Raw genomic sequence first — 55,335 nt, 5'->3', positions numbered from 1 at the left:
CCCGTCGTCGAACGCCAGCGTGCCGGTCAGCTGGGCGAGCATGATCGACGGGCCGGCGTTCGAGGTCACCGTGAGGGATACGGCCTGGTCTGGACCGTAGGCGGCGTGCGCGGGAGTGACGGGCACCAGGATTGCCGCGAGTGTTGCGATGGCGACGGCGACAGAGCTGGCCGCACGACGTGCTTTGGAACGTGTCAATTCCAACCTCATCTCTCGCATGATGTCGGCGGAGCGCGCACGGAGACTATTTTCGGGGCCTCCAGGTGTCCAGAGAGACGATCGGGAGCCACTGATTCGGCCGGCATTAACTTGCGTCATGGCGGCTCTCGCGAGAGTGAACCAGGCGTGCCACCAGGTCGGGGATTAGCCTGCGGAGCCGTAATACCGACGTGACGAGTGAAAGTTTCATTCCACCGAGACGCGGTCGGAGACGGCTGGACCGGTGTGATCGTTACTCGCTGAGCGTGCCGGTGGACTGGTCCGGCGCAGGACAATTAGGGCGATGAGGGCGGCGGCGACCAGGAGTGCGGCGCTGAGCGTCAGGCCGAGCGCGTATCCGTTGTTGAGGGCGATGGGCGTGACAGCCTGGCCGGTGCGGTTGTGCGCGACGGTGCCGAGGGCGGCCAGTCCGAGTGAGGAGCCGATCTGGCGTGAGCTGTTGAGCAGGCCCGAGGCGGCGCCCGTCTCGTGGGGTGCGACACCTGCGGTGGCGATGGAGACGATCGGTCCGAGGCAGAGCCCGAATCCGACGCTGGCGACGATCGACGGGCCCAGGACGTCGGTGATGAAGGTGCCGTCGGGGCTGATCAGGCCGAACCAGGCGAACCCGGCCGCGGTCAGCAGTCCGCCGCTGATCAGGAGGGTCCGCGGTGCGAGACGGTAGCCGAGTTTGATGGCGAGTATCGAGCCGGCGACCACGCCGAGGGCGAACGGCAGGAACTCGAGCCCGCTCAGAGCCGGCCCGGTGCCGAGCACGAGCTGAAGGTACAGCGACATGAAATAGAACGCCGAGGCCATGGCCCCGCCGACGAGGAGGTTGTAGGCGTTCGCGCCGGCGACCGAGCGGTTGGCGAACAGGCCGAGCCGGATCAGCGGGTCGCGGGTGGTGGTCCGCTCGACGTAGACGAAGGCGGCCAGCAGCGCGGCGGCGCCCGCCAGAGTCGTCAGGGTGATCGGGGAGGTCCACGGATACTGGTCGGTGCGGACGACGCCGAGCACCAGCAGGGCTATGCCCGCCGTGGCCAGGATGGCGCCCAACACGTCCGGGCGGCCGTTGCGAATCGGGGGCGGGTCGGCGGCGACAGCCCGCCAGGCCAGGGCCAGCGCGCCGGCCGCCATGGGGACGCTGACGAACATCACCCAGCGCCAGCTGGCGTACTGGGTGAGTACGCCGCCGATCAGGACACCGAGGGCGCCACCTGCGGCGTTCACCGCGGACCATACGCCGAAAGCCCGGACGCGGGCCTTGCCCGTGGGAAACGTGGAGGTCAGCAGCGCCAGCGCGGCCGGAGCTACTGCGGCGGCCCCGATGCCCTGGACGGCACGAGCGGCGACAAGCTGGCCGGGGTCCTGGGCGAAGCCACCGACGAGCGAGGCGAGGCCGAACACGGCGAGCCCGAGCAGCAGGACACGCTTGCGACCGTAGCGGTCGGCGGCCTTGCCGCCCAGCAGGAGCAGCCCGCCGAAGGTGAGCGCGTAGGCGTGGATCACCCAGGTCAGGCCCACTGCGCTGAAGCCGAGTCCGGCAGCGATCTGCGGGAGTCCGACGTTCACGACCGACAGGTCCAGCGACACCATGAACTGCACGACGGCCACCGCGGCCAGGGTGAGCCCCGGCCGGCCGCCCGGGTTGCCGGCGACCCGCTCGTGCCGGGGCTTCAGCGCGAGGGGTGACGTCTCATTGTCCGTTGTCACAGGCATCCGCACTCCTTGGGAAGCGTTCTATTGACCTCAGGTCATTACTACTGACCCGAGGTCAATATGTCAACGGCCAGCAATGGCGGGTGGCAAACGCAAAGCGCATGATGCGAGCGCGGCTACGCGCGCATGACTCGCTGCCCCACGGACGGATCCGCGAGGCTTATGGGTGCCTGTTGTTACTGCTCGCTCGGCGGTCGCGCGAGCCAGCGGCGGGTGAGGTCATGTACGACCGCCAACCAGCGTTGTGGCTGCTCTCCGGCGGCGATCGCGTCCGCGGCGCTGTGGAGGACGGTGAACAGGATCGTGGCCGCGACATGCGGGTCTATCGGGCGGAATGCGCCCTCGTCCATGCCTCGGTGCAACGCCTTGGCGATGGCGGCGATGGTGGCCTGCTGCCCTTCGTTCATGGGTCCGAGCGCTGAGTTGGTGTGGAAGACCGCGGTATGGAGCCCACCCTGCCGGGCGATGGACTCGACGGCCGCCGCGCATTCGGCGTCGAGGGTAGCCCACCAGTCGATCGGCTCAGTGGATTCGGCGAGCCCTTGGAACCGGTCCACGTAGTCCTGCAGCACGCGGTTGCGTACCGCGACGAGCATCTCCTCCCAGGAGGAGAAGTAGACGTAGAACGTACCCTTCGCGGCGTCGGCTTCGGCGGTGACGGCTTGCACCCAATTGGTCACGTCCTGGCCGGAGTTCAGGAGCCGGATGGCGGCATCGATGAGTTCACCGCGCCTGGCCTCGGGAGAGAGGCGGCGCCGACTCCTGGAGGTGACCATCGCACCAGGGTAACCGACCGTCAGGGGCGCATCAGATGCCCACTTCCGGCCGCGAGCAGGGGTCGCGCCCACGAATATGCCCCAAGCCCAGCGGGTCGGGTACGCCGACCTGTCTCCCACGATCCTTGACATATTGACCTGGGGTCACTATTAATGACCCGAAGTCAATAGCAACCACGCCAAGGAGTGCAGATGCCCATGGCAACGGACAATGAGACGTCCGGCCTCCATCTGGTCAGCAAGCTTTTCGACCCCGCGTCGAGGGCCGACCCGTACCCGATCTACGCCGAGTTCCGCGCCCGTGGGCCGGTATGGATCGAGGAGATGTCCGCGTTGGTGGTGACGAGCTACCGCGACTGCGAGACGCTGCTGCGCGACCCACGGCTCAGCGCCGAACGTCGGCGCTTCTTTCAGCCCGATCAGGCAGCCGACCCGTATCCCCCGGACGCTCCGTCCTCGGTCCGGCGGCCATGGTTCCTCTCCTTGGACCCTCCCGACCACACCCGGCTGCGGCGTCTGGTCAGCAGCGCGTTCACCGCCCGGACCATCGCCCGGATGGAGGACTCCATCGCGCGACTGGTCGACGAGTGCCTCGACCGCGCGGCCGAGCGGGAGACGTTCGACGTGGTGTCGGGCCTCGCCTACTCCCTGCCGATGACGGTCATCTGCCGCATGCTCGGTGTCCCGCTGGCCGACGAGCGGCTGTTCCACCAGTGGTCCGCCCATCTCACCCGGCTGGTCGACGGCTTCCCCACCCCCGACGACCAGAACGGCGAGACCCCTGAGTGGGTCCATGGCATGGTCGACATGCACCGCTACGTCAACGAGCTCGTCGCCGACCGGCGACGGAGCCCGCGACAGGATGACCTGATCTCCGAGTTGCTCGCCGCAGAGGACGGCGGTGACGTGCTGAGCCATGACGAGCTGGTCTCCACGATCGTGCTGCTGCTGGTGGCGGGGCACGAGACGACGGTCAACCTGATCGCCAACGGCGTGCTCGCCCTGCTGCGGCACCCCGACCACCTCGCCACCCTGCGTGCCGACCCCGGCACGGCGTCCGCGGTCGTCGAGGAGATCGTGCGCTATGACCCGCCCGTTCAGCTCACCGCCAGGGTCGCCGGCCAGGACCTAAGCGTCGGGCAGGCGAAGCTGCCCGCGGGCGGCCTGGTCATCCTCCTGCTGGCTGCGGCGCACCGGGACCCGGAGGCGAACCCGAACCCGGACCGGTTCGACCCGGCTCGCGAGCAGGTGCGGCATCTGGGCTTCAGCTTGGGCCCGCACTTCTGCCTCGGCGCGCCGCTGGCCAGACTCGAAGGCCGGCTGGCGCTGACCGCGTTCGCCCGGCGTGTCCGGGAGCCCGGGCTCCTCGTCGACCCGCCGCCCTATCGGGATCACATCAACCTCCGCGGCGTCAGTGAGCTTCTCATCTCCCACGCGGGGGTGACGAGGTGAGGACCGCGCCTTAGGGGAGGCCGAGCCATCTCCGGCCAAGGTCCACGTGGTGCCACCCAAGCGCTGGTGCAAGCCGCAAGAAGCGGCGGTGACCCAGGCTCCGCGCCGTCAAGAACTTCCTGGAGCTCGGCGAGTGTCCGCCGCCGCGTCGGCCTGGTCGGTCGGGTGCGCCGGCTCGGCGGCCTCCCCGCCGTCCTGCTCGTACGAGCCGTCCTGCTCGTACGAGGCCGGCACCACGATCTCTTCGGTGTCCTTGTTACGAGTCACCCAGAGATAGACCAGCGCCCCGAGGAACAGCACGATCGACGTCCACTGGTTGATCCGCAGCCCCAGGAACGTCACCGCGTGGTCCACCCCCCCAACCGGGTCGATCCGCAGCCCCTCGATCCAGAACCGCCCCAACGTGTAGCCGGCGACGTAGAGGGCGAACAGGCGGCCATGGCGGAGTGTGAACCGTCTGCCGGCCAGGATCAGCCCGAAGCCGAGCGCCACGTCCCACAGCGACTCGTACAGGAATGTCGGGTGGTAGAGCACGCCCGGCCGGCCGCCGTGCGCCTGGTCGATCTCCAGGCCCCACGGCAACGTGGTCGGACTGCCGTACAGCTCCTGGTTGAACCAGTTGCCCCAGCGGGCGATCGCCTGCCCGAACGCGATGCCGGGCGCGATCGTGTCGCCCACGGCGCCGAGGGACAGCCCCCGGCGGCGGCAGGCCAGCCACACGCCCACGCCTCCCAGAGCGACCGCGCCCCAGATGCCCAGCCCGCCTTCCCAGATGAACAGCGCCTGGTAGGGCTCTTTGATCGCGCGCGGGCCGAAGTAGATCTGCCAGTCGACGATGACGTGGTAGAGGCGACCGCCGATCAGGCCGAAGATCACCGCAGGAACCGCGATATCGCTGATCGTGCCTTTCTCGCCGCCCCGGGCACGCCAGCGGCGCTCGCTCAGCCAGACGCCGACGGCGATTCCGACAATGAAGCACAATGCGTAGGCCCGGATCGGAATGAATCCAAGATGCCAGACCCCTTGAGAAGGGCTGGGAATCAAGGCGAGAGGCATGCCAGTGACGCTAGCCGATTTGAGGTAACTCCCGCACCCGCTTGGCTACCGCGCACACCCAGCGCAGCTAACGAACGGCGGATCCCGTACCGGGGCCTTCCGTCGATTCCACTTGGCCTCAAGCTATTGACCTGCGGTTTCAGGCCCGAACGCACTCTGGATCATGAATTAGCCGCGGAACGCGGGTTGGACTATTAGCATGCGTGATCTACGAAAGGAGCAGTCGTTGTCTCTTTCTCCCGTGGACGCGGAGTCCCTCACCCGATGCGAGGAACTCCTCCTGCAAAGCATTGAGGAGCTCAGGAACTCCGCCTTAATCTCGGTCTCGAAAGACGAGGTCGATGTGGAGAGCAACGGCGATCCCTCATTCCGCTTCAGTCGGCTGTCCAGCCACTGGTACGGGACGGGCGAAGCGGAAGGGCTGGGCGGGGAGTTCCGGATACCCCAGCTCTACCGCGCCATCGCGAAACCGCCTCCTCTGCTGGCCTGGGACGGCGCGCCCGACGACGAGCGCGAACTCATCCACGAGTCCCGGGAGATCGACGGCACTCCACGTTCAGGTACGGGGGTAGTGGTCACGGTGCGGCTCAGCACCTCGCTGGAAATCTGGCTGTGGTACCGGGGACAGCCCATGCAGATGGACGTGGACTATCTGGGCTACCTAAAGGCCCTGGCCCTCACCAAAGGGACGCACGGCTGGCAGTACCTGTTCACCGACCTCAATTTCGCCGACCCTGACCTCTACTGGACCGCCGGAGATATGAAGGCTATGCTGCATCACCTTCCTGGGCTATTCCCGCAATATGACTACACGTCGTTGCGCGAACGCCTCGACGACCGTCTTTAGGAAGGGCCTCCGCTTCGCTCCGAGCTGTTCTTCCTGGGCACCCTTACCCGGCCAGGTCTCAGCAGAGACGAGAGCGTTGCACGGCACCTTCCACACTCTGACCAGGGCTCCTCAGACCCGGCAGTAGAGGGCCGTCGCATCGTCGAAGGTCTTGCCGCGTGGCCAGCGGGTGCCGTTCGGGTCGGACTGCTCCGCCCTGCGAACCTCGCGGATGAGGTCAGCAGGTCCCCGCTGGTCGAGGACATCTACGGCTTGCCGCCAGGTGGCCAGATTGAAACGGTCGACAAGGCGGGTCGCGCCGTCGCTGAGTTGAGCTGCCGCCCGGATGCGGCTTGTGGGAGTGGTTCCGATCAGGGCCTGTTCGGCCGCTAGTGGACCGGTCGCCGCGACCCAGAACCCGCCGTCGCGGTTGCGATGGTGGCGCATCGCCTCGACGTAGACGCGGTGTGCCGCAGTGTGTTCGGGGCTTCCGGAGTCGAGGGCATCCATAGCAGCTCGGTAGCGAGCGCCTACGTGCGGTTCCCGGTCATCGGTGATCACCATGGGTTCCGCCGCGCCGACGTCGAACACGAGCGTGGAGTCGGCCAAGACGAGCCACTCAAGAGCGTCAGTCGCACAGCGGAGCATGATCACCGTGGCGGAAGGGGTACCCGGCTGAGCCAAGTCGCATGAGCTGTCATGCAGTGAGGTGACGGTCTTGATCCCGTCCGCGAGCATGTCCGTCAAGGAGTTGGTGCTCTAGGTCATGGACGCGATCAACGTGGAGCCAAGAGCCCGCGAGTACCAGGCCACGCCATGCGTACAGCCTGACTCGGAGCCTGGCGGAGTTCCCGCCCCATCCAGCAGAACAGCGCCGCTGGGCGCGGCGGCGACGTAGTCCTCGTTGTCGCGTCCCGGAGCCGGTTCCGTGGCGAAGGCGATGCGCACGTCTACTCCTCTTCGTGGCGATATAGCGGGCTGGCCAGTTCGGAACTGACAGGTTCTCCGGTTGCGGGCTCGTAGCCAACCTACGAAGTGCCGACTAGGTCAACTTCTCCTAAAGCCCAATCAATGAATAATCTCTGGAGGTGGCCGTCGACGGGCAGTGGAGGGAATTCAGCTTTACCATCACCGGTGCCCCGATAGCGGAGGTAAGGGTAGAAATCGGCTAGCGGACCAAGACGGTTGGGTTCAAGGCCTTTCGGCAAGTCCGAAGATTCCGCAAACACTGCTGCGATGAATGCTGCTGGCCCATACATTTCAGGTGGACATTTATAGTGCTCAGAAATGAATCTCTTGTCCTGTAGCCATCCTAGAGTGCTCGAAACAGGTGGTTTTATTTGCGGCGTATCGGTGCGCACTTGGAGCCGGTTGCCGATAAGATCTAGAACCTCTTTAACATAAGCATCTTCTATCGCGGATGGGCCCCGAATGATGGTCTCTAGGCAGCTCCAGGCGATACTTACCCAACCGATATTCCGCACGACGGAACCTGGAGAGAAGAAAATAAATTCTAAGCTCTCGCCATGGATGGCGAAAAGCTCTTGTCCTTCAATTAGTTTCCTATGCCAAGCAGCTACGCCAAGATCTGGAACGTGGATGTGGGCAGCCACTTCCGCTTTATATCGCGTGCTTATCTCGTCCTGCCAGTCGTTCCAGAACTTGCCACTGTTTTGCCCGCGGCTCATGGAGCGGGCCATAAACATGAGCCGAAACATATTGACGCGCTGCTCTTCGTTAGGTGAATCGATAGTCGCCGCGATTCTATTCCCTATCTCCGTTGCTACGTCGGTGCTTGTCGAGTCGGCACTCTCTAGCAACCATCGCAAAGGCTCCGTCTTTTCCATAGAGCACAGGTCTGGCACGGAATGGTCGAGGATTCTGCTTGTCAGCGTGCGAACGAGACTCGGCGGTGGATCGGTGAAGGACAAACACCGTGCGAGGAAACCCAGCACGTTGCCTCGGCCTTTCTCGGCACGATGACGACGCTCATTGAGCAGCGTCTCCATTATCCGTTCGGCACCACGATTGGCGTTCCGGTCCTTGATCTGTATCGCGAGCTGGCCTAGCATGTCCCATTCTTCTCGAGCTATGTGTGGGGCGAGTCGCTTCGCAAGAGATGTCGGCGTATCGCAGTCCGCAGCTAGGTACGCCGCCGCGAAATACTCCATGAACGTTCGATGCGTAAAGGTATATAGATCTTCACCCTGAGCAGTTGTGCCGGCATCGCTGAATACCCATCCGCGCCCACGACAGAAATCTACGAACTGCTCTGCTGCTGCTCTGGCTTCGTCCGGGTCCTCGAAACGGCGTCCACCCATGAATGATGCTGTCTCTGCGATGAGTTCACGCTTCGTTACTGTAGAGTTGACAGTATTCCTGGTCAGAAGCCAGTAAGCCAGGTGACGCAGAGCTGGCTCGATCAGATGCTTAGCCCGCAGCTCTACATGGATTTTTCGACGCTCGTCCCATTTAGTAAAAAGTAGCCTGGAGCACTCCTCATATACTTCAGGCCGGTTGCGCGGAATGGCTCCTTCTCCGCGATACAAAATGCACATAAGAGCCAGCATTAATGGGTTGGCGCGCAGGTCCGGTACGTTGGCACTCTCAGCCATGAAGGCCTCGGCTATCGCACCTGCTCGCAGCGATGATGTGCCTTCTTCCTGGCCGAACCATCGCAGCACATAGTCTTGCACCTGGTCTTCGTCGAACTCGGCGGCCTGGTACTCGGTGAAGTTGCGCACATCGAGTTTTGCCTGGTCATATCCAACCATGCGCGATGTTACAAGTACGCGAGTGAGTGGGTACTCTACACAGAACAATTCCACGATAGATGCGACCTCGCTGCGACGCGTAGTGTCCACGAGTTCATCCAGCCCGTCGAACACAACTATGGCTGCGCCATCAAGTAGCAGTCTATCGATCAGGCCATTCGGCGGACGACACTGATAAAATGTCTCTAGCCGCTGTTCTATGAATCTGATGACGGATCGGCGGGGAGGATCTTCAGCAGCGAAGTCCCGAAGCGTGACCAAGAATGGTATTTTGGAATGCTCATCGCAGGCGTGCCTGTGTATTAAGAATTGGGCGCAAGTGGTCTTGCCGCCCCCGGGGTCGCCGAGAAGTACGGTCCGATCTATCTCCTCATCGAATTCCCAAACACTCAGCTCACGCACTAGTCCAGCGCTACTTTGATCCGCCGTAAGAATCTTCGGCGGCACGTAAAGGTTTTGGAGCGGGACCCGTCGACGGCGCTGAAAGTCGGGGGGTTCCATTTTTCCGTGGTGCTCTCGAGCTTGCCGGCGGTAGCGAGCGACAAAGCGCCTGGCCTCTCCTGGGTCATCTCTCTTAGCGAGAACTGCCGTGTGGCGTTCGATGACTGAGAGGGTGGCGTTTACCCTGGACAGAAATGCCTCCTGTCGAAGCTGAGCCAATGCACTGCCTTTGTCTGTGGATAGACGGCCGACGAGCGTACATATGTGGTGGTCAAGAGCGGCAAAGACGCTGCTTGCCGCATTTCCACAACTCTCGGCAGTGAGCACATCGCAGAGCGCGGCCTCTAGGCGCTCAACTTCCATTTCAGGAGCATCGGTCAATCGAACTGCAAGTAACTCATGAATGATCGCATGCACGGCCGAATTCTGGAGAGCATCCGCGACTGCTTGGGCGGAAGATTCATTTATTTCTACCTTAGGGCTTGATTCGGTCAGCTGATAAGTATCAAACCATCGGGCGATCTCGAAATCTGCCTTCCCAGAGTGCCCGGCTTTTCTCGCGGCTATCATCAAGCGTCGCCCTGTCAAGGCAAACGCCTCCACAATTAGGCCGCTTATGATTCCCTCAAGTAGCGACATATGGTGACCTTTCTCCAGCTTCGCCGAGTGCAATCAAATCCGAAACTCTCCGACTAGTTGTGTGTCTCGGGTTCTTCAAAGCTACCGGACCTGAGAGCGACTTGTAGGATAACGGCTAGAGATCCGTTTTGCTCCATATGTACAAGTCTGAGTCTATGTATGCCTTTTGGTGCTGGTGGTGCAACGACCACAAAGGCGTCTGTTGTTGATCCTTTATTTGCACAGGTAACGCCATAACGATCGCCTATCCGTGGCTCACGGTCAGAGGTGGCCGGGGCGATCGACGGGCCATGATTTCGTTCCTCAGCCATGGCCCACCGGACACCAAGCATGAGAGCTGTGCGAGGAGGGCATCGAGGCACGGCCACTGTTCCAAGCCACTATGAACGGCGGCTGTCCGATACTGCGGTCAGGGGCCGGGAACTGCTCATCCACTTGCGGGTCCACCGCTTCTTCTGCCGCACTGACACATGCGCGAAGACGACGTTCGCCGAGCAGATTTCGGGACTGACCGTCCGATACGGCCGACGCAGCATCCAAGCGGCGAGGGCGTTGCAGGCCATCGCGCTGGCGCTGGGCGGCCGCGCCGGAGCCTGGCTCGCCGGTCGGCTGGCCGCCTCGGTGAGCTGGATGACGCTAATCAGGCAGATCCGCGCCCTGCCGGACCCGGCCCCTCATGGCGGGCCCGCAGGTGCTCGGCGTCGACGACTTCGCCCTGCGGCGGGGTCACTCCTACGGCACGATCCTGATCGACATGTCCACCAGCACCGTGGTGGACGTGCTGGCCGACCGGACGGCCGACACCCTGGCGGCCTGGCGGCGTGCGCATCCTGGTGTCGAGATCGTCTGCCGTGATCGAACCTGCGCCTATGCCGAGGGCATCGCCTGGGGCACGCCGCACGGACCCAAGTCGCGGACAGGTGGCACCTCTGGCGGAACCTCGGCGAGGCTGTCGAACGCGCCGTCATCTGGCACCGCCACCACCTCCAAGCTCTGGCCAACGAGCCGAGTACCCGTACCGACGCGTCTCCACCTGCGGCGCCGTCCGCCCTGCCCCGCTCGTCCGCGAAGCGTTAGGACCGCATCGCCACGCGGACCCGCGACCGGCATGCCGCCGTTCACGCCCTGCTCGAGCAAGGTCAAGGGCTGCGGGAGATCGCCCACCTGCTGTCCTTGGGCGCAACACCGTGCGGCGCTTCGCCCGCGCGGCCCTTCCGACGACCTGCTCGTTCATGCCGGTACGGGACGACGGCCCAAGAACCTGGAAGCCTACGACTCCTACCTGCGCGAACGCTGGGCCGAGAGATGCGCCAACGCCGAAGTCCTCTACCGGGAACTGCAGGCTTTGGGGTATCGCGGCAGCGGCACCACCCTCCGCCAGTACGTCCGCCCCTGGCGAGCGGCAACATCTCCCGCGCCGACGTCACCTCGGCCGCCCACGGTCCGGCAGGCCACGGGCTGGTTCCTGCGCAATCCCGCCAAGCTCGACGCCGACGACCACCACGGGCTCCAAGCACTCACCACCGCATGCCCCCACCTGGGGGTGCTTCGGCTACGTGTTCGCCAGTTCGCCGAGATGATGATGCACCGTCACGGCCAAAATTTGGAGACCTGGATGAACACGGAACCTTTTTCAGGCTCCTTGGCGGGCGCCCTGGTCACAGCATGATCGCGATGCCGGTGTTCGGCCGGTGACATGAAGAAGCTCCTGGTAGACGGGTTGATCACCACAACCCACACCGTCGCAACCAGGAGCTTCAGGTGCTGTTCTACCGTGCCGCCGTCGATTTGTCGCATCGGACCCTGAACTACGTCGCCGGGGTGATCCGGCGCCACCGTAAGTCCATGAGGTCGCTCTGGCGCCGGCTCAACCCCGGTCGGCAGGCACTGCTGGTGCTGGTCTACCTGCGTAAGAGCGAGACGTTCACCGAGCTCGGAGCGGGGTTTGGCGTGTCAACGGCGACCGCATGGCGGTATGTGGAGGAGACGGTCGCGCTGCTGTCGGCCCGCTCGCCCAAGCTCACGGTGGCGTTGCGCAAGGCGAAGCGGGACGGGCTGCACTACCTGGTCCTGGACGGCACGCTGATCCACACCGACCGGGTCAAGGCCGACCGGCCCTACTTCTCCGGCAAGCACCGCGTGCACGGGATGAACGTGCAGGTCATCGCGTCCCCGGATGGGACCATCCTGTGGACCTCCGGCGCGCTGCCCGGCAAGGCTCACGATCTGAGCGCCGCCCGGATCTGGGGCATCCTGCGGGCGCTGGAGCAGGCCGGGATCATCACCCTGGCCGACAAGGCGTATCAAGGAGCCGAGGGCCCGGTCCGCATCCCGTACAAGGCAAGAACAAACCGGAGTCCCAGAAGCAGGCCAACCGCGCCCACGCCAAGCTCCGCGGACCCGGCGAACGAGCGAACGCCCAGCTGAAGAGCTGGAAGATCCTCCGCAAGCTACGCTGCAGCCCGTCCAAGGCCGGCCACCTCTGCAAGGCCATCGCCGTCCTTCAGAATCACCACGTCGCCCAGACGGCCTGAGGATGAAAAAGGGTCACGGTCTTGGACGACGACCTGCCTGAGCTGCACTCCTTCGCCACCGGGCTACGCCGTGACCAAGACGCCGTCACCGTCGGGCTCACCCTGCCCCACAGCTCCGGCCTGTCGAAGGGCATGTCAACCAGACCAAGATGCTCAAGCGACAGATGTATGGCCGTGCCAACCCCGATCTCCTGCGCAAACGCATGCTCCTGGCCGACTGACCAGGGTTCGATCACGGAATGTGTGCCTGATCCAGTATTCACGCGTCGTCGACAGCAAGTACGGGATCGGGCGCAAGGACTACCCCGCCCGCCTTTATCGAGGGCTATCGCCACCACTTGGGTTCACCGGTCTACACAGGATCGTTACAGGGAATCCCTTATCTCGCCAACGCCACCCTCTTACTCTTTTCCCTGCTATATCCTCCCAAGCAAGGACACTGATGAAGCTCTTATTCGCAGGCCTCGTGGCAACGGCAGCGACCGTGTGCGCGGTGGCCGCACCCGCTCAGGCGGCATCCGTCGCATCCGTGCAGGCCGCTCCAGTGGACCCGGTGAAAGCCCTGAAGGCCCAGCTGGCCCCGGGCAAGGGCGTAAAAATCACCGAATCAAGCAGCATTACCGTTGATTTCACCACCAACGACCAGGCTATGCAGGTACGGGTGAACACCCGCACGGCCGGCACCCTGGCTTTCGGCAAGGGCAATGTAGCGGCTGCCGACCTCCGTGTCCGTATGTCCTCACGCCAGCAAGGGCCCAACCCTCCCTACCGGGTCATCGCTGAGGGCAGAAACGCCTACGTGACCAACGCCGGCATCGCCAAGGCGCTGCCTTCCGGCCGTTCCTGGATCCAGTCGAAGGCCAGCGGGCAGGAAAATTCCGTCCTCGGCATGGGCGTCACCTCAGCAGAACTTCAGTACATGGTGAAAAACGCATCAGAAGTGGCGACCGGCGAATATCAGGGCACCGCCAAACTCACTGACTTCCGGCACGACAAGTCCGCCGGGGAAGGCAACGTCGAGTTCCACCTGTACTTCGATCAACACAACCTGCTCACCCGCACGGTCGTCGACACGACGGCCTACCCGGACGACGACAGCACGGCCTACGACCAGATGGTCTTCCACACCGATACCAAGTATTCGGGCTGGGGCGCCAAGGTGAAGATCACCGCACCGGCGGCCGGCAAGGTCATCAGCGAGAAGAAGCTCAACACGAAGACCCGCAAGGCCGCCATAAAGGCTGGCTATCCAGAGAGCGGTCCCTTCTAAATCAGCGCCGTAACTAGCGCCGTAACTAGCGCCGTTCGAGCGTGAGCAGCGGCTCAGCGAACACCGGTGCTGGTGCGTCGGGATTCGCGGCAACCGCCTCCTCCAGGCGGCGGAAGCCGGCCTCCAGCTCGTCCGGACTGAGTTGAGCGAAGAACGAAAGGGTGCGCAGGCGCAGCCGTTGAAGCATGTCACCGAGGGTGCCGACGGACGGCTCGGTAACCGTGCCGAAGCTGGCAACGCGCCAGCCGTCCGACGTGAACATCTCGATGACCTCGTGCAGCGGCTGAAACAGCGCGGCGTCCGCCGCGAAGCCGCAGGGGAAGTGCTCCAGCCACCACGGCCTGGGATGGTGGTCGCTGAAATTCGCGCGCAGTAGCAGCCGCCCGCCCGGCCTGAGCACCCTGGCCAGTTCCCGGGCCGCCTGCGGTTTGTCCTGGACGTGATGCCAGGACAAGAACATGAGAACGTAGTCGGCACTGGCGGACGGCACCGGCATGTCCTCGGCGGAGCCCGCCAGATATCGCACGTCGGGATGCGGAGACTGCGCCTGTGCTATCTCGCGCATGCGGACCGACGGCTCGACGCCAGTGACCGGCCCGAACGCTCGCGCCAGCGCGGGGGTGAACCTGCCGGTCCCCGCGCCGACGTCCAGCCCCACCAGCGGACGCCCCTCGGGCAGCACCGCTGCGAAGGCACTGATCCATGTCTGCTGCTGCCGCTCGGTAAGCGCACGGCCACGCGCGTAGTCCTGGTACTGCTCGGTGTCGTAGTCGATCCGCCTCATCGCCGCTCCCGCGTCAGCCGGGCCACGGCAAACCATCGACCCGATATATCGAGTGGATACATCGGCACGATATGCGGTGTCGCGTCATGCCACAAGTGGGGGCATGACGGTCAGGCACAGGCTTCGCCCGGCGAAGCCGGCTGGGATGTGGACTGTTCTCGACCGGGGACTAACCCGAGCCTGTCCCGCCTGCCAGTTCCGTGAGCCGGCGTTCGAGGAAGCGCCGTTCGGCGCCGTCATCGGTGAGTTGTCTCGCACGTCGATAGGCGTCACGCGCCTCGTCGGTACGCCCGAGGCGTCGCAAGAGTTCGGCCCTGGTCGAGTGCAGGTAGCGGAAGTCGTCGAGCCCCAGTTGGTCGACGACGCGCAGACCGGCCTCGGGGCCTTCGGTCTCGGCGACGGCGATGGCGCGGTTGAGCTCCACGATGGGCGAGCCGGTCAGGCGGGCGAGCCGGCCGTACAGGGCCGCGATCTGCGCCCAGTCGCACGGCGTCTCGGCGTGCAACGAGGCGATGGCGGCCTGCAGGACATAGGGCCCGCGGCCGCGTAGGGCGAGCGCCCGGTCGAGCTCGGCGCGTCCAGCGGCGAGCTGCTCGATGTTCCACCGTGACCGGTCCTGATCGCCGAGCAGTACGAGCTCGCCGTCGCGGAACCGCGCCTCGCGACGGGAGTCGTGCAAGAGCATCATCGCCAGCAGCCCGTGAACCTCGGGGTCGTCCGGAAGCAGTTCGGCCAGCGCGCGCCCCAACCAGATCGCCTCCGCCGCGAGCTCGTCGCGGCCACCATAGCCCTCGTTGAAGACCAGGTAGACGACGGCGAGAACGGCGTCGAGACGCTCGCGGAGCAGGTGAACCGGTGGCACGCGAAACGGGATCCCCGCTGCTTTGATTTTGCGTTTGGCCCGCACCAGCCGCTGCGCCATGGTGCGCTCCGGTACGAGGAAGGCGCGGGCGATCTCGTCGGTGGTGAGCCCGCCGAGGGTGCGCAGGGTGAGCGCTACCTGCGCCTCGATGGCGAGCGCCGGGTGACAGCAGGTGAAGATGAGTTCCAGGCGCTCGTCGGGAAACGTCGTGGCGTCCATCGGCATCTCCGCACGATCGCCGGCGACGAGCAGGCCGAATTTGGTGGTGAGGGCCCGGTCACGGCGGATGCGGTCCGTCGCTCGGTTCCGAGCCGTCGTCATCAGCCAGGCGCGCGGGTTGCTGGGGACGCCGTCGCGTGGCCACCGGTCGGCGGCGACGGCGAACGCCTCCTGCGCGGCCTCCTCGGCGATGTCGAAGTCGCCGAGAAAGCCGATCAAGGTGGCCAGGACGCGGCCCCACTCCTCGCGGAAGACCTGTTCGAGCGTGGCTACCAATACACCTCCGAGGGGCGGATCTCGATGGCGCCACCGTAGCGCGCTGCGGGGTGGCGGGCGGCCACCTCGATAGCCGCGTCGAGGTTGTCGGCCTCCAGGATGAACCAGCCGCCGACGGCCTCCTTCATCCCGACGAACGGGCCGTCCGTTGTCAGAGGCTTGCCGCCTTCGACCCGCACGGTGGTCGCGTTCTCGGGCAGGCCCATCGGCACCCCGGGGGTGACGCCCGGCGTCCGATTGAACCCTTGGTAGTCGGCGTAGACCTGCTTCTGCTCCTCCTCGGACAACGCGGCCTGTCCCTCAAGCGCGGTGCCCTGAAAGATCAGCATGACGTACTTCATCGTTTCCTCCTCGTTGCTACCAGGTTGGTCGCGCAGTAAGACGAACGGCGAGTCACGAAATCGACAGGTCGGCACTGGAAATCTGACGCGACCGTGATCAGGCGTCGGGGTCAGGGAGTGGTGAGGTGGGCGCGGATGGCGGCGGCGCCGGATTCGGAGAGCCGGTCGGTGAGGGTACGCAGTCCGGGGTGGATGACGCGCAGCGACTCGATGTCGGCGGGCCATCGGTGACCGGTGTGCCAGTGTTTCCTGATCTCGGCGATGCACGGCACCGGCACCATGCCGTGGCTGATCGCCGGGGCGCGGGCGCTGGCCGATCTCCTGCCCACCGCGACCCCGCGCGCCGTACCGGGCGAGAACCACGGCATGGACCGCCGACCATGGGCGCAGTGCTGTGGCTCGAGCTTTTAACTTTCTGCACAAAGAGGATTTGAACAATACCGCAGCCCATTCGCCGCAGGCAGGGTGTCATATCCGCACTTCGCACAAGGATAGGAGCCGCTCGGCAATGCGTAGTTTTGCCGAGAAGAGAGCATATTGCTCGCCTGCGGGAGAGCGTAAGCCGGGCCCTCGAACTCTCGCTCTTGCCTAATTTCCCGTGTGACGTTCCCTTCCCGATACGTCTCGACACGGACCTCCCTGAGCTTCACAGTGGTCGACTCGTAGCGCACCGCATGAGTCCAGGGTCCCCGCGCAATGTCCGCTGGAACCTGGTGAACGTACTGATCTTGCGCATGCGCCCCGTGGACCGCCCTCACGATCATCATAATGATCACACTGGCCACTAGAATGATCATTGCGATGAGAAGAGAAGCCATGAGCGGATGACGGGTGGCGATGCTCGTGATAGTTGACCAGACCCCAGACATAACACTCCCCCCTGGGGTGTCGTTGTCCCACATGGGACAACGAAAAGTAATTACCACGCAAACTTGGTTCCATGCGTGGCGATCACTCACGAATTGATAACCTCGCCTTCAGTCGATTTCGACCAATTTGTCCTATTCACATGCTAGTTGTAATGAGTGGGTCTCGATAATCCGATGGATCATTACAACGCGCAGCACTCCGTCAGCGTGGCAGGCGTGATCATCGACGACCATGGCCGCGCACTTCTTACCCAGCGCAGAGACAACGGCCGCTGGGAAGCACCCGGCGGAGTCCTGGAGCGCGACGAGGATGTCACCAGTGGCCTGCTCCGGGAGATCTATGAAGAGACTGGCCTGCGGGTCGAGCCTGTAACCCTGACCGGCGTCTACAAGAACATGACGCGTGGCATCGTCGCCCTGGTCTTTCGCTGCAAGGTCATCGGCGGCCGGCTCACCGAGACGGACGAGACCCGCGCCTTCCGCTGGGTCACCGCGGACGAGGTTCAAGAACTCGCATCCGAGGCATTCGCCATCCGCGTTCTCGACGCCATGCGTCACGACCAAGCGCCGGCTATCCGCAGCCATGACGGTGTTCACCTACTGGGGGCGTCGCAGCCTCATGAGTGACTTGCCGAATTGCGTAGTCCCCGCAGTCGCAATGGACTCGGCCGATCACTTCGGCTCTTCATGGCCGCTCTCACCTGCTATCGCCGGCCAATGGCGCGGACAATGTCTGCGATCAAGTGCCCTGAAAAGACCGATCGTTAAGCGCTTCGCCAGGCGTCGGAGATACAGGATTCCTCTCGGGTATCGGCAGGACCCGAACTGTGCAATTGCCCGACGCTTCTACCCGCTCACAGGACCAGTGACGACCGTCGTCGTCGGTGATGAAGCGCACCACGTCGCCCTCGGCGAGCTCGTCCTGCAGGAATGGGATGTTCGCAAAATCACCGAACCCTTGAAGGAGGCAGTTTTTCCGTGGGTGGATTCAGCGAGTTTCTGGCTGCTCGATCGAGTCTCAGGCCGCGCGAGCATGTGGTGCCCGGCACGCTGAGGCTGAGCGAAGAAGACCTTGCTCAACTGGGTAGGCGCACGCGGCCTGGGTGAGCGCGCGCATCGCCCGGCGCGTTTGCTGCCTCCCGGACGAACCGTTCCGAAGGTCAGAGTCGCCAGTAGACGGCGGTGGCGTCGTCGTGTGCCTTGCCGCGTGGCCAGCGGGCGCCGTGGGGGTCGGTGCGTTCGGCCGTACGGACCTGGTTGATGAGTCCGGCGGGACCGTCGTCTTCCAGGATGTTCAGGAGGCGTCGCCAGCTGGCGAGCTCGAAGCAGTCGACCAGGCGCGATGCCCCATCGCTGAGCAGCGCGGCAGCTCGTACCGCGTCCGTGGGAACGCTGCCGGTGAGAGAGTGTTCGGCGGCCAGGGGGTCGGTGGAGGCGACCCAGTAGCCTCCGTCCCGGTTGCGGTGCTGGAGCTGGGCTTCCACCGAACCAAGGCGTGCCTGCTCGTGCTCCGTGGAGCCGGTGGGCAGGGTGTCCAGGTGCGTTCGCAGGGTCGCCGTGACATCAGCCAGACGATCATCGCTGACCACCATGGGTTCCGCGGTGGCGTTCAGGTCCAGGACGAGGATGGAGTCCGCCAGCACCAGCCAGTCCAGGGACTCCGTTGTCCGGCGGAGTAAGAGCACGGTTGCCGCGGGTGATCCGGGATGGGCGAGGTCGCAGGTCGAGGAGTGCAGAGAGGAGACGGTCTCGATGCCGTTGGCCAACACCTCGGCCAACGGGCGGTCGTCGGACGTCAGCGTGGAGAGCGTCGTCAGCGTGGAGAGTAAGGACGAGCCGAGCATGCGCGTGTACCAGGCCACGGTGTGGACGCATCCGGTCGGCAGGCGTGCGGGATAGCCGGCGCCGTCCAGAACGACCACCGCGTCAGGGGTCGCGCCGACGAAGTCTTCGTTCTCCCGGTTGAGACCACCCACCTCAGTGGCGAAGGCCAGGCTCACGCTGGTCAGCTCTCCTCATGTCGGTGCGGCGGACTTGCCGACTCAGCGTACGGCGACGACAGCAGGTGCCGCTCGCGCGTCGCGAGCGGCACCTGCTCCGTTACGGCTTGCTCAGACGGCTATGGCCTGCTTCAGACGGCGCGGCCCCCGTCGGAAGCGCCGTCAAGAGCTCCCCGTCAGACGGTCCCCTCCCGGCCGATCCCCTCCCGGCCGAACTCCAGAGTGATCCGTGAGTTGATCTCCTGGGCCTTGGGGGAGTAAGCGGGGTAGAACTCCTTTCCGCACGCCAGGTCCTTCAGTGCCGCCTTGATCTCCTTGTCCAGGGACGGCTTGGCCTCCTCCGGCTTGAGCTTCGGCTTCAGGACGAGGGTCTTGCCCTTGGGCACCTTCGGCAGCGGGTCCTTCCAGGTCTTCTTGGCGAACTCCGTGACCTGCTGCCAGTACGTCCTGCGGCCCAGACCGTTCAGTGCGGTCGGCCTGGCCTCGCTGACTCCCAGGCACTTGGCGAACTGCTTGCCCAGCTGCGCGAGCCGCGTGTCCTTGTCGAGGACGCTCAGCTCCTTCTTCAGCGTGGCTTCGAGCTGATTCCAGTAGTCGTCCTGGGAGGTGACGGTCTTGCCCAGCACCTCCTTGGCCGCCTCGGAGAAGCAGGCGTCGTCGGCGGCGCGCCACTTCTTCAGCCCGTCGGCCGAGAGCGACATCATCGTCTTGTTGTTCGGGTTGTCGGGGAAGGTGGGGTTGACCACCTCGTCCTTCGGGAAGGCGTTCTCGGCCCAGACGCCGAAGCCGTATTTGGCCCGATACGTCCGCAGCGCCTTGAGGTCACCCTGAAGCCGCTCCCACTCCCCGGGCTGCCACTTGTGCCTGGGCATCGGGATGGCCAGGTAGTCGAAGCCCTTCTCCGTCATGCAGGCGACACGCTTCGCCTCCACTTTGGTCTGCAGCTCGTACGCGGCATCGGCCCTCGAAGGCGGTGATGTGAGCGTGCCGAACGAGCCGACGAGCACGGTGGCCGCGATGGCCTTGGCGATGAGCACGGGTTGTTCTCCTTGCTTGATATGAGGACATGCGAAACAGAACTTCCGGCCGAAAAGGCCGGATCGGGGGGAAAGTCTCAGCAGGGGATCTTCATGTGGGACGCCTTCGGCGACACCTCGGGCAGCCCGCGTACGAGATCGGCGGCGAGCACGGCGGTGCCTTGCGTCGCGCCCTTCCTTTCGGTGATCTCGTCGGTGGGCACCTTTCTGTCCCTGGTGTTGACCGTGCGTTCGCCCAGGTAGCTATAGGTTTCCCGGTCGAAGATCAGCTCGAACCGGGTGCCGTTGCCCTCGTCCATGGCGACGGCCAGGCCGGGGCGGCCGGCGGCGTCCACGGCGTCGCCGATGAGCACGATGCCGCCCAGTCCAGCGGCGACCTGGTACAGCGCGGCGCCCAGGCTGGGCCGTACCACGGACTCGCGGACCAACTCCTGGAGGGAGCGCCAGATGCGCAGCGGCTCCTCGCCAGTGTCGGCCACGATCTTCGCGCGTACCTGGGCGGGGTCCGTCGGCCAGGTGCCCAGCCGTGCGTACTCCGGCTGGCCGGGACAGGCCCCTGGCTCGTACACGATGTCCGTGACGCCGTGGTCCCAGTAATTCCGGGGCGCCGGACCCGTGGCCGACAGGCCCTGCGTACGGCTCAGCCAGGGCTTGCCCACGTCGGCCGCCTCCCAGCGCTCCTCGTTGACCAGCACCTTGGTGTACTGCGTCTTCCCCGATCGGTCCTTGGTGTACAGGCTGCGCTGGGCCAGGATCTTGGTGTGGACGTACTGGCCGCGGGGCGGCAGCATGTCAGGCTGGTCGGCGGCGGCCCGCGCGGCCAGGTTGAGCAGCGCCTTGGCGTCGGCGGGTGGCGCCGCGACCAGAGACCCCGCGACCCCTCGACCGGAACCCGATAGCGGGTCCGGTGCTCGCGGGCGAGCTGATCTACCTTGTGACGCCCGAAGGCGAGGTGAGCGCCCACGACGTGCGCACCGGTGAGCCGCGCTGGCGTCACGAGCTCGGCAGCTCCGTTGTCTCGGCCGTCCGAACGGACGATGAGGATATGTTCACCGAGGAGATCAGCCCCATTCTGCCCGGCGACGGGGTGCTCTACGTACGCCCGGGCACTCCATCGTGGCGCTCTCCAAGGAGTACTCATGAGACAAAACGCGCGCATTCCGTTGCCCGACGGCGACTCACTGGCGGCGACGGTGGCGCTGCCCGAGGGGACCGCGCCCGTGGCCGGATGGCCGGGGGTGGTGGTCGTGCACGAAATCTACGGTGTCGAACCGGACATGCTTGAGGTGGTGGACCTGTTCGCCGAGCGTGGGTACGCGGCGGTCCTGCCTGATCTGTACAGCCACGGGACCAGGGTCGGGTGCCTGGCGCGGGCTATGCACCAGCTCGCGACCGGTAAGCCCGGTCGGCCGACGGCCGACATTGACGCGACCCGGCGGTGGCTGGCCGGTCGTGAAGACGTCGACGGTGCTCGGCTGGGTGTGATCGGGTTCTGCATGGGGGGCGGGTTCGCTCTGGCGTATGCGGCGGGCGCGCCGCCCGGTGTGCGGGCCGCATCGGTGAATTATGGGGCGGTTCCCCGGCATCAGGAGGAGCTGCGGTCGGTGTGTCCGGTCGTGGGGTCCTACGGTGGCCGCGACCAAGGGTTTCGGTCGCACGGCAGGCGGCTGCAGGAGCATATGGCGGCGCTCGGCATCAAGCACGACGTCGAGATCCATCCGGCCGCCGGGCATTCCTTCATGACCGACGGTCATCATCCCATCGCGAAACTCGCGCTGTTTCCATTGCGTCATGGTCTCGTCCGCTCAGCGGCGGACGACGCGTGGCAGCGTACGTTCGACTTCTTCAACCAACACGTGGCTGGCGAATAGCTCGAAATCGCTAAAGAAGAGAAGCGCCCGGTTGGCACCATTTGACGGCAAAGGCCACCACCCATGAGTGGGTGGTGGCCTTCGAGGTCGTGCTTCTTTATCGCACTGTTCTAAGGGCTAATCGCAGTGCTCGAAGCCGCTGGTGTACGAGCTGCTGCCGACCGAGCCGCCCCACTTGACGCACTTTCCGGGCGCGCTGCGTTTGACCGGTCCCGCGTAATAGTCGTAGCTGCCCGAGTCGGTCGTCCGGCTTTCCCCTTCCGGTTCCAGGAAGGCCGACACCGCCGACGCCGTGCCGAGGCTCGTCGTCTTCAACGTCGCGACGCAGTTGTAGCCGTTACCTGAGTTGTAGAGCAGGTAGGTGCGACCGCCAGTGAGAGCGGCGGAGTCGATGACCGAGTAGCCGCTGCCGCAGACCTCCTCGGCGGTGTAGGGGTTGCCACCGCAGGCGTTGGTGCTCGTGACGGCCTTCTTCTGGCCCAAGGACACGGTCACGCCGTCCACGGTCGGGCTGGTGTCCATCGCGCCGCTGGAGGTTCGCTGTTCATAGTGCAGGTGGGGAGCGTTGGCGCCGCCCGTCGAGCCGACGGTCCCGATCGTGGTGCCCTGGCCGACGCTCAGTGAGCTGCCGGCCGCCTTCACCATGGTCGCGAGGTGGGCGTACCGGGTTCTGGTGCCGTCACTGTGCTGGATCTCTATCCACTTGCCATAACTCGTGCTTCCCGCGTCGTAGAAGTACGCGGTGCCCGCGGCGGTGGCGCGTACGGTCTCACCGTTGATGTCGTCGCCGCCGTAGTCCTGCCAGTCGATGGAGCCCGATGGGTTGTGGGTGGGGGTCCAGTTGTTGGCGTAGAAGGTCTTCCCACAGTTGAACGGGCTCTTGTGGGACACGGCCATGACACTGCTGTCCTGCGCTGAGGCGGCTTGGGGAATCAGCGCTGTCGCGAGAGTGAGCGTCAGGGCGGTGATCGTGGTTCTGAGGGTCTTGGGCCAGGTCGGCTTGCCAGTTGTGGGCATGCTTGCCTCTCTGAACGAGTCGTATGGGGGGATACGGTTAGGCGCCCAGGTCCTGATGTCGGTGAGCCTCGTGGTGACAGAGCTGCGTCGGGAGGGTCGATCATGAAGATAACTCTGAAAGTTCTTTTCATCAATCTCTGCGACATGAAATTTTGCGGCTGTTCCGCTTGAGGTGGCGCATTCGATTTAGGCGACGCAGCCGCCCCCGGGTAGCGTCGAGGCCATGCGGCTTCATGTGGGATGCGCGATGTGGACGCACGTGTCCTGGCAGGGGCGCTTCCTGCCTCACCCGCTTCCTCCGGGCGAACGCCTGCGGGCCTACGCCACTTGGTGCAACGCGGTGGAGGGCAACACGACGTTCTACGCGACACCGGCGCGCACCACCGTTGAGTCATGGGCCCGGCAGACCGACCCCGACTTCCGCTTCGTGGTCAAGCTGCCCAAGTCGATCACGCACGAGCGCCGCCTTACCGGCCCAGGCGCCGACGAGGAGTTGCGCGCGTTTCTGACGGCGATCGAGCCGCTCGAATCGCGGGCCCACGCCCTCTGGGTCCAATTGCCGGGGTCATTCGCACCCACCGACCTGGGCACCCTGGCGGGCTTTCTCCGTGGCCTGCCTCCTTCGTACAGATACGCCGTCGAAGTGCGTCACCGGGCGTTCTTCGATGACGCGCGGTCAGTACGGCTGCTCGAAGGCGTGCTCGCCCGCGCCGGTGCCGAATGGGTGCCATTCGACACCACCACCCTTTTCCACAGCCCTCCGACCAGCGACGCCGAACGAGACGCCTGGACGAAGAAGCCGCGCGTGCCGCGCCGGTCGACGGCTCTCACCGACCGTCCGATCGTGCGTTACCTCGGCCGGGATGCCACCGAACGTACGGTCGAGGGCTGGCAGGAGTGGGTCGCCACGGTCGCCGAATGGCTGCGGGAAGGCCGCTCGCCGACGGTGTTCGTGCACACCCCCGACAACGCCGACGCGCTGACTCTCGCCCGCCGGTTTCACGACGAGGTACGGGCCAGGGTGCCCGAGGTCGAGCCGCTCCCCGAACCCATGCCGAGCGAGCCACTGACCCTGTTCTGAGCGCGACCCCATCTGTCCCGATGGCAAACCTATATGGATTTCACCCACGAACGAGCCTTGGCCATGGGCATCGCGAGCTCGTCCTGCACGAGACGTACCGCTTCGTCCTCGTCGCCACGCACCTTGAGCTGGCGCACGCGACCAGTGATGTCCATGGCCCTCATCGGGTCTGTGTACTTGTGTATGCGCCGCTGCCGCATGACCTTGACCAGCTGCAAGACCCAATAGATGAGGAAGCTGAGAAAGAGTCCGGCGAAGATGAGAGAAATCACCGTTTCTAGCACGGATTGATCTTAGGATGCGGCCGCCGCCTCCCACGGAGTCCACACGGGGGGTTCGCCCAGCTCGCACGTAAGCTTTGCCTTTTGACGGGGCAGCACAGCGGGCGGCCGACCTGCCGACTCCCCGCTCTCGACCGCCGGAGTCCTGACCCCTCGACCGTGGTCGTCTACGAGGTTCACCACGCGGACGCCTCGCTGCCCCCGATGGGAGACGCATCCGTCATTTCGGCATGTCGACATGGTCGCGAGACGCTTTCAGGGAAGGACGCCCGCCCATGACGATCTCTCTCACCGGCCGCCCCACAACCGGCCGCTACACAGTCGGCATGGCCACGAGCGCTGCCGACGTACAGGCCGCGCAACGGCTTCGCCACGAGGTCTTCGTCGAGGAGATGGGGGCGCGGCTCGACAGCCCGATCTCCGGTCTCGACGCGGACAGGTTCGATGCGTACTGCGACCACCTCCTGGTCCGCTACGACGACAAAGTGGTCGGCACCTACCGGTTGCTCCCTCCGGGACGTACGGACCGGCTGTACTCCGACGCCGAATTCGATCTCCGCAACCTGGCCGTCCTCAGGCGGGACCTGGTCGAAGCGGGCCGCACCTGCGTACATCCCGATCACCGCGCCGGCACGGTGATCGGCCTGATGTGGGCGGGCATCGCGCGCTACATGGTGAACGGCGGCCACAGGTGGCTGGCGGGTTGCTGCTCGGTACCTCTCGACGACGGGGGCGCGGTCGCGGCCGGTGTCGTCGAGCGGGTGCCGCTGGGCCCGGCGGAGTACCGCGTAACGCCGCGCGACCCGTGGCGGATCAAGGGCGCCGCCCGTTCCGACCGGTTCGTACCGCCTGCGCTGCTCCGCGGCTACCTGCGGCTGGGCTCCTGGGTATGCGGGGCGCCCGCGCATGACCGTGACTTCGGCACCGCCGACTTCTTCGTCCTGCTCTCGATGACCAACGTCAACGCCCGCTACTTGCGGCACTTCCTGGGAGAGCCGCAGTGACCATCAGCGCGGCCGGCCCGGTGGAGATCAACCCGTGGCTCCGCATGGGCCCGTGCACTCCCGACGCCTGTGTGGAGCCCCCGGCCGCGCTCGCCGGTCCCGTCCATCGCGTGGCGCGGCTCCTCGCGGCCGTCCTCGTGCTGCTCGCGGGCCTTTCGATCGCCCTGGCGACTCGCCGAGCCGGTACGGCCTGGCGGGCGGAGATCACGAAGACGTGGGCGCGACTGCTGCTGCGGGCGCTCGGCATCAGAGTCAGAACCATGGTCGGCGTCGCCTTCTACACCGAACCACAGCCCACGCCGACCACGCCAACCACACCAAGCGCGCCGACCGCGCCGACCGCATCAAGCGCGCCGACCACGCCGACCGCACCAAGCGCGCCGACCGTCATGGGCGAGGGGGGCGCGCTTCTCGTGGCCAACCATGTCTCCTGGCTCGACCCGCTGGTCATGGCGGCCACGGTGCCGTCACGGCCGCTGGCGAAGCGGGAGATCGGCCAATGGCCGCTCATCCGTACACTGGCCGCGGGCTCGGGCGCGCTGTTCATCGACAGGGAACGGCTCTCCGCCCTGCCATCGGCCGTCGCCACGGTCGCGAACGCCCTCAGAGCGGGCGACACCGTGATCGCGTTCCCCGAGGGCACGACGTGGTGCGGGCGTGGGATGGGGGAGTTCCGGCCGGCCGTGTTCCAGGCGGCGATCGACGCGGGCTCCGCCGTACGCCCGGCCACACTGCGCTACCGCGAGGGAGACTCGACGTCGACCCGCGGCTGCTTCGTCGGAGACGACTCGCTTCTAGCCTCCCTCCTGCGGGTGACCGCGACCCGCCACCTGGTCGCCGAGGTCACCCTCTTCGCTCCCATACGGCTCGCTCACACCGGGCAGCGGCGGCACGAGGCGCGCGCCACGCTGGCGAGGATCGCCGAGGCCCAGGTACGCGTCGGCGTCGTCGAGCAGCCATGAAGCCAGAGTTGCCCGTCGTCACAGGACGACGGGCAACCCGGAGCGTCCTATCGAGCCAGAGACATGAGCGTGTCCGGCTTGTTGGTGATGATGCCGTCCACTTCATAGCCGATCAGCCGACGCATGACGTCGGGGTCGTCCACCGTCCAGGCGAAGACCGCCATCCCCAGGCTGTGGACGCGCCGCACGTACTGCTCGGTGATGTTGCCGTACGGCGGGTTGATGTGGGTGGCGTACGCCGCCACCTTCGGCAGGTCCGCCATGGCCGGCGTGCCGAGCAGGCCGATGGGCACCTGGGGCATGGCGCGGTGGAACGTACGCATCGAGGCCCAGTTGAACGACTGCACGACCAGCCGGCCGGAGCTCAGCCACGAGGCGTCGCCCCGCAGCTCGTCGGCCACTCGCTTCTCGATGCCCGGGTAGAGCTCCGGCGCCTTGATCTCCAGGAGCAGACTGAGACCGCTGCCGTCCATCTCGCTCAGGGTCTCTCCGAGGGTCGGTACGGGCTCGCCGTCGTACTTGGCGGCGAACCACGAGCCCGCGTCCAGCCGCTTGATCTCCGCGAGCGTGAAGTCGCCGACCCGCCAGGGCGCCCGGTCGGGGAAGACCTTCTCGACGTCCGTGGTGCGGGACAGTGTCGTGTCGTGCATCAGGATGAGCTTGTGGTCCTTGGTCTCCTGTACGTCGAGCTCGAACGCGTCTGCGCCCAGCTTGTCGGCCAGCTGGAACGCGGTGATGGTGTTCTCGGGCGCGTCCGCGGAGGCTCCGCGATGCGCGACGACCGTGACCTGGGGGGCTTCGAAGTAGATCGCCGATGACGGGGTGGCGGTCGCTGTGGGGGCTACGGTGGCGAGGGCGGCGAGGGACGTGGCGATGATGGCTCCGAGTCGGGGGAACATGGGGGCTCCTCTGGCTTGGGAAGGCAGCCGACAAACCGAACTTGACAACCACGTGTGACGCGGAGTTGAGGGGAGAGCAACCCACTGATGCCAGGCAGATGAGCATTGAGGGCACCGGCTGTCCGGTCAGCCGCCCCCGCCCACGACGCGTTCCTGACGCTCCGCTGATCGCCCTATGTCATCGGTCGAGCACGTGTCGTAACGAAGCGTTCCCCATTAAACGGCCCGCCACGCGCGGCCGTCCTATCCCCGAGCCGGTGCGGATCTTCGGTGTAGATCACGACCTGAAACCCATATGGCCTGTTGCGATCGTAAGTAGAGTTCTCGCAGGGTCCCACGGGAGATTCAGGATCGAGCGATGAACGAGCAGTGGCGGGAAATCGGCGACCGGGTCTATGTCCGGCGCCATGAGTCCTTCGACATGAACGTCGGCCTGATCGTCGGTGACGACCACTGCCTGGTGCTCGACACCCGCGTGTCCCACCGGGAGGCCGCCGACCTGATCGAGGCGATCAGGCGGATAACCACCAGCCCGTGGACGGTCGTCAACACCCACTCCCACTTCGACCACTACTTCGGCAACGCGCTGTTCCTGCCGGGCGAGATCTGGGGTCACTCCAGGTGCGCCGAGGAGATCGAGCTGTACGGCGAGCAGCAGCGGGCCAAGTGGATCGAGCGCCTGCCCGACGACCGGCGGGCGGAGCTGGAAGAGGTGGAGATCGTGGCGCCCGACCACACGTTCACCTCGACGGCCACGCTCGACATTGGCGGCCGGATCGTCCACCTGAATCACTTCGGCCTCGGCCACAGCAGCAACGACATCGTCGCGCACGTACCCGACGCCGGGGTGGTGTTCGCCGGAGACCTGATCGAAGAGGGCGCCCCGCCGGCCTTCGGCGACTCCTACCCGCTCGACTGGCCCGCCACGGTCGCCACGATGCTGACCGAGCTGCCCGAGCGGGTGATCGTGCCGGGACACGGCGCGGTGGTCGACCGCGCCTTCGCCATCGCCCAGCAGGCCGAGCTGGTCGCCGTGGCGGAGCTCGCCACGCGGGCGCACGTGGAGGGCCTGCGTGACCTGATCACCCGGTTCCCCTACCCGGAGGACGTCGCCAGGCAGGCCATCGAACGGGCCTTCCTGCAGCTCGACAGCCAACTGGCCTGACCGCCGCGCACCAGGCTGGACAGCCGTACTGTCGTTTTCTATAGTGCATATTGCAATATAGAAGGAGGCATCATGGCACGACGCCACGACCTGGTCGGGCTGACCGTGCTCGCCATGCTCTCGGTACGTGCCAGCCACCCCTACGAGCTGCACCGCTTCATCGTCGACACGCACAAGGACTACGTGACCGGGCTGCCGCGCAGCCTCTACCACGCGGTCGAACGGCTGGCGAAGGACGAGCTGATCGTGCCGGCGAAGACCGACCGCGAAGGCCGCCGGCCCGAGCGGACGGTCTACGAGATCACCGAGGAGGGCCGCCAGGAGCTGGCGACGAGGCTGCGCAGGACGCTGGAGCAGCCGGATGCCGACCGGCGCACGCTGGTGGCCGCAGTCTCCCTGATCGGCGCGTTGCAGGTGCCCGACGCCAAGCGGGCGCTGCGCACGCGTACGGCCTCCATCGAGGGGACGATCAGCGGCATCGAGGCGCACCGGCGGGCGATGACGGAAAGCGGCCTGCCGGAGCTCCTCATGCTCGAGATGGAGTGCGAGCAGGCTCTCTACACGGCCGAGCTGGCCTGGTTGCGCAGCGTGCTCGACCGGCTGGACAAGGGCGCGCTCGACTGGTCGGGCACGGTCAAGCAGTCGCTGATGGAGCAAGTGCTGGAAAGTTAAGTGGCCGCCGGGGTGCGCCAACACCCCAGCGGCCGGAAATCCGAACAAGGCGCCTGCCCTGTCCAGGACTCGCAGTCTCAGGATAGGCGCCGCGACAACAGGAGCAGTGCCATGTCCACTGAGATCAGAGACCTCCTCACCAGGCTCACCGCAGCCTGGAACTCCGGCGACGCGGCGGCCTACGCCGCGCTGTTCACCGAGGACGCCGACTACATCACCTTCTTCGGCCTGCACCTTCAGGGCCGGGAGGCCATCGAGGTCGCCCACCGGCAGCTCTTCCAGAGCCCGATCAAGCTGACCGGAGGTGGCGGCGAGCCCATCGTCAAGCCGCTGGGCGACGGCGTCGCGCTGGTGATCTCCGGTGGCGGCTCGACCGTCGACGGGCGGCCCGATCCGAGCCGCGACTCGATCGTCACCTTCACCGCCGTCAGCACGCCCGGCGGCTGGCGCTTCGCCTCGTTCCAGAACACCCGGGTGCGCACGCCATGAGAAAGTCCCTGCTCGTCGAGGTGTAGGAGAGGACTTGGGGTGCTCCGTGCACCTCACTTAGGCTGCGGCCCACCTGAGCGTCGACGCCGACGACCCCACGGGAGCCGTCGGCGTCTACGCCAGAGCCGGGTTCGAGATCTACCGGCGCGCCACGATGTACTCGCTGCCGATCACGCCAGCCTGATCTTGCCCTTCACCAGCTTGATCTTCTTCTTGGCGAGCGGACGCTTGGCCGGACCGCGCACCACCGCACCCGTCAGGGCGCTGAACTGGCTGCCGTGGCACGGACAGTGGATCTTGCCACCGCTTACGCTCGCCACCGTGCAGCCCTGATGGGTGCAGATGGCGCTGAAGCACTTGAAGACGCCCTTCGACGGATGGGTGATCACGTACTTGCCACTAACGATCTTGCCTTTGCCGACCGGGATGCTCTTGGCGCTGGCCAGGACCGGACCGGCGGCCTCCTCTTCGGCCTCGGCGGGTCGCGCCCACAGGAAAACGGCTCCTGCTGCGCCTGCGGCGGCGCCACCTCGGGTGATCAGTGCACGGCGTGTGAGCATGATTGCCTCCTTCAACTAACCACACGATGAGAAGTGGCTAGTGGTTCAGGGGAAATCTCGCGATAAATCCACCTTCTTCGGCGAGCAGCGTGCCGCCGTGCAGCAGCGCGATGTCCCGCGCGATCGGCAATCCGAGCCCGGCCCCGCCGACATCCCTGGCCCGCGCCTCGTCCAGCCTGGTGAACCGGTCGAACACCGCCTCACGCTGCCCCACCGGAATCCCCGGCCCGTCGTCGAGCACCTGGAGCACGGCCTGGCCGTCCTCCTGGCGTACCCGCACCCGTACGACCGCCGCGGCGTGCCGTACCGCGTTGTCGACCAGGTTGGTCACCAGGCGGGCCAGGTGCGCCCGCGAGCCCTGGAAGACGACGTCGGGCTCGACGTCCAGCTCCATCCGCAGCTCGGGCCGCCGCTTGATGCGCAGCGACTCCTCCGCCGCCACCTGGCCGAGGTCGAGGTCGCTCGTACGCAGCGGCTCACCCGCGTCGAGCTTGGCCAGCAGGAGCAGGTCGGCGGCCAGCGACTGGAGGCGCTCCACGTCGGCGAGCGCCTCGGCGGTCAGCTCGCTCGGCTCGGCCAGCTCCAGCCGGGCCCGCAGGGTGGCGATGGGGCTGCGCAGCTCGTGGGCCGCGTCCGCGACAAACCGTTTGTGCGTCTCGACGGCCGTCTCCAGCCGGTCGAGCGTGCCGTTCACGGTGGTCGCCAGGGCGGCGATCTCGTCGCCCGAGCTGGGTACGGGCACCCGCTGGTGCAGGTCGCGGGCCGTGATGTCGGCCACCTTGGCCCTGATGGCCGCGACCGGGGCGAGCGTGCGGCCGACCGAGAACCAGGTCATGCCCGCCACCACGAGCAGCAGCGCGGGCACGCCCGGAAGGAGGGCGCCGTTGAGCGTCTCCAGCGCCTGGTCGGCACCGACGAGCGAGGCCCTGGCCCAGATCTCCGCCGATCCGCTGGACGTGGACACGGGCATGCGCGCGACCGCGAAGTCACTGCCCTGCGCCCAGTTCGCCGCCGCCGGGGCGCCCGCTTTCGTGAGCAATACGTCCGAATCGACGATCCGCATCGCGAGCGCCGGCTGAACCACCAACCCGGCCACTGCGTCATCGGCGGGGCGCGCCCGTCCGCCCGCGGTGGGCTCCGCCGTCGGCGCGTCACTGGACGTGCGCGCCCAATCGATTGTCGTCGGCTCTCCCGCCGACGAGGTGCGCGCCCGTTCGGCTGCCGTCGGCGCGTCGCTTGAGGTAGGTGCCCGTCCGGTTGTGGCCCGCTCCCCGGAGGCGGGCGTCTGGGCAGTCGTGGGCCGGCTGAGCAGGGTGGTCAGGTCGACGGTCTCCGCGTACGGAGCCGCGGCCACGGCCTTCCTGGCCGCCTCCGCGCCCGCGCTGCTCTGCAGGCTGCCCCGCAGCGCCAGCACCAGCACGACCGCCGCCAGCCCGAGTGCCACGGCCACCACCAGTGTCGCCGCCGCGGTCGCGCGCAGCCGTACGGACGCCATCCCTACGGGCAGCCGTCCCAAGGTCAGGTGTCTGCGCCACCAGGTCATGCCGCCTCCAGTCGGTACCCGGCGCCGCGCACCGTCACCAAGGTCGTCCTGCCGAACGGTTGGTCGATCTTGCGGCGCAGCGCGCTGATGTACACCTCCACGATGTTCGGGTCCCCGTCGTAGGAGAAGTCCCATGCCTGCGCCAGCAGTTCGCTCTTGGAGACCACCTCGCCGGCCCGTCGCGCCAGCCCGTGGAGCACCGCGAACTCCTTCGGCGTCAGCGCGATCTGCACCTCCCCCCGGCGGCAGCGCAGCCCGGCCGGATCCACGACCAGGTCCCCGACCGTGATCGTCACCGGCCGCTCGTGCCCGCCCCTCCGTACGAGAGCACGCAGCCTGGCCAGCAGGACCACGTACGAGAACGGCTTGGCCAGATAGTCGTCGGCGCCCGTGTCGAGCGCCTCGGCCTCGTCGTAGATGCCATCCTTGGCGGTGAGCATCATGATCGGTGTCCAGTTGCCGGCCTCGCGCAGCCGGGAGCACACGGTGTAGCCGTTCAGCCTGGGCAGCATCACGTCGAGCACGATCACGTCGTAGGTGTTCTCCGAGGCCATCCAGAGCCCGTCGCGCCCGTCATAGGCCACGTCGACGGCGAACCCCTCACCCGCCAGGCCGCCCTTGACCAGATCGGCCAGCCGCTGCTCGTCCTCCACCAGTAGCACTCGCACACCGAACAGGGTCCCGCACCCAACCTAAAGCCAACCTGAAGATCATTTAGGGCGCCTTCAGGATCACTTCAGGTACGGCGGGCCAGGCTCGGGGCGTCCGATCGTTTCCAGCAAGGAGATTCCATGTTCAAGCGACGTCTCGCGGTCCTCGGCGCGGTGGGCGTGCTCGTGCTCACGGGCCTGGGCGGATCCGCGATGGCCGACGAGGCTCAGCCGCCCGTCCCGGGTGTCAAGGTGACGTGTACGACGAGCGACGGCAAGACCATCGCCTTCGCCGAACCGGCGCGTCCCCTCGCCGCCAAGCCGGGCGAGAAGGCGCCCGAGGGGGGTGTGGCCGTGCGCCTCCGGGACGACAAGACGATCGAGATCGAGTCGCTCCCGGAGGGGGCGGTCACGAAGGCCCTCCCGGCCAAGCCCGCCGTCAAGGGTGAGGAGCTCACCACCGAACGCGGCGAGCTCGCTGTCAAGGGTGAGGAGCTCACCACCCAACGCGACGAGCTCGCCGACGACGCCGTGAAGCTGGGCATCGCCCGGCCGACGGCGGACGGCGGCCTACCGACCAAGGACTTCGCCAAGTCCCTCGCCGTCAAGTGCGAGCCGAGTAAGTGAGGCCGCGCCCGCCGTAGCACCGGGGGTGTGCGGCGGGCGCGCTCACCCGGACCTGACGGGTGCGCATCCACGGGGGCGCGTTCACTCACTCCGGGAGCGACGGGTGCGGCCCCAGGGCCCAGTACTCGAACAGGCCATGACCCACGAGCCCGTCGTACTCGAAGCGCCCCACGGCGTCGACCATCCCCCACATCTTGGACGCGTCGTCGGGCAGCGTGTACGTCACGCCTTGCACGACCGGCTCCGCGCCCTGGTACATCCCGTGCTTCCAGTCCGGCTCCAGGCCATAACCGGTGCCGACCATGAGGTGGACCGGCAGCACAGGGGTGCACCGCACGTCGAACGCCTTGCCGCCGGGAGGTGAGAACGTGATCGTGGCCTCGACGACGTCCCGGGTGCCGGGCGCGTAGACGGGGTGGTACTCGGGCCGGCCCAGATACTCCTCCTCGCGCCCGTCGGACCAGACCCTGGTGGCCTCCTCCAGGACGCGGCGGCCCTTCTCGTCCTCCTGGATGATGCAGAGGATCGCGTGGTCGTCGAACCGCATGGGCGTGTACAGCCAGTAGAAGCTGCCCGCGTTCTTCGCCTGGATGCCCGGCGGTTCGGGCTCGCCGACGGGCCTGATGCCCCAGGATCGGTCGCGGGTGCCCTGCCATCGGTCAGGGGTGACGGATATCTCGTCGTCCCCGATGCGGATGTGGCCGGACCAGAGCCCGGTCTGCGCCAGCCGTACGGAGTCGAAGATGACCCGCTCCTGCCAGCGGACGAAGTGCCGTGGCTCGAGCGTCGCCGGGATCGTGCCCTCCCAGGTGAGGTCGAAGGACAGGCCATGCTCGTTGGGCTCCAGGATGATCTGGAGCCGTTTGAGCCCTTCGATGACCTTCACCTGGAACGGGCCGATCTCGGTGTTCATCCGGTCGGTGCCGAGCTCGCGTGAGGCGCGGACGACCTGGTGCAGGTTCCCGTAGCGGACGCAGGCGAAGGCGTCGGTGACGCCCAGGTTGGGATACTGGCCGGCGCCGACGATCAGCATGAGCTCGTCGGTGCCGGGGTGGCAGTTGAAGTAGTAGCGGTCGTAGAAATTGCGGTCCGAGGTCGCCACGTGCCGCATGACCTGAGCCGCCTGGTGGATGGGGTAGTCGTCGAGCGGGGACAGCGTCATGCCGCCGGTTGTAGCAAGCGCTTGGTATGGGCGTCAACGCCTACGGGCGGAAACACGCCCCCGAAACACGGAGTCGCCGAACGGCGCGCCTCCAGAGACCGCGAAGTCCCTCAACGCGAAAGCGCGCCCCCCACTCGATCGAGTGGGGGGCGCGCTTTCGCGCGGATCACGTCATCTTGCGCGATGCCTCATCCGCCTTGTCGGACATCTCGGACGCCATCCTCTCGGTGGCATCCGCGGTCTTGTCCGCCTTGTCGCCGGCCCACTGCGACGCGTCCGAGGCCGAGTCCTTCATGTGCTCGGTCCACTGCCGGGCGTTACGCCGGTAGAACAGATAACCGAGCGCGCCCACAGCGATACCGGTCAGAAGGATCATCACCGGCATCCCCCGCGACCTGCGCGGGGTCGGGTCGATCCGCTCGGCGGCGTTGATCAGCATGGCGCTGACCTTGGGGGCGAGCTCATCCTCGACCCGATGCGCGGCCTCTTCCAGCCTCGGGGCCGCCCAGTAGCGGGCGTCCTCGATGCGATGCGCGGCGACCACCTTGGCCTGATCCGCCATCACCTTGGCTTGATCCGCCATCGGCGTCATTTGCCGGCCAGTTCTCATGGCCCGGGCCTTCATACGGCCCATCCACGTGGTTGGGACTACGATGACCACGCGGCGATTTTTCAGTGTCAGGGACACAACAACCTCCCCTGCTTGATGGGGCCCCGAGCCTGACCTTCCCGTAGCGAAGCGGCTCAATCATGGCGGTCCGTGGCAGGATGGCTTTCGCGGCCTAACGACCGTGGTCATCAAAATCCACAAAACCAACCTTGTACATAGAGGGGGGCAGCTGTCTCGTGGCCGAGAAGCTGATCGCAAACCTGCAGACAAATCGCGGAAATATCAAGATAGAACTCTTCCCCAACAAGGCGCCCAAGACGGTCCGCAACTTCGTCGAGCTCGCCGAAGGCGGCCGTGAGTGGACCCACCCGGGCACCGGGGAGACGAGCACCGGCCGTTACTACGACGGCACGATCTTCCACCGGGTGATCCCCGGCTTCATGATCCAGGGCGGTGACCCGCTGGGCGAGGGCATCGGCGGCCCGGGTTACGACTTCGACGACGAGATCCACCCGGATCTCTACTTCAACCGCCCTTACCTCCTGGCCATGGCCAACGCCGGCATCCGGTTCGGCAAGGGCACCAACGGCTCGCAGTTCTTCGTCACGGTCGTGCCCACGCCGCATCTCAACGGCAAGCACACCATCTTCGGCGAGGTGATCGAGGGCCAGGACGTCGTCGACGCGATCGCCAAGACGCCGACCGGCCAGCGCGACAAGCCGGTCGACGCGGTGGTCCTGGAGTCGGTCACGATCGACCGCGTCCAGGGCTGACCAGACGCATCGTCCGGGCTGACCTACGTGGGCTGACCAGACGTACCATCCAGGGTTGACCTAGGCACACATCCCGGGTTGACCCAGGCGAACCGTCCGAGGCCGCCCAAGGCGCACGGGGCGGGCTGAACACGCCAGCGCGGCGATGCCGCGCAGGCCATAGGCTGCGGTCATGACCAGCCAGCCGCCCAGCCCGCCCCCGCAGCCCGAGCAGCCCGCGGAGGCCGTGCCGACGTGCTACCGGCACCCCGACAAAGAGACCTGGGTCCGCTGCCAGCGTTGCGAGCGCCCCATCTGCCCCGACTGCATGCGCGACGCCGCCGTGGGCTTCCAGTGCCCCGAGTGCGTGAGCGAGGGCAATCGAGGGGTACGCCAGGCGCGATCGGCGTTCGGCGGCGCCGTGGTCACCACGCCATACGTCACCTGGGTGACCCTGGCGCTCAACGTGCTCGTCTTCGGCGCCCAATATCTGACGGGCAACGCGGTCACCGAACAACTGGCCATGCGGCCGTACAACGTCGTCGCCGGGCATGAGTATTACCGGCTGCTCACGTCGGCGTTCGTGCACGACGGGCCGTTCCACATCCTGTTCAACTGCTGGGCGCTCTACGTCATCGGCCCCTACCTGGAGCGGGCCTTCGGGCACACTCGCTACCTGGCCGTCTACCTGGTCAGCGCGCTGGGCGGCTCGGTGCTCGGCTACTGGCTCGACCCGCTCGGCCAGTACACGGTCGGGGCGTCCGGAGCCATCTTCGGCCTGTTCGGCGCCGTGTTCGTGGTGGGGCGCAAGCTGAACATGGACGTACGCGGCATCGCCGTGCTGATCGCGATCAACCTGGCGATAACCTTCCTGGTCTCCGGCATCAGCTGGACCGGCCACATCGGCGGCCTGATCACGGGATCGGCCCTTGCCGGGGCCCTGGCCTACGCTCCCAAGAGCAACAGGACCCTCTGGCAAGTGCTGACGGTCGTGGGAGCGCTGGCCATCCTGGTCGTGCTCGTGGCCGTCAGATCCTCGGCCCTCCTGGGCGGCGCGGGCTGACTTCCCCAGGGTGTGGAAAAACTGTGGAAAAAACTAACGCCAGCGGGTGGAGAGCACTACTCCGAAGATGATGAAGACGAACCCGATCAGCAGATTCCAGTTGTGGAGATCGCCGATGAAGGGTGCGCTGGGCGCCACGTAGTAGACGGCGATCCACAGGATGCCGATGATCCACGACACCACCATCGTGGGAGCCAGCCAGCGCGGGCTGACCGTGACCTGCTGGGACTTCTGCGGCGGCGTGTAGACCGCCTTCTTGCGAGCCTTGGACTTGGGCACTGGAAACTCCTGCTGGGCGCCTGGGCATCCGGGTTGTCCACAGGCTATTAGTTTTGAGCGTAATTGCTTTGAGCGTAGTGGAAGCGTGCCCAGGATAGTCGCCACGCGCACGAGATGGCGATCCCCGGCCTCCGGATGAGTCGCGCTTACGCTGAGTGAGTGAGGGCCGTGCTGCGGGCCGCGGGGGAATCGAGCATCACCGCGGGCCTGATCCTGTTGTTGTTCTGCGCCTACCTGCTGTGGGGGACGGGCGTCTATACCCAGCGCATGCAGCTGCAACTGCAGCAGGAGCTGGTGGAGGAACACGCGCGCCCGGAGCCGGCCAAGCTCCGGAAGATCGAGCTGGGCCGGGCCGTGGCCATGCTGCGCATCCCGAGGCTCGGGCGCGACTACCACTACGCCGTGGTCGAGGGCGTGGACGCGGAGCACCTGAAGAAGGGCCCGGGCCACTACCCCGGGACCGCCCTCCCCGGACAGATCGGAAATTTCGTCGTATCGGGTCACCGGACCACGTACCTGGCGCCGTTCAACCGGATCGACGAGCTCCAGCGCGGCGACGAGATCATCGTCGACGCCCCCGAAGCCCGCTACACCTACCGGGTGACCTCGCAGGACGTCGTGTACCCCGACGAGGTCGACGTGATCGCCTCGGTGCCCGGCAAGCCCGACACCAAGCCCATCAGGGCCTACATCACGCTGTCGACCTGCCATCCCGAATACTCCGCCGCCCAGCGGCTCATCGTGTTCGGCGTGCTGAAGAAGACCGAGCTCAGGATGGAATGACATGTACGGATGGCTCTGGGACAGGCTGCCGGGCGGCACGGGCACCAAGCTGCTGGCGGCCACCGTGCTGGTCGCCGTGGCGGGCGTCGTACTCTGGTATGCCGTGTTCCCGCTTCTCGAACCCGCGGTGACGCTCGACGAGGTGACCGTACGGAAATGACCCGCGTGCTGGTCGTGGACAACCACGACAGCTTCGTCCACACCATCGTCCAATATCTGCGTGAGCTGGGCGCCACGTGCGACGTGCGCCCGCGCGACGACGTGCGCGTGAGCGACGCCGACGGCTTCGACGGCGTCCTGGTGAGCCCGGGGCCCGGCACGCCGGAGGCGGCGGGCGTGAGCGTCCCCCTGGTGCGCCACGCGGCCCTGCGCGGCCTGCCGCTGCTCGGCGTCTGCCTCGGGCACCAGGCGATCGGCCTGGCCTACGGTGCCACCGTGTCGCGGGCGCCCGAGCTCGTACACGGGCGGACCAGCGCGGTGTCGCACGACGGGCTCGGGGTGTTCGCCGGGATCCCCTCGCCGGTGCGGATGACCCGCTACCACTCGCTGGCCGTACGGCCCGACACGGTGCCCGCCGAGCTCGACGTGACCGCCCGTACCGAGGACGGCGTCATCATGGGGCTACGGCACCGCACGGCGCCCGTCGAGGGCATCCAGTTCCATCCCGAGTCGGTGCTGTCGGAGCACGGGCACCGGCTGCTCGGCAACTGGCTGCGCGGGATCGTGTAACACTCGGCCGCCGCCGGACGACAGACAGATGAGCGTCCCCGCCGTTGCCCCCGAGCGGCGGGGGCGCTTTTTTCGCGCCGTTCTCGCGCTGGGGCTCGCGCCGCGCTTCCGCCGGTGTTTGCGCCGTTGACGCCCCGCCATCGGGCAGCGCGTGCCGCGCCATCGGATCGCGCCGACTCTTTCGTGCCCGATGTGCCAGAGCCGCCCTCCCGGTGTGGGAGGGCGGCCCTGGCGCCGGGCTCTGCTCAACGCCTCGCGGGTCAGCCTTCGATGCTGCCGTCGTCGATCGGTGAGTCGTCGGTCGGCTGGTCGTCCGTCGGCTGATCGGTCGGCTGGCCGTCCGTCGGCTGATCGGTCGGCTGCGGCTGGTCCGTCGGCTGGTCGGTCGGCTGCTGCTCCGGACCCGTGGAGACCACGATCGTTATGGTGGTGCCGGGGTTCTGCGGTGTGCCCGCCTCGGGGTTCTGCTGGATGACAGTGCCCTCAGGCTGCTCATTCGCCTGCTGGACCGCTCTGACCTTGAAGCCTGATGCCCTGAGCGTCTTGGTGGCGTCCTGCTGGGTCAGGCCGATCACGCTGGGGATGGCGATCTGCTCCTTGGGCACGTAAAGCGTGACGGTGCCATCCTTCTCGACCTCCTCGCCGGCCTTGGGATCGGTCTCGATGACCTTGCCCTGCGGCTTGCTGGAGACCTTGGTCTTGACCGTGCCGGTCAGCCCGGCCTTCTCAAGGATGTCGTTGGCCTCCGCGGTCGTGGCGCCGATCAGCCCGTCGGGGACCTTCACCTTCGGCGGGCCCTTGGACACGACCAGCTTGACCGTGGAGTCCTTCGCCACACTGGTGCCTTCGGCGGGCTCGGTCCTGATCACGGTGTCTTTGTCGTACTCGGCGCTGGCCTCCTTCACCACCTCGGCCTTCAGCCCCAAAGTGGTGAGCTGGGCCTGGGCGGCCTGCAGGCGCTGCGCGGCGAGCGAGGGGACCTTGATCTCGCCCGTGGGTTTGTCGCCGCCGCTGCTGAACACCGCGTAACCGACGCCGATGAACGCGCCGATGATCAGGAGAGGGATAACGATCCAGGCCGCGGTCTTGAGCGCGGTGTTGCCGCCGCCGCTGTTGGCGCGCCGCCGGCCGCCCCGGCCGCCGTGCCCGCCGTCGTCGTACTCGTAGGGGGGCACCGCGCGGGTGCCCTGAGTGGCCGGGCCGGTGGCGGACTGGGTGGCCGTCATCATGCGGGTGCCCGCACCGTAGTTGCTGGTCATCGCCATCGTCTGGGCGTCGACCGGCATGCCGGACATCGCCCGCTGGATGTCGGCCCGCATCTCGCCCGCGTTCTGGTAGCGATGCGCGGGGTCCTTGGCCATGGCCTTCAGGACGATCGCGTCGCACCACGCGGGAATCTCGGGGTCGATCTGCGACGGCGGGATGGGCTCCTCGCGTACGTGCTGGTAGGCGATCGCCACGGGGGAGTCGCCGGTGAACGGCGGCTGGCCGGTGAGCAGCTCGTAGAACACGCACCCGGTGGAGTAGATGTCGCTGCGGGCGTCGACCCGCTCACCGCGCGCCTGCTCGGGCGACAGGTATTGGGCGGTCCCTATCACCTGCGCCGTCTGCGTCATCGTCGCGGCCGAGTCGGCCATCGCGCGGGCGATGCCGAAGTCCATCACCTTGACGTCGCCGTTGCGAGTGATCATGACGTTGGCCGGTTTGATGTCGCGGTGCACGATGCCGCCGCGGTGGCTGTAGTCCAGCGCCCGCAGGATGCCGTCGACCAGCTCGGCCGCCCGCTCCGGCAACAGCCGCCGGTCGGCCCGCAGCAGGTCGCGCAGCGTCCTGCCGTCGACGTACTCCATCACGATGTAGGGCACCGGGGCGCCCTCGCTGACGTCCTCGCCGGTGTCGTAGACCGCGACGACCGCCGGGTGGTTCAGCGAGGCCGCGGACTGCGCCTCACGGCGGAACCGCGCCTGGAAGGTGTGATCGCGCGCCAAGTCAGAGCGGAGGGTCTTGATCGCGACTACGCGGTCCAGCCGGATGTCTCGGGCGCGATAGACCTCGGCCATGCCGCCGCGCCCGACGACGCCGTCGAGCTCGTAACGACCTCCGAGTCGCCGAGGCTGAGTCATTTCCTGCACTGTCCCTTACCGTTCATCTTGGGTACCGGCCTGCTCGCGGGCCGCCGGTGTCCATCATCGACCCCGTGGCGCATCACGTCTCCTCCTTCGGCGGGTTTGTGACACCCGGGTCAGGCGAAGCACTTGGTGTCGGAGTTGTCGGTGTAGTGGTGGGCCTGGGGGTCGGTGTGGGAGTCGGGGTACGGGTTGTCGGGGTGGACTTGGGGGTTGGCTTCCTGGATGGAGTTGCCGACACGCTTACCGTAGCCGACCGTGAGGGTACCGGCCTCTTCGACTTCACCGTAACGACGGGAGGTCGTCGAGTGTGAGTCTTGGTCTTGGACGGCTTCCATACCGGAGTCACGCTCACCGACTCCGACGGGTCGGCGATGCTGGGCTGGCTGGGCACCGCCTCGCGGTCCATGAAAGTGAAGGCGCTGAGCCCGACTGCGGCGGCGCAGCCCGCGCTGGCGAACAGCGCCAGCGTCAGCCTGCCCCTGCGGCGCCGGGGTGGGGCGGGCGCCGCACCGGGCCGCCCGGCGATCGAGCCGGGGGACGGTGAGCGCAGCGTCGTGGCAGTCGGCGCGGCGAGGTCGTCGGTGACAGAGCCCTCTCCCTGCCGCCGCCACTCTTGGAAGCCCTCCTGCCCCTGCCGGCCCCGGGCGCCCTCTTCCTGCTGGCGTACGCGGAAGCCCGCCGGATCGGTGAGCATGCTGAGCTCGGCACCCGACTTGTTGGCGGCCAGCGACTGGCCCAGCCGCTGGGAGCGGTCGGCGACCTCCATGGCCGACGTGGGCCGCTGCCGCGGGTCCTTGGACAGCAGCACCATGACCAGCTCGCGCACCGCCGCGGGCACGTCGACGCCGAGCGGTGGCGGCGGGTCGTTGAGGTGCATGAGCGCGATCGCCACCGGCCCTTCTGCCTGGAACGGCGTGCGCCCTGACAGGCACTCGTAGGCCACCACGCCAAGCGAGTAGAGGTCGGTCGACGGGGTGAGAGGCAGACCCTGTGCCTGCTCCGGGCTGACGTATTGGGCCGTGCCGAGCACGGTGCCCGTCAGCGTCACCGGAGCCGACTCCATGGCGCGGGCGATGCCGAAGTCGGTCACCTTGATGGTGCCCTCGGGCGTGACGAGCAGGTTGCCGGGCTTGATGTCGCGGTGGATGACCCCCGCCGAGTGGGCGGCGTGCAGCGCCTTGGCCGTCTGGTGCACGACGTCGAGCGCCACTTCGGGCATGAGCGAGCCGTTGCGGGTCAGGATGGCGGACAGCGGCTCGCCGTGCACCAGCTCCATCACCAGGTAGGCCAGGTCGCGCTGCTCGCCGTAGTCGAAGATCTGCGCGATGCCGGGGTCGGCCAGGGCGGCCGTGATCCTGGCCTCGTTGCGGAAGCGGCCGCGGAAGGACTGGTCGTCCTGGATGTGACTGCGCAGCACCTTGACCGCGACCTCACGGCCCAGCAACTCGTCACGAGCACGCCAGACATCCCCCATACCGCCCGAGGCGATGCGGGAGAGCAAGAGGTAGCGGTTACCGAGCCGCATGATCCAGCAGAGTAGCGGTCATCACTTGTTCAGCACCGCCTCCATCACGGCTTTGCCGATCGGCGCGGCGGTGTGGCCGCCCGTCGCCTCGGCGCCGACGTTGGCCGCGCCCGACTCGACGATGATCGCGACCGCGACCTTCGGGTCGTTGGCCGGCGCGAAACTGATGAACCAGGCGTGCGGCGGCTGGCCGTTGGACGTCTCAGCGGTGCCGGTCTTGCCCGCCACGTCGACGCCGGGGATCTGCGCCAGGTTGGCGGTGCCGTTGTTGACGACGCTGACCATCATCTCGCGCAGCTTGCCCGCCGTCTCGGAGCTGACCGCCTCCGACAGCTCCTCGGGCTTGGCGTCCTCGACCGAGTCGCCCTTGGAGTCAGTGATCTTGTTGACCAGGTACGGCTTCATGACCTTGCCGTCGTTGGCGATGCCCGCGGCGATCATGGCCATCTGCAGCGGCGTCATCTGGTTGCTGCGCTGGCCGATGGAGGACATGGCGATGGCCGCCTTGTCCTCCTTGGGGCCGAAGGAGCTCTGGGCCACCGACATCGGAATGCCGATCTGCGTCCCCATGCCGAACTTCTCCGCCTGCTTCTGCATCTTGTCGTAGCCGAGGTCCATGCCGATCTGGCCGAACGGCGTGTTGCAGGACTTCTCCAGCGCGTAGACCAGCGGGACCTTCCCGGCTCCGCAGGCCGCGCCGCCGTAGTTGGGCAGGCTGATGTTGGTGCCGGGCAGCGGGAGGCGCTGCGGGGCGTCCACGACCGTCTGGGGGCCGCGGCTGGAGTCGTCTTCGAGGTAGGCCGCCGCGGTCACCACCTTGAACGTGGAGCCGGGCGGGTAGGTGCGGTCGATGTTGCGGTTGAGCAGCGGCTGGCCCTTGTCCTTGGCCAGCTTGTCGTAGAGGGGGAACACCTCGCCCTTGTTGGTGCCCGAGAGCTCGGCCGGGTCGTAGGTGGGCAGCGACACCATCGCCAGGATCGCCCCGGTCTTCGGGTCGAGCGCGACGACCGCGCCCCGCTTGCCGCTCTCGCGCAGTGCGTCGTAGGCCGCCTGCTGGGCCTTGGGGTTGATCGTCACGTCGACGTTGGCGCCCCTGGTGGGTTCACCGGTGAACAGGTCGATGCTCCGGCGCAGCAGCAGGTCGGGGCTGGAGCCGTCGAGCCATTTGTTCTCGGAGCGCTCGATGTTGGACTCGCTCTCCGGCGAGAAGAAGCCGGTGACGTGCGCGTAGAGCTTGCCGTCGGGGTATTTCCTGAGGAAGCGGAAGTCGCCGTCCTTCTTCTCCACCGACTGCGCCAGGATCACCTTGCCGCCGGCGGTGATGCGACCGCGTTCCACGGCGTAGCGCGCGTAGTAGTTGCGCTGGTTGCGGGGGTCTTTGCTGTATTGCTCCACCCGTACGGCCTGCACAACGTTCACGTTGATCATCAGAAGCGCGAACATGACCAGGCAGGCCACGGCCGCACGCTTCAGAGTGCCGTTCATCGCTGGAACACCTGCGTCATTCCCTCGTTCTGGATCGCCTGGGGCGGAGGTCGCCGTGCCGAGTCTGACATGCGTACCAATAGCGCGATAAGGATCCAGTTAGCGAGCAATGCCGAGCCACCCTGAGACATGAACGGGGTGACCAGGCCGGTCAGGGGGATGAGGTTCGTCACGCCGCCGACGATGATGAAGACCTGCCAGGCCAGGATGAACGACAGGCCGCCGGCCAGCAGCTTGGAGTAGGGGTCGCGGGCCGCGAGCGCGGTGCGCAGCCCTCGCTGCACGATCAGCGCGTAGACCATGAGCAGCGCCATCAGGCCGGTCAGACCGAGTTCCTCGCCGGTCGCGGTGAAGATGAAGTCGGAGAACGACAGCGGGATGAGGTAGGGGTGGCCCTGGCCGAGGCCGGTGCCGAGGATGCCGCCCGCGCCCATCGCGAACAGGCCTTGCATGAGCTGCGCGCTGCCGCCGAGCTCGCGGTTGAAGAACTCGTCGTTTCCCGGGTCGAGCCAGACCTCGATGCGGGCGTGCACGTGGTCGAAGATCTGGCTGGCGAGGAACGCGCCGCCGACGAACAGCAGGATGCCGATCAGCACCCAGGAGGTGCGCTGGGTGGCGACGTACAGCATCACGATGAACGTGCCGAACAGCAGCAGCGAGGAGCCCAGGTCCTTCTGCAGCACGAGCACGCCCAGGCTGACCGCCCAGGTGATGAGCACCGGTCCGAGGTCGCGGGCGCGGGGCAGATCGATGAAGAGCAGCCGGCGTCCGGCCAGGGCCAGCACGTCGCGCTTGGCCACGAGGTAGCCGGCGAAGAAGATGACCAGAGCGATCTTGGCCAGCTCCGCGGGCTGGATGATGGCGGGGCCGAAACCGATCCAGATGGTGGCGCCGTTGACGCTCTTGCCCAGCCCGGGAATCAGCGGGGAGATCAGCAGGAACAGCCCGGCGAAGCCCGCGGTGTAGGTCAGGCGCTGCAGCGTGCGGTGGTCGCGCAGCACGACCAGCGTGATGGCGAACAGGACCACGCCCGCGCCGGTCATGATCAGCTGGTTGGTGGCGGACGCGCCGCCGGTGCCTCTCGCGCCCGAGGCCTCGATTCGGTAGATCATCACCAGGCCGATGCCGTTGACCACCGTGACCAGCGGGAGGATCAAGGGGTCGGCCCATGGCGCGAACTTGGCGAGCACCAGATAGGCGGCCAGCATGAACCCGCCCAGCCCCAGGCCGTAGGTCAGCATGCCCGAGGGGATCGCGCCGTCGAGCGCCAGCCCGACGTTGGCATAGGCGCCCATGACGATCACGACCGCGAACCCGAGCATGGCCAGCTGGGCCCCACGCCGCTTGGCCGGCATGAGGACGGGGGCTTCCGCCACTTCACTCATCTACTGCGGTTTCGCCTTCGTCTTCGTCGCGCTCGCGCTGGGCGAGGCGGTCGCGGTCGGGGTGGCGGCCTTCTGGTCGGTCGGCTCCGCGGTGGTCTTGAAACCGTTGATCTTCGTCATGCCTTCCGCCAGGGTCTTGACCTCGATGCCGCCCTTGATCAGCGCCTGGTCGGGCTCGGAGAGCTGGGAGAGCGGCTTGCCGGTGTGCTGGGCGACCGAGAAGAACTCGAACGGCCCCACCTCCTGGCGGATGCCCCGGAACACCACCACCTCGTCGCCCTTGGCTCCGACGAAGAACTGGTCCTGGGTCCACTGCCAGCCGAAATAGCCGCCGGCGCCAATGGCGACGACGGCCACACCCAGGACCGAGACCAGCATGGGCCAGGCCCGGCGCCGCTTGACCGGCCGCCGGGCCGCCTGCGGGCCCGGCTCGTCGAAGTCGTCGTCGGTGAGCACCGGCTGGGGCGCGGTCACCGCGCCCGGCCGGCCCGGCGAGGTGTCGTGCGCTTCGAACCGCAGGCGGGTCATGCCCGCCGCCCCGACGGTCGCCGACTCGGTGGTGGGCGCCTGCTGCCCTTCAGTGAGCTCCAGCACGTCGGCCAGGACGCAGGTGATGTTGTCGGGCCCACCGCCCCGGTTGGCCAGGTCGATCAGCTGGCGAACGACCTCTTCCGGGTCGTCGATGTTGGTCAGCGTGGCATGCAGGGTCTCCGCGCTCACCACTCCGGACAGGCCGTCGGAGCAGAGGAGATAACGGTCGCCCACCTGCGCCTCGCGCAACGTGAGGTCGGGATCGACCTCGCCGCTCCCGTCGAGTGCCCGCAGCAGGATCGAGCGCTGCGGGTGTGTCGCGGCCTCCTCAGGCGTGATGCGCCCGTCGTCGACCAACTGCTGCACCAGCGTGTGGTCGTGGGTGATCTGGTAGAGCTCCCCGCGTCTGAGCAGGTAGGCGCGCGAGTCGCCGACGTGCACCAGGGCCACCGAGGTGCCGTTCCAGAGCATGGCGGTCAGCGTGGTGCCCATGCCCTTGAGGCTGGGATCCCGGCCCACCATCTCGTGCAGCTTGCGGTTGGCGTCGCGTACCGCTGCCTCGATGGCGTTGAGCAGGTCACCACCCTGTTGGGCCTCGTCGAGAGAGGCCATTGCGGCGATGGCGACAGAACTCGCCACCTCACCGTGTGCGTGTCCGCCCATACCGTCTGCGACGGCTAGCAGACGGCCGCTTGCGTACGCCGAGTCCTCGTTTCCTTCGCGGAGGAGGCCGACGTCCGAGCGGGCGGCGTAGCGGAGTGCGATGGTCATTTGCGCAATTCAATGACTGTCTTGCCGACGCGGATCGGAACACCGAGCGGCACCGGGGTCGGGCGGGTGACTTTTGAGCGGTCGAGATATGTGCCGTTGGTCGAACCGAGATCTTCCACGATCCACTGACCGTCCTGAGGGAAGAGCCGGGCATGCCGGCTGGAAGCGTAGTCGTCGGTGACTACCAGCGTGGCGTCGTTCGCCCGGCCAATGGTGATGGGCGTCTCCGTGAGATTAATGGTGGTGCCTTGCAGCGGGCCACCCGTCACAACGAGCTGGCGTGGCTCGCCCTTCTTATTCTTCGGCTTAGCCGCCGGTTTGGTGGGCTTGATGCCCTTGCGTGGACCCGCGGGGGCCGTACGTGATCCGAACAAGTCTGTCCGGATCACGCCGACTGCGGCAATGACGAAGAACCACAGCACAGCCAGGAAGGCGAGCCGGATCAGCAGCAGCGTGAGCTCGGACATGGACCGTCTGTCTACCCCTAATCGCGCCGGAACACCAGTGTCGTACGCCCCAGGGTCACTCGCGTGCCGTTCTGGAGCTCGACTCTGCGTACCGGCTGGCCATTGACGAACGTGCCGTTCGTCGATCCGAGATCGACTAGGGCGACTAGCTGACCCTCGACGCGCAACTCCGCGTGGTGGCGAGAGACGCCGGGGTCGACGAGACGAAGATCGCAGTCGGTGCCCCTGCCCAGCAAGGTCACCGGAGTGGTGAGCTCGTAGGAGCGGTCGCCCTGCGGATCGTCCTGAGTGGACACGAGCAGCCGGGGCCGCCCGTTGAACGCGTTGGGCCTGGATGGTGGCAGATCACTCGCCGGCTGGCGAATCTCGTCCTGCTCCACCGTCGCGCCGCGGATGACTCCCGACCTGATGCGGAACAACCCCACTGCCAGGTCGGCGGCGGTTTCGAAACGAACCCGGACCGGTCCCACGAAGGAGTAGCCCTGTTCTTTGGCGTACTCCCTGGCGAGGTTGGCCAGCTCGTGGCTGATGCTGTCGGCATAGACCTCAAGCCGCTCGCTGTCGGTCGTGGACAGTTCAACCACGAAGTCGTTGGGCACGAGCGTCCGACCTTGAGCGACGATCGCCGCACGCTCATCCATCTCCCGCTGAACCGCGCTGGCGACCTCGACCGGCTGAAGGTCAGATTTGAACGCCCGCGCAAAGGCCCCCTCAACCAAGCCTTCGAGCCTTCGCTCGAAGCGCTGAAGGACTCCCACCGGGTACCTCCCTTCCTCCGTGCATATGATCGCGGCCACCAAACGCGCACCGCGCCTGGCCGCCGCTCCTCCCACGTCGCGGGTGGTTCCCGGCGCTCGTCGGCTGTCGCGCCCAGCTCCTCCGCTCCCGTGTCTTATGCGATCGTATCCGGGTTCAGTACCAGCGGCTGTTCCGTGCTACTGTTTCTCCGCACCCACAAGGGCGGGTGGCGGAACGGCAGACGCGCACGGTTCAGGTCCGTGTGTCCGAAAGGACGTGAGGGTTCAAATCCCTCCTCGCCCACTCGTTGACGGGGACCCTATGGTCGCCAGCCCCCCTTCGGGGGGCTTGCTTCCCTCGGGTCCCCTCGTCGTTTACACCGGGGGGCGACCCCCGGACCCCCAGCAGGAAACCCGCTGGTGGTTGCTCTTCGGTCGATCCCTTGCGTTAGCCCGCTTGTGGTGCTCTTCGGTCGATCCCTTGCGTTAACCCGCTTGTGGTGCTCTTCGGTCGGATCCTTGCCTTAAACCGTCCGTGGTGCTCTTCGGGCGGTTCCTTGCGTTAATGCCTGTGTTACGGGCCGTTCCTGCGTTAAATCGCCCCTAGCGGTCCTGGGTCTTTGGCTGTACGCGGCAGACCCACAGTGGCGAAAGAGGGGCCGGATCGCAAGGGGCGGGGGCTCCTGTTTTTGGGAACCTTGTGGGCCGCGGTCGGAATGTATGCCCGGCCGGTTGCAGATCGCTTTCGGATGGCTTTCCGGCCGGGCGTGTGTTGTTGCCCACACTTGTGGGGTTCTCGTGGGGTTAGGCGGCCATTGCTCGGGTGTCGAGGAGTTCGCCTACCAGGTCGGTCAGGCTGACCATTCCGATGATCGTGCCGCCCTGGTCCGTGACCAGGGCCAGGTGGGCGTGGGCCTCCTGGAGCGCTGTCACCGCCTCCGGGACTTGAGTGACGCACGGCAGTTTGGGGACCGGGCGGGCCAGGTCGCCCGCTGCGCGGTTGGGATTGATCAGGGCGTCTCGGGCATGCAGCACGCCCTGTACGTCCTCTGGAGCGCCCACCAGGAGGCGTAGGTGGCCGCTCTCCGCCGCCGCCTGCTTGATACGCGCGGCGTTGGCCGACGCCGGCACGGTGACCACCTGGTCGATGGGGACCATGAGGCGCTCGATGCCCTCTGCCTGGAGGCGGAGGGCTCTGGTGAGCAGGTCATGCTCCTCTCTGTCCAGGAGGCCCATCCGGCCCGACTCTCCTACGAGCATGGCGAGCTGGCGTGGGGTTCTGGTGGTGGCCAGTTCGTCACGTGGGACCACGCCGAACAGGCGCAGGATCACGTTGGTCAGGCCGTTGAGCGCCGACAGAAGCGGGCTCATCAGCGACGTGAAGCCGCGGAAGGGCAGCGTCAGCAGCAGGGCGGCCCGCTCGGGGTGGGTCAGCGCCCAGGACTTGGGTGCCATCTCGCCCACCACCATGTGCAGGAACGTCACCAACGCCAGCGCGATGGTCAGCGCGATCGGCATCCGCATCGACTCGGGGACGCCGACGGCGGCGAAGACCGGTTCCAGGTAGTGCTCGATCGCGGGCTCGGTGACCTGGCCCAGGCCCAGCGTGCAGAGCGTGATGCCGAGCTGGGCGCCGGCCAGCATCAGGGACAGTCGCCGGCCGCCGCCCACCGCCGACTTCGCGGTGATCCGCACCAGGCGGTTGCCGTTGGCGGCCATCTCCTCCAGGCGGTGCCGCTTGGCGGAGACGAAGGCGAACTCGGCCGCCACGAACAGCGCGTTGAGCAGTAGTAGGGCCAGGCTGATCAGGATCATCGTCATCGGACGGCCTCCGCGTGCTGGACCGGTGCCAGCCGTACCCATTCGGGGACGCGGCGGTTGAGGGACAGGACGGTGAGTTCGGCCTGGTGCTCTTGTTCGTCCTCGGCGAACGGATCCGTCTCCGGAATGACGGGGACGGTCACGGTGTCACCGGGCTCCGGCATGCGCCCCAGCCTGGCGAGGACCAGCCCGGCGAGCGTGTCGTAGTCGTCGCTCTCGGGCAGCGAGACGCCGGTGGCCCGCTCGACCTCGTCGAGCCTGAACCGGCCCGGCACCTCCCAGATGCCGCCCGGCTGCGCGACCGCGCCGTCAGGCTCCGGGTCGTTCTCGTCGATGAGCTCGCCGACCAGCTCCTCCGCCAGGTCCTCGACGGTGATGACGCCGGCGAGGTCGCCGTACTCGTCGATCACGCATACCAAGTCGTCCTTGGCCGAGCGCATCTGGTTCAGTACGGCCGGCAGCGGCAGCGAGTCGGGCACCAGCACCGCGGGGCGGGTGATGCCGATGATCGGGCCGTCTTCGAGACCGGAGGTGATCAGCTCGCGTACGCCCGTCACACCCACCACGTCGCCGTCGGCGCCGAGCACCGGGTAGCGGGAGTGGCCGCACTCGCGTATGACCTCCACGAGGTCGGAGATCGGCTGGGCGTCGCGGAGCACGACCACGCGCGGGCGCGGGACCATGATCTCCTCCGCGTTGCGATCGCCGAACTCCAGCGCCCGCTCCAGCAGCTCCGACAGCCGCGGCGGCAGCTCGCCCGCCAGGGTGGACTCGGCGATGATCCGCGAGAGCTCCTCGGGGGTCGCGCCGTGCTCCACCTCCTCGACGGGCTCGATGCCGATGCGCCTGAGCAGTCCCGTGGCCGCCGAGTCGAACAGGCGGACCACCGGGCCGACCACGGCCAGGTAGACCAGCGTCGATCCGGCGAGGAACTTGGCGACGGCCTCCGGCCTGGCGATGCCGAGATTCTTGGGCGCCAACTCGCCGAGGACCATCTGGACGATGGTCGCGACGAACACACCGATGGCCACGGACAGGCCGGTGATGAGGCCGTCGGGCATGCCGGTGTCCGTCAACCACGGACGAACGATCGTCGCTATGGCGGGCTCGGCCAGGAAGCCGACCAGCAGCGCGGTGACGGTGATGCCGAGCTGCGCGCCGGAGAGCATGAAGGACAGGCGGGAGGTCACCTGGAGGGCCTTCTCCGCGGCCTGGTCGCCGGCGGCGGCCTGCTCGCGCAGGAGGCCCCGGTCAGCGGCCACGAAGGCGAACTCCTGCGCGACGAAGTAACCTGTCGCGGCGGTGAGCAGGAAGAGGGCGATGAGCCCGAGGTACGCGCTCACCGGGACGAGCTCCGAAGAGGTGAGCGATCAGGGGATCCCGTGCGTCCGCACGGGCGAATATTCCAAGGGTCCGGGGCGGACACGATCATCCTTTCGATGGCGGAAGTCCATAAACCGTAACGATGCAGATGGCAGCAATGTTTCCGACGTGACGCTCCGCTAGTTCTGCGTACTTTTCCGTGGGAAAACCTTGGCGAGACGTCTTCACTGGTGGGGGGTTGGACGTAGCGTCTATGACAACCGAAGGGGAAAGAGGCCAAGTGTCTGAGGAAGACCGGACGAGAGCCATGCGCTCGCCGGGCGATGGTCGCCCGCTGCCGGGCAGGAACGGCGACGGGCCGCGGTCGGGTGGTGCCCCCGCGCATCGCATTCCGTCGACGCAGCAGGTCCCTCCGCCGGCTCAACAGGCGCCGCCGACGAACCAGTCGCCCTCCGACGCGCCGCGCGCCGGTAGTTCGCGCGTGTACGGTCGCGAGCGCTCAGGCGGCGGCCCGATGAAGCCGTTCACGCCCAAGGCGGAGCCGACCCCGTCGGGACCGAAGCCGCCGCGCAGGCGGATCAAGGGCCGCACCGTCCTGAAGATCGTCGCCGCCGTGGTGGCACTGCTGATCGTGGCGGCCGTGGGGCTGTTCTTCTGGATCGACTCTCGGCTGACCGGGATCCCCGGCGTGCTCGACGGTGAGGGCCACCCCGCCGACACCCCGGGCACCAACTGGCTGCTCGTCGGCTCCGACAGCCGCAAGGGCCTGTCGGCGGCCGACCGCAAGAAGCTCGCCACCGGCAAGGCGGCCGGCCAGCGCACCGACTCGATGATGCTGCTGCACATCCCGGCGGGCAGCGACAAGCCGACTCTCATCAGCCTGCCGCGCGACTCGGCGGTCACCATCCCCGGCAAGGGCCGCAACAAGCTCAACGCCGCGTACGCCATCGGCGGCCCCAAGCTGCTCGCCCAGACGATCGAGTCCGTCACCGGGGTGCGCATCGACAACTACATGGAGATCGGTTTCGCCGGGTTCGTGGACATCGTCGACGCGGTCGGTGGCGTCGAGATCAACGTCCGCGCCGCGGTCGACGACCCCAAGGCCGGGCTGAAGCTCAAGAAGGGCGTTCAGATGCTGACGGGCGCCCAAGCGCTCGGTTACGTCCGTACCCGCAAGGGTGGCGCGCTGCCCGACTTCGAACGGACCAAGCGCCAGCGCCAGTTCCTCGGCGCGGTCGTGAAGAAGGCGGCCAGCCCCGGCACACTGATCAATCCGTTCACCTCGATCCCGCTGGCCATGAGTGCCACCGACGCGGTGGCGGTCGATTCGAGCACGGGCGCGTTCGACATGCTCTCGCTGGGCCTGGCCATGGGCGACAGCCCGGTGACCACGGTCGTGCCGTTCGGCGGCAACGAGATCGCGGGCGGCGGCAGCGCGGTCAAGTGGGACAGGGAGAAGGCCACCGCCCTGTTCAACGCGATCAAGGAGGACAAGCCGGTGCCGAAGGAGATCCTCGACGCCGGCTGATCCCATCTTCTGGTCTTCTCGCTGTTCTTCCTCTCCCCCGAAGGTGGAATTTCTTCGGGGGAGAGTCCTGTCACGAGGGGCCGCCGACTCTTGCTGGAGCTAGCTTCCTGAGGTGGCGCCGGTGCTGGCGCCGATGGCGGCGGTGGTGGCGGCGATCACTATGACCGAGTTGATCGCGGCGATCGTCTTGGCCACCGCGTCGCCCGCCCAGTCGCCCTCGGAGATCTCCTTGATGCGGGCCTTGTTCGCGCCGGGGAACGCCTTGCGGTCGAGCTTGGCGGCGTGCATGACGGCGATGAGCACCGCCGTGCGCCCGTCGGGCTCGGCGCCCGCCAGGACGCCGCTCACGCGCTGCCTGACCTCCGCCTCGACGCTGCCGTCGGCCTCCGGCCAGCGGGTGGTGGGGAAGATACCGAGCACCTTGCCGCGCTCCTCGGCCAGCACGCCCGTCTCGGCGAGCCGGACGAGCAGGCGCCGGCGCAGCTTGGTGGAGTGGAACCGCTGGACCCACCAGTCGGGCTTGCGCTCCTTGCGCTCCTCCGCGATGCGGGCCAGCGCGGCGTCGAGTTCGTCGTCGCCCAGCGGCGTGGTGTCCTCGACGGACACCTTCTTGCCGGTCAGGGCCACCCGCTCGGTGATCGCCAGCTCGGCGAGGATCGCGCCGCCGAGCGCCGGATCCAGTTGGCTGGCGCTGATGAGCTGCTTGCCCTCCTTCTCGCTGTAGGCGAGCAAGAGGAGTTCTTCCGCGATCGTCACACTCATTCCCTGACACTAGCGTCTTGAATTCTCTGTGGTTGTCTGAAGAAATCGGGCAACCCGGACGGGCGTGGTCTGCTGTGGGCTGTCCCGGTGCTCGGTGAGTGTGAGCACGGGGGTGGCTTTGGCGTGGTGGAAGCCGGTCCGATGGTGAGAGTTCCTGACATGCCCTGTCCGGTACGGCTGGTGCCGTCCCGGCTCGGGTGCATGGCCCGCCGGACGCTGTCCACTCCCTGGAGGGGGTGGGGCGGGCACCGTGCGCCTGTCGGGCACACGGCTGGAGGTCATTGCTTGGTCGGCCGGGTTGCTCGCTGAGCGGCCGGCCAAATTGTTGATCGGGTTGTTGGGGGTGTGGGTGGGGCGTTTCGGGGTGGGGCAGTTCTTGGATCGGTCGCGTGCGGCTGGTCGGGGGTGCAGGTCAGTTCGGGTGCGGCGGGCGCGACGAGCGGCGCGGGTGGGTTTGCGCGGTCGGCGGGCGCGGGCCACGTTGCCTTCCACGACGGTGGCGATGGTGCGGGCGCCGGTGGAGCGGTGGGTGCGGGTGACGTTCTGGCCGAGCAGGCCACGCGAGACGATCCGCTCGGCCGCCGCCCGGTCCCGGTCACACGACAGGCCGCAGGCCGGGCAGTACGCCCAGGCCCAGCCCTTCTCGGTGAGCCGGTCGGGGGCCGGGCAATGCCGCAGCACCGACGTACCGGTGCCGCAGCGGGGGCAGTACTTGGAGGTGCCGCGCGCCGGGACGGTGACCACGGCGATGGCGTGCTTGGCGGCCAGGTACTCACGCTCGGCCCGCAACCGGGGCAGCTTGGCGCAGATGCCGCGCGCATCAGAGGTGAGCGGCCGCCCGTCGCCGATCACCCGCCCGTTGTCGATCACCCGGCCTTCGGAGGTCTCCCGGCCATCGGCCAGCTCCCCTACCGTTCCGGTCAGCAGGGTGTTGAGGCCCCAGTCAAAGCCGCACCCGACCGTATGGCCGGTGGCGGGCGCGACAGTGATCGAGATCTGGAACGGCAGATCGATGCGCACCCGGCCCTTGCTCACCCGCACAGTGGGCGTGCACAACGCCGCCTCCGGCGCGACGGTCGACGGCAACGCCAGCGGCAGCACATGCCAGGCCCAGTCCCCGCGGCAGGTGGGTGACTCGGCCAGGGGCAGTTTCACCCGCAGCCGGACGTCGCGCTCGCCGGTGCGCTGCAGGGTGAGCAGTTGCCGGTCAGCCGCCGCCAGCACCACCTGCGCCGCCACCTTCGGCGGCTCCTCCAACTCGGTCAGATCGGCCGGGAACACCGCATGCGCGTCGAGGTAGGCACGGACCTGCCGGGTCCGGTTACGGACCTCCGCTGCGCTCACCCCGCCGGGCAGCACAGCGCGCAACGCCGCCCATTCGGTGTTGGTGCGCGTATCCGCATCCTGCGGCCAGGTCGCCACGATCGCCGCCACCACCGCGCGCCGGTGCACCGCCAGCCGCAACAGGCGAGCGGCCTGCTCCTGCGCACAGCGCAGCACCCGATCGCACACATACACCCCCGGCCGCGGGCCCACACCCCAGCCCAGCCGGCGGACAGCCGTCCAGCCCTTCGACGGCAACACCCGCCCGTCCAATCCCCGCCCGGACGCCAAGGCATCCAGATCAGCCACACTCCACCGGCTGGCGACGATACGGGCAGTGACATCACGGACCAGGCCGCTCAGCCAGGCGACCCGCTGTGCCAGGAGCGGCTGAGCGACGACCTCACCGGTCGCCTCGACTGTGGCGGCATGAGCGGTGCAGGTCGCGGTCGCGGTGAGCGCACTCACCGCCGCCCCCGCCGCCAGACGACATCGACGCGAGGTGGCATCGATGCGTGTCCCGCACGATCGGCATCCCCGCCACCCCCACCCGCACTATGTGTAACGACAACGCTACCAAGAGTTTGCCGTGCTGAATAGAACATGCGAGCGAGACCCATTCGCCGGACACCATCGCCCCCTCAGCCCACCACCCAACCCCGCGCCAAGAACCTCAGGTTTCCCTAGCGAATGCGAAGGACCGTTCGTACCCTGCCGCTCATGGGTATCTCCGAGAAGTTGCACGCGGCCGGGCGCCCCCTCCTCGACGCGCAGCTCGCGCATCCCACGGTCGTCGGCATCGGGCGCGGTGATCTGGCGGAGCCGGTGTTCCGGTCGTGGCTGGAGCAGGACTACCTGTTCCTGCTGGACTATGTGCGGGTGTTCGCGCGGCTGGCCTGGCAGGCGCCGGCCGCGCATCTGGGCGATCTGGTGGACCTGGCGCACACGACCTTCCATGACGAGCTGAGCCTGCACCGGGAGCTGTCGGCCTCGTTCGGGGCGACCTTGGAAGGCGCGCGGAAGGGGCCGGCGTGCGCGGCCTACACGGCGTTCCTGCTGGAGTCGGCTGCTGACTATGGCGAAGGGCTAGCCGCGCTTTATCCGTGCATGTGGGGATATTCGACGCTCGGCCGGCTGTTGGCGGAGGACTTGCCCGCCGAGCCGCGCTATCGGCGGTGGGTGGAGACCTACGCCGATCCCGGCTTCGCGGCGCTGACCGTGCGGATCGCCGAGATGATCGATCAGGCCGATCCCGAGCCCGCGCGGGCGGAGG

The 55,335-nt window shown here is 67.1% G+C and carries 55 protein-coding genes, 1 tRNA gene and 3 pseudogenes (2 of these 59 cut by a window edge); 24 read left to right on the top strand and 35 right to left on the bottom strand.

What is annotated here, in order from left to right:
- From ACIBO2_RS18665 to ACIBO2_RS18655, 3 genes are all read right to left on the bottom strand, one after another.
- Positions 1-210, bottom strand: partial view of a hypothetical protein gene (locus tag ACIBO2_RS18665; RefSeq protein WP_397298069.1) — the beginning only. Its footprint begins 288 nt before the window's first position; only the first 210 of its 498 coding nucleotides appear in the window; the start codon lies at positions 208-210; its stop codon lies beyond the left edge, outside the window.
- 195 nt (positions 211-405) lie between these two features.
- A complete protein-coding gene (locus ACIBO2_RS18660; RefSeq protein ID WP_397298067.1) occupies positions 406-1,920 on the bottom strand; it encodes an MFS transporter in 1,515 nt (504 codons plus the stop codon).
- Positions 1,921-2,096: 176 nt separating this feature from the next.
- The gene (locus tag ACIBO2_RS18655) at positions 2,097-2,696 is read right to left on the bottom strand and encodes a TetR/AcrR family transcriptional regulator (protein WP_358534160.1); all 600 of its coding nucleotides are present in this window, start codon (positions 2,694-2,696) and stop codon (positions 2,097-2,099) included.
- Positions 2,697-2,894: 198 nt separating this feature from the next.
- On the opposite strand from ACIBO2_RS18655, the gene ACIBO2_RS18650 reads away from it, so the two are divergent.
- Positions 2,895-4,148: a cytochrome P450 gene (locus ACIBO2_RS18650; protein ID WP_397298064.1), complete on the top strand. Its 1,254-nt coding sequence runs from the start codon at positions 2,895-2,897 to the stop codon at positions 4,146-4,148.
- Between the two features lie 108 nt (positions 4,149-4,256).
- Here the strand turns inward: ACIBO2_RS18650 and lgt are convergent, their stop codons facing one another.
- Positions 4,257-5,204, bottom strand: a complete 948-nt coding sequence (gene lgt / locus ACIBO2_RS18645; RefSeq protein ID WP_358534154.1) for a prolipoprotein diacylglyceryl transferase — start codon at positions 5,202-5,204, stop codon at positions 4,257-4,259.
- Positions 5,205-5,403: 199 nt separating this feature from the next.
- Here lgt and ACIBO2_RS18640 point away from each other — a divergent pair, with 199 nt between their 5' ends.
- Complete coding sequence (locus tag ACIBO2_RS18640; RefSeq protein WP_397298062.1) at positions 5,404-6,051, top strand: hypothetical protein; 648 nt, start codon at positions 5,404-5,406, stop codon at positions 6,049-6,051.
- 111 nt (positions 6,052-6,162) lie between these two features.
- On the opposite strand, the gene ACIBO2_RS18635 is transcribed toward ACIBO2_RS18640, so the two are convergent.
- From ACIBO2_RS18635 to ACIBO2_RS18625, 3 genes are all read right to left on the bottom strand, one after another.
- Positions 6,163-6,768 carry an integrase gene (locus ACIBO2_RS18635; protein ID WP_397298060.1) on the bottom strand — a complete coding sequence of 202 codons (606 nt, stop codon included), beginning with the start codon at positions 6,766-6,768 and terminating at the stop codon, positions 6,163-6,165.
- Between the two features lie 21 nt (positions 6,769-6,789).
- Positions 6,790-6,978, bottom strand: a complete 189-nt coding sequence (locus tag ACIBO2_RS18630) for a hypothetical protein (protein WP_397298058.1) — start codon at positions 6,976-6,978, stop codon at positions 6,790-6,792.
- Between the two features lie 80 nt (positions 6,979-7,058).
- Positions 7,059-9,884: an NACHT domain-containing protein gene (locus ACIBO2_RS18625; RefSeq protein ID WP_397298056.1), complete on the bottom strand. Its 2,826-nt coding sequence runs from the start codon at positions 9,882-9,884 to the stop codon at positions 7,059-7,061.
- 676 nt (positions 9,885-10,560) lie between these two features.
- On the opposite strand from ACIBO2_RS18625, the gene ACIBO2_RS18620 reads away from it, so the two are divergent.
- The 3 genes and pseudogenes from ACIBO2_RS18620 (at position 10,561) to ACIBO2_RS18610 (ending at position 13,688) form a co-directional block, all read left to right on the top strand.
- Positions 10,561-11,553: a transposase gene (locus ACIBO2_RS18620; RefSeq protein ID WP_397298054.1), complete on the top strand. Its 993-nt coding sequence runs from the start codon at positions 10,561-10,563 to the stop codon at positions 11,551-11,553.
- Between the two features lie 92 nt (positions 11,554-11,645).
- Positions 11,646-12,418 (top strand): annotated as a pseudogene (locus ACIBO2_RS18615) (transposase family protein).
- A gap of 442 nt (positions 12,419-12,860) precedes the next feature.
- The gene (locus tag ACIBO2_RS18610; RefSeq protein WP_358534152.1) at positions 12,861-13,688 is read left to right on the top strand and encodes a hypothetical protein; all 828 of its coding nucleotides are present in this window, start codon (positions 12,861-12,863) and stop codon (positions 13,686-13,688) included.
- Between the two features lie 25 nt (positions 13,689-13,713).
- Here the strand turns inward: ACIBO2_RS18610 and ACIBO2_RS18605 are convergent, their stop codons facing one another.
- The 4 genes from ACIBO2_RS18605 to ACIBO2_RS18590 form a co-directional block, all read right to left on the bottom strand.
- On the bottom strand, positions 13,714-14,472 hold the full coding sequence (locus tag ACIBO2_RS18605; protein ID WP_358534149.1) for a class I SAM-dependent methyltransferase: 759 nt from the start codon (positions 14,470-14,472) through the stop codon (positions 13,714-13,716).
- A gap of 169 nt (positions 14,473-14,641) precedes the next feature.
- The gene (locus ACIBO2_RS18600; RefSeq protein WP_397298051.1) at positions 14,642-15,829 is read right to left on the bottom strand and encodes an RNA polymerase sigma factor; all 1,188 of its coding nucleotides are present in this window, start codon (positions 15,827-15,829) and stop codon (positions 14,642-14,644) included.
- Positions 15,823-16,170, bottom strand: a complete 348-nt coding sequence (locus ACIBO2_RS18595; RefSeq protein WP_358534143.1) for a YciI family protein — start codon at positions 16,168-16,170, stop codon at positions 15,823-15,825. Before ACIBO2_RS18595 ends, ACIBO2_RS18600 begins: the two co-directional genes overlap by 7 nt.
- Positions 16,171-16,280: 110 nt before the next feature.
- Entirely contained in the window at positions 16,281-16,538 is a 258-nt protein-coding gene (locus ACIBO2_RS18590) for a hypothetical protein (RefSeq protein WP_358534141.1), read from the bottom strand.
- A gap of 675 nt (positions 16,539-17,213) precedes the next feature.
- On the opposite strand from ACIBO2_RS18590, the gene ACIBO2_RS18585 reads away from it, so the two are divergent.
- The gene (locus ACIBO2_RS18585; RefSeq protein ID WP_358534138.1) at positions 17,214-17,666 is read left to right on the top strand and encodes an NUDIX domain-containing protein; all 453 of its coding nucleotides are present in this window, start codon (positions 17,214-17,216) and stop codon (positions 17,664-17,666) included.
- Positions 17,667-17,778: 112 nt separating this feature from the next.
- Here the strand turns inward: ACIBO2_RS18585 and ACIBO2_RS18580 are convergent, their stop codons facing one another.
- Positions 17,779-17,937: a hypothetical protein gene (locus tag ACIBO2_RS18580; protein WP_358534136.1), complete on the bottom strand. Its 159-nt coding sequence runs from the start codon at positions 17,935-17,937 to the stop codon at positions 17,779-17,781.
- On the opposite strand from ACIBO2_RS18580, the gene ACIBO2_RS18575 reads away from it, so the two are divergent.
- Positions 17,905-18,093 (top strand): hypothetical protein, encoded by a 189-nt coding sequence (locus tag ACIBO2_RS18575; protein ID WP_397298595.1) that lies wholly within the window; start codon positions 17,905-17,907, stop codon positions 18,091-18,093. The two genes, ACIBO2_RS18580 and ACIBO2_RS18575, sit on opposite strands and share 33 nt — an antisense overlap.
- A 106-nt stretch (positions 18,094-18,199) precedes the next feature.
- Here the strand turns inward: ACIBO2_RS18575 and ACIBO2_RS18570 are convergent, their stop codons facing one another.
- The 3 genes and pseudogenes from ACIBO2_RS18570 to ACIBO2_RS18560 form a co-directional block, all read right to left on the bottom strand.
- Positions 18,200-19,039, bottom strand: a complete 840-nt coding sequence (locus ACIBO2_RS18570; protein WP_358534133.1) for an integrase — start codon at positions 19,037-19,039, stop codon at positions 18,200-18,202.
- Positions 19,040-19,215: 176 nt separating this feature from the next.
- A complete protein-coding gene (locus ACIBO2_RS18565; RefSeq protein ID WP_397298047.1) occupies positions 19,216-20,076 on the bottom strand; it encodes a hypothetical protein in 861 nt (286 codons plus the stop codon).
- A gap of 77 nt (positions 20,077-20,153) precedes the next feature.
- Positions 20,154-20,957, bottom strand: a pseudogene (locus ACIBO2_RS18560) (CU044_5270 family protein); the annotation flags it as partial.
- Here ACIBO2_RS18560 and ACIBO2_RS18555 point away from each other — a divergent pair.
- Both ACIBO2_RS18555 and ACIBO2_RS18550 read left to right on the top strand, forming a co-directional pair.
- Positions 20,927-21,208 (top strand): annotated as a pseudogene (locus tag ACIBO2_RS18555) (hypothetical protein); the annotation flags it as partial. The pseudogenes ACIBO2_RS18560 and ACIBO2_RS18555 overlap by 31 nt on opposite strands.
- Before the next feature lie 7 nt (positions 21,209-21,215).
- A complete protein-coding gene (locus ACIBO2_RS18550; protein WP_358534127.1) occupies positions 21,216-21,947 on the top strand; it encodes a dienelactone hydrolase family protein in 732 nt (243 codons plus the stop codon).
- Positions 21,948-22,064: 117 nt separating this feature from the next.
- Here the strand turns inward: ACIBO2_RS18550 and ACIBO2_RS18545 are convergent, their stop codons facing one another.
- Positions 22,065-22,964, bottom strand: coding sequence for a M23 family metallopeptidase (locus ACIBO2_RS18545; protein WP_358534124.1), 900 nt, complete (start codon positions 22,962-22,964; stop codon positions 22,065-22,067).
- Positions 22,965-23,187: 223 nt separating this feature from the next.
- On the opposite strand from ACIBO2_RS18545, the gene ACIBO2_RS18540 reads away from it, so the two are divergent.
- Complete coding sequence (locus ACIBO2_RS18540) at positions 23,188-24,045, top strand: DUF72 domain-containing protein (protein ID WP_358534122.1); 858 nt, start codon at positions 23,188-23,190, stop codon at positions 24,043-24,045.
- A gap of 29 nt (positions 24,046-24,074) precedes the next feature.
- Here the strand turns inward: ACIBO2_RS18540 and ACIBO2_RS18535 are convergent, their stop codons facing one another.
- Positions 24,075-24,329: a hypothetical protein gene (locus ACIBO2_RS18535; protein ID WP_358534119.1), complete on the bottom strand. Its 255-nt coding sequence runs from the start codon at positions 24,327-24,329 to the stop codon at positions 24,075-24,077.
- A 272-nt stretch (positions 24,330-24,601) separates the two neighbouring features.
- Here ACIBO2_RS18535 and ACIBO2_RS18530 point away from each other — a divergent pair, with 272 nt between their 5' ends.
- Both ACIBO2_RS18530 and ACIBO2_RS18525 read left to right on the top strand, forming a co-directional pair.
- Positions 24,602-25,330, top strand: a complete 729-nt coding sequence (locus tag ACIBO2_RS18530; RefSeq protein WP_397298044.1) for a GNAT family N-acetyltransferase — start codon at positions 24,602-24,604, stop codon at positions 25,328-25,330.
- Entirely contained in the window at positions 25,327-26,292 is a 966-nt protein-coding gene (locus ACIBO2_RS18525) for a lysophospholipid acyltransferase family protein (RefSeq protein WP_397298042.1), read from the top strand. Before ACIBO2_RS18530 ends, ACIBO2_RS18525 begins: the two co-directional genes overlap by 4 nt.
- A 47-nt stretch (positions 26,293-26,339) precedes the next feature.
- Here the strand turns inward: ACIBO2_RS18525 and ACIBO2_RS18520 are convergent, their stop codons facing one another.
- Positions 26,340-27,191, bottom strand: coding sequence for a glycerophosphodiester phosphodiesterase family protein (locus ACIBO2_RS18520; RefSeq protein WP_358534111.1), 852 nt, complete (start codon positions 27,189-27,191; stop codon positions 26,340-26,342).
- A gap of 358 nt (positions 27,192-27,549) precedes the next feature.
- On the opposite strand from ACIBO2_RS18520, the gene ACIBO2_RS18515 reads away from it, so the two are divergent.
- From ACIBO2_RS18515 to ACIBO2_RS18505, 3 genes are all read left to right on the top strand, one after another.
- A complete protein-coding gene (locus ACIBO2_RS18515) occupies positions 27,550-28,356 on the top strand; it encodes an MBL fold metallo-hydrolase (protein ID WP_358534109.1) in 807 nt (268 codons plus the stop codon).
- Positions 28,357-28,428: 72 nt separating this feature from the next.
- Entirely contained in the window at positions 28,429-29,028 is a 600-nt protein-coding gene (locus tag ACIBO2_RS18510; protein ID WP_358534106.1) for a PadR family transcriptional regulator, read from the top strand.
- 111 nt (positions 29,029-29,139) lie between these two features.
- Complete coding sequence (locus ACIBO2_RS18505; protein ID WP_358534104.1) at positions 29,140-29,517, top strand: SgcJ/EcaC family oxidoreductase; 378 nt, start codon at positions 29,140-29,142, stop codon at positions 29,515-29,517.
- Positions 29,518-29,687: 170 nt separating this feature from the next.
- Here ACIBO2_RS18505 and ACIBO2_RS18500 read toward each other — a convergent pair whose 3' ends face one another.
- Genes ACIBO2_RS18500 through ACIBO2_RS18490 form a run of 3 tightly spaced genes read right to left on the bottom strand, consistent with a single transcriptional unit; the run spans position 29,688 to position 32,288 of the window.
- Complete coding sequence (locus ACIBO2_RS18500) at positions 29,688-30,077, bottom strand: Rieske (2Fe-2S) protein (protein ID WP_358534101.1); 390 nt, start codon at positions 30,075-30,077, stop codon at positions 29,688-29,690.
- A gap of 37 nt (positions 30,078-30,114) precedes the next feature.
- Positions 30,115-31,620, bottom strand: a complete 1,506-nt coding sequence (locus ACIBO2_RS18495) for a HAMP domain-containing sensor histidine kinase (protein WP_358534099.1) — start codon at positions 31,618-31,620, stop codon at positions 30,115-30,117.
- Positions 31,617-32,288, bottom strand: a complete 672-nt coding sequence (locus ACIBO2_RS18490; RefSeq protein ID WP_357938343.1) for a response regulator transcription factor — start codon at positions 32,286-32,288, stop codon at positions 31,617-31,619. Before ACIBO2_RS18490 ends, ACIBO2_RS18495 begins: the two co-directional genes overlap by 4 nt.
- Positions 32,289-32,411: 123 nt before the next feature.
- Between ACIBO2_RS18490 and ACIBO2_RS18485 the strand changes: the two genes are divergently transcribed.
- Positions 32,412-32,897, top strand: coding sequence for a hypothetical protein (locus ACIBO2_RS18485; protein ID WP_358534096.1), 486 nt, complete (start codon positions 32,412-32,414; stop codon positions 32,895-32,897).
- An 85-nt stretch (positions 32,898-32,982) separates the two neighbouring features.
- Here ACIBO2_RS18485 and ACIBO2_RS18480 read toward each other — a convergent pair whose 3' ends face one another.
- A complete protein-coding gene (locus tag ACIBO2_RS18480; RefSeq protein ID WP_358534093.1) occupies positions 32,983-34,059 on the bottom strand; it encodes a hypothetical protein in 1,077 nt (358 codons plus the stop codon).
- 166 nt (positions 34,060-34,225) lie between these two features.
- Positions 34,226-34,747, bottom strand: a complete 522-nt coding sequence (locus ACIBO2_RS18475; protein WP_397298036.1) for a YtxH domain-containing protein — start codon at positions 34,745-34,747, stop codon at positions 34,226-34,228.
- A 158-nt stretch (positions 34,748-34,905) separates the two neighbouring features.
- On the opposite strand from ACIBO2_RS18475, the gene ACIBO2_RS18470 reads away from it, so the two are divergent.
- Together ACIBO2_RS18470 and ACIBO2_RS18465 are read left to right on the top strand one after the other, a co-directional pair.
- Complete coding sequence (locus ACIBO2_RS18470) at positions 34,906-35,442, top strand: peptidylprolyl isomerase (RefSeq protein WP_358176617.1); 537 nt, start codon at positions 34,906-34,908, stop codon at positions 35,440-35,442.
- A 172-nt stretch (positions 35,443-35,614) separates the two neighbouring features.
- Positions 35,615-36,484 (top strand): rhomboid family intramembrane serine protease, encoded by an 870-nt coding sequence (locus ACIBO2_RS18465; RefSeq protein WP_358534088.1) that lies wholly within the window; start codon positions 35,615-35,617, stop codon positions 36,482-36,484.
- Between the two features lie 33 nt (positions 36,485-36,517).
- Here ACIBO2_RS18465 and ACIBO2_RS18460 read toward each other — a convergent pair whose 3' ends face one another.
- On the bottom strand, positions 36,518-36,763 hold the full coding sequence (locus ACIBO2_RS18460) for a cell division protein CrgA (RefSeq protein WP_225301770.1): 246 nt from the start codon (positions 36,761-36,763) through the stop codon (positions 36,518-36,520).
- 159 nt (positions 36,764-36,922) lie between these two features.
- Here ACIBO2_RS18460 and ACIBO2_RS18455 point away from each other — a divergent pair, with 159 nt between their 5' ends.
- Genes ACIBO2_RS18455 through ACIBO2_RS18445 form a run of 3 tightly spaced genes read left to right on the top strand, consistent with a single transcriptional unit; the run spans position 36,923 to position 38,275 of the window.
- The gene (locus ACIBO2_RS18455) at positions 36,923-37,546 is read left to right on the top strand and encodes a class E sortase (RefSeq protein WP_357938357.1); all 624 of its coding nucleotides are present in this window, start codon (positions 36,923-36,925) and stop codon (positions 37,544-37,546) included.
- Between the two features lies 1 nt (position 37,547).
- Complete coding sequence (locus ACIBO2_RS18450; protein WP_358176611.1) at positions 37,548-37,706, top strand: hypothetical protein; 159 nt, start codon at positions 37,548-37,550, stop codon at positions 37,704-37,706.
- Positions 37,703-38,275, top strand: a complete 573-nt coding sequence (locus ACIBO2_RS18445; protein ID WP_358534086.1) for a gamma-glutamyl-gamma-aminobutyrate hydrolase family protein — start codon at positions 37,703-37,705, stop codon at positions 38,273-38,275. Before ACIBO2_RS18450 ends, ACIBO2_RS18445 begins: the two co-directional genes overlap by 4 nt.
- A 260-nt stretch (positions 38,276-38,535) precedes the next feature.
- Here the strand turns inward: ACIBO2_RS18445 and pknB are convergent, their stop codons facing one another.
- The 7 genes from pknB to ACIBO2_RS18410 form a co-directional block, all read right to left on the bottom strand.
- Positions 38,536-40,398 (bottom strand): Stk1 family PASTA domain-containing Ser/Thr kinase, encoded by a 1,863-nt coding sequence (gene pknB, locus ACIBO2_RS18440; RefSeq protein WP_358534083.1) that lies wholly within the window; start codon positions 40,396-40,398, stop codon positions 38,536-38,538.
- An 82-nt stretch (positions 40,399-40,480) separates the two neighbouring features.
- Complete coding sequence (locus tag ACIBO2_RS18435) at positions 40,481-41,929, bottom strand: serine/threonine-protein kinase (protein ID WP_358534080.1); 1,449 nt, start codon at positions 41,927-41,929, stop codon at positions 40,481-40,483.
- Between the two features lie 21 nt (positions 41,930-41,950).
- Positions 41,951-43,414: a penicillin-binding protein 2 gene (locus ACIBO2_RS18430; RefSeq protein WP_358534077.1), complete on the bottom strand. Its 1,464-nt coding sequence runs from the start codon at positions 43,412-43,414 to the stop codon at positions 41,951-41,953.
- Positions 43,411-44,799 (bottom strand): FtsW/RodA/SpoVE family cell cycle protein, encoded by a 1,389-nt coding sequence (locus ACIBO2_RS18425; RefSeq protein ID WP_358534075.1) that lies wholly within the window; start codon positions 44,797-44,799, stop codon positions 43,411-43,413. The genes ACIBO2_RS18430 and ACIBO2_RS18425 overlap by 4 nt, the downstream gene beginning before the upstream one ends.
- Positions 44,800-46,101: a Stp1/IreP family PP2C-type Ser/Thr phosphatase gene (locus tag ACIBO2_RS18420; protein ID WP_358534073.1), complete on the bottom strand. Its 1,302-nt coding sequence runs from the start codon at positions 46,099-46,101 to the stop codon at positions 44,800-44,802.
- The gene (locus tag ACIBO2_RS18415) at positions 46,098-46,568 is read right to left on the bottom strand and encodes an FHA domain-containing protein (protein WP_214635377.1); all 471 of its coding nucleotides are present in this window, start codon (positions 46,566-46,568) and stop codon (positions 46,098-46,100) included. Before ACIBO2_RS18415 ends, ACIBO2_RS18420 begins: the two co-directional genes overlap by 4 nt.
- Positions 46,569-46,585: 17 nt before the next feature.
- Positions 46,586-47,326, bottom strand: coding sequence for a DUF3662 and FHA domain-containing protein (locus tag ACIBO2_RS18410; protein ID WP_214635378.1), 741 nt, complete (start codon positions 47,324-47,326; stop codon positions 46,586-46,588).
- A 200-nt stretch (positions 47,327-47,526) separates the two neighbouring features.
- Between ACIBO2_RS18410 and ACIBO2_RS18405 the strand changes: the two genes are divergently transcribed.
- Positions 47,527-47,609 (top strand) — tRNA-Leu (locus ACIBO2_RS18405).
- 500 nt (positions 47,610-48,109) lie between these two features.
- Here the strand turns inward: ACIBO2_RS18405 and ACIBO2_RS18400 are convergent.
- Both ACIBO2_RS18400 and ACIBO2_RS18395 read right to left on the bottom strand, forming a co-directional pair.
- Positions 48,110-49,126, bottom strand: coding sequence for a hemolysin family protein (locus ACIBO2_RS18400; RefSeq protein ID WP_358534069.1), 1,017 nt, complete (start codon positions 49,124-49,126; stop codon positions 48,110-48,112).
- A complete protein-coding gene (locus ACIBO2_RS18395) occupies positions 49,123-50,469 on the bottom strand; it encodes a hemolysin family protein (protein WP_397298029.1) in 1,347 nt (448 codons plus the stop codon). The genes ACIBO2_RS18400 and ACIBO2_RS18395 overlap by 4 nt, the downstream gene beginning before the upstream one ends.
- A 494-nt stretch (positions 50,470-50,963) precedes the next feature.
- On the opposite strand from ACIBO2_RS18395, the gene ACIBO2_RS18390 reads away from it, so the two are divergent.
- On the top strand, positions 50,964-51,977 hold the full coding sequence (locus ACIBO2_RS18390) for an LCP family protein (RefSeq protein WP_397298027.1): 1,014 nt from the start codon (positions 50,964-50,966) through the stop codon (positions 51,975-51,977).
- Between the two features lie 99 nt (positions 51,978-52,076).
- Here ACIBO2_RS18390 and ACIBO2_RS18385 read toward each other — a convergent pair whose 3' ends face one another.
- Both ACIBO2_RS18385 and ACIBO2_RS18380 read right to left on the bottom strand, forming a co-directional pair.
- On the bottom strand, positions 52,077-52,739 hold the full coding sequence (locus ACIBO2_RS18385; RefSeq protein ID WP_358534060.1) for a GPP34 family phosphoprotein: 663 nt from the start codon (positions 52,737-52,739) through the stop codon (positions 52,077-52,079).
- A 9-nt stretch (positions 52,740-52,748) separates the two neighbouring features.
- A complete protein-coding gene (locus ACIBO2_RS18380) occupies positions 52,749-54,530 on the bottom strand; it encodes a zinc ribbon domain-containing protein (RefSeq protein WP_397298025.1) in 1,782 nt (593 codons plus the stop codon).
- A 252-nt stretch (positions 54,531-54,782) separates the two neighbouring features.
- On the opposite strand from ACIBO2_RS18380, the gene ACIBO2_RS18375 reads away from it, so the two are divergent.
- Positions 54,783-55,335 carry the 5' portion of a TenA family protein gene (locus ACIBO2_RS18375; RefSeq protein WP_397298023.1) on the top strand. 53 nt of this gene lie beyond the right edge of the window, so only the first 553 of its 606 coding nucleotides appear in the window; the start codon lies at positions 54,783-54,785; the stop codon falls past the right edge of the window.

This window comes from Nonomuraea sp. NPDC050022, assembly GCF_044460705.1.
Classification (GTDB): Bacteria; Actinomycetota; Actinomycetes; order Streptosporangiales; family Streptosporangiaceae; genus Nonomuraea.
Note: the sequence above shows the minus strand (reverse complement) of the source record. Positions and strands in the feature narration are given on the sequence as shown.

Coding starts and splice junctions, on each gene's coding strand:
- ACIBO2_RS18520 (WP_358534111.1), bottom strand. CDS start 27,191: ATGTTCCCCCGACTCGGAGCCATCATCGCCACGTCCCTCGCCGCCCTC.
- ACIBO2_RS18655 (WP_358534160.1), bottom strand. CDS start 2,696: ATGGTCACCTCCAGGAGTCGGCGCCGCCTCTCTCCCGAGGCCAGGCGC.
- ACIBO2_RS18625 (WP_397298056.1), bottom strand. CDS start 9,884: ATGTCGCTACTTGAGGGAATCATAAGCGGCCTAATTGTGGAGGCGTTT.
- ACIBO2_RS18635 (WP_397298060.1), bottom strand. CDS start 6,768: ATGCTCGCGGACGGGATCAAGACCGTCACCTCACTGCATGACAGCTCA.
- ACIBO2_RS18420 (WP_358534073.1), bottom strand. CDS start 46,101: ATGACCATCGCACTCCGCTACGCCGCCCGCTCGGACGTCGGCCTCCTC.
- ACIBO2_RS18485 (WP_358534096.1), top strand. CDS start 32,412: ATGTTCAAGCGACGTCTCGCGGTCCTCGGCGCGGTGGGCGTGCTCGTG.
- ACIBO2_RS18430 (WP_358534077.1), bottom strand. CDS start 43,414: ATGAACGGCACTCTGAAGCGTGCGGCCGTGGCCTGCCTGGTCATGTTC.
- ACIBO2_RS18390 (WP_397298027.1), top strand. CDS start 50,964: ATGAAGCCGTTCACGCCCAAGGCGGAGCCGACCCCGTCGGGACCGAAG.
- ACIBO2_RS18640 (WP_397298062.1), top strand. CDS start 5,404: ATGCGTGATCTACGAAAGGAGCAGTCGTTGTCTCTTTCTCCCGTGGAC.
- ACIBO2_RS18550 (WP_358534127.1), top strand. CDS start 21,216: ATGAGACAAAACGCGCGCATTCCGTTGCCCGACGGCGACTCACTGGCG.
- ACIBO2_RS18515 (WP_358534109.1), top strand. CDS start 27,550: ATGAACGAGCAGTGGCGGGAAATCGGCGACCGGGTCTATGTCCGGCGC.
- ACIBO2_RS18385 (WP_358534060.1), bottom strand. CDS start 52,739: ATGAGTGTGACGATCGCGGAAGAACTCCTCTTGCTCGCCTACAGCGAG.
- ACIBO2_RS18435 (WP_358534080.1), bottom strand. CDS start 41,929: ATGCGGCTCGGTAACCGCTACCTCTTGCTCTCCCGCATCGCCTCGGGC.
- ACIBO2_RS18540 (WP_358534122.1), top strand. CDS start 23,188: ATGCGGCTTCATGTGGGATGCGCGATGTGGACGCACGTGTCCTGGCAG.
- ACIBO2_RS18495 (WP_358534099.1), bottom strand. CDS start 31,620: ATGACCTGGTGGCGCAGACACCTGACCTTGGGACGGCTGCCCGTAGGG.
- ACIBO2_RS18585 (WP_358534138.1), top strand. CDS start 17,214: ATGGATCATTACAACGCGCAGCACTCCGTCAGCGTGGCAGGCGTGATC.
- lgt (WP_358534154.1), bottom strand. CDS start 5,204: ATGCCTCTCGCCTTGATTCCCAGCCCTTCTCAAGGGGTCTGGCATCTT.
- ACIBO2_RS18510 (WP_358534106.1), top strand. CDS start 28,429: ATGGCACGACGCCACGACCTGGTCGGGCTGACCGTGCTCGCCATGCTC.
- ACIBO2_RS18445 (WP_358534086.1), top strand. CDS start 37,703: ATGACCCGCGTGCTGGTCGTGGACAACCACGACAGCTTCGTCCACACC.
- ACIBO2_RS18425 (WP_358534075.1), bottom strand. CDS start 44,799: ATGAGTGAAGTGGCGGAAGCCCCCGTCCTCATGCCGGCCAAGCGGCGT.
- ACIBO2_RS18480 (WP_358534093.1), bottom strand. CDS start 34,059: ATGACGCTGTCCCCGCTCGACGACTACCCCATCCACCAGGCGGCTCAG.
- ACIBO2_RS18660 (WP_397298067.1), bottom strand. CDS start 1,920: ATGCCTGTGACAACGGACAATGAGACGTCACCCCTCGCGCTGAAGCCC.
- ACIBO2_RS18590 (WP_358534141.1), bottom strand. CDS start 16,538: ATGCCGTGGTTCTCGCCCGGTACGGCGCGCGGGGTCGCGGTGGGCAGG.
- ACIBO2_RS18415 (WP_214635377.1), bottom strand. CDS start 46,568: ATGTCCGAGCTCACGCTGCTGCTGATCCGGCTCGCCTTCCTGGCTGTG.
- ACIBO2_RS18400 (WP_358534069.1), bottom strand. CDS start 49,126: ATGACGATGATCCTGATCAGCCTGGCCCTACTACTGCTCAACGCGCTG.
- pknB (WP_358534083.1), bottom strand. CDS start 40,398: ATGACTCAGCCTCGGCGACTCGGAGGTCGTTACGAGCTCGACGGCGTC.
- ACIBO2_RS18610 (WP_358534152.1), top strand. CDS start 12,861: ATGAAGCTCTTATTCGCAGGCCTCGTGGCAACGGCAGCGACCGTGTGC.
- ACIBO2_RS18650 (WP_397298064.1), top strand. CDS start 2,895: ATGGCAACGGACAATGAGACGTCCGGCCTCCATCTGGTCAGCAAGCTT.
- ACIBO2_RS18620 (WP_397298054.1), top strand. CDS start 10,561: ATGGCGGGCCCGCAGGTGCTCGGCGTCGACGACTTCGCCCTGCGGCGG.
- ACIBO2_RS18505 (WP_358534104.1), top strand. CDS start 29,140: ATGTCCACTGAGATCAGAGACCTCCTCACCAGGCTCACCGCAGCCTGG.
- ACIBO2_RS18545 (WP_358534124.1), bottom strand. CDS start 22,964: ATGCCCACAACTGGCAAGCCGACCTGGCCCAAGACCCTCAGAACCACG.
- ACIBO2_RS18530 (WP_397298044.1), top strand. CDS start 24,602: ATGACGATCTCTCTCACCGGCCGCCCCACAACCGGCCGCTACACAGTC.
- ACIBO2_RS18605 (WP_358534149.1), bottom strand. CDS start 14,472: ATGAGGCGGATCGACTACGACACCGAGCAGTACCAGGACTACGCGCGT.
- ACIBO2_RS18450 (WP_358176611.1), top strand. CDS start 37,548: ATGTACGGATGGCTCTGGGACAGGCTGCCGGGCGGCACGGGCACCAAG.
- ACIBO2_RS18595 (WP_358534143.1), bottom strand. CDS start 16,170: ATGAAGTACGTCATGCTGATCTTTCAGGGCACCGCGCTTGAGGGACAG.
- ACIBO2_RS18465 (WP_358534088.1), top strand. CDS start 35,615: ATGACCAGCCAGCCGCCCAGCCCGCCCCCGCAGCCCGAGCAGCCCGCG.
- ACIBO2_RS18500 (WP_358534101.1), bottom strand. CDS start 30,077: ATGCTCACACGCCGTGCACTGATCACCCGAGGTGGCGCCGCCGCAGGC.